Here is a 54,755-nt window from a genome sequence, read left to right as displayed (position 1 = left end):
CGAGCACGCGCTGACGATGTCGCTGGGGCTCGAGTGGCGGGAGGACATCCCGTACGACAGCCCCGCCAACGCCGAGATCGCGATGGAGCTGGCCGCCGACCGGTACCGGTACGTGCTCGAACGGCCGGTCGTGGAGCCGCCCGGCACCCGGTGGAGCTACTGCGGCGGCGCGACCGCGCTGCTCGGGCAGCTCATCGCCGACGGGACCGGACAACCCCTCGAACGCTACGGCCGCACCGCCCTGTTCGACCCGCTGGGCATCGAGTCCGTCGAGTGGATGGCCGGCGCCGACGGGGTCGCGTCCGCGGCGTCCGGGCTGCGGCTGACGCCGCGGGACCTGGCGCGGATCGGCGAGCTGGTGCTGGCGGAAGGGGAATGGGACGGCCGCCGGGTGGTGCCCGCCGAATGGATCCGCACGATGGTCCAGCCGCGGCTGCGGACGGACTGGGGCGCGGGGTACGGCTTCCACTGGTACCTGGAGACCATCGCCGGCCAGCGGATGGTGCTCGCCGCGGGCAACGGCGGGCAGCGGCTCGCCGTGGTGCCGGAGCTGGGCCTCGCGGTCGCCGTCACCGCGGGCAACTACGACGACCCGGAGCAGTGGCGGACCCCCGTCGCCGCGCTGGAACAGGTCGTCCTAGCCTGAGCGGATGTCGGAACGGGAAGTCCTTGGGTTCAGCGTCGACGTGGACCGGTTGTGGGCGCTCGTCGGGTCCGGGCAGGACGCCGACGAGCTGCTCGGCAAGGAGGCCGGGGCGGCGGCGGACCTCGACTATCACCTGGCGCACACCTGGCCGGGCATGACCACGGCGCGGCTCGCGGCCGACGTGTTCGCCGGGCGTCTCGACGAGCGCAACGCCGGTGACGTGACCCGCCTGCTGGTGCCGGTGCTGAGTGCCGTCGGGATTCCGGTGTACGACCAGGAGGCGATCTGGCTCCAGGAAACCATGTTCCTGGCGTGGGGGCCGGTCCTCGGCGCGCTCGGCCTGCCGACGCTGGCGGGCCTGTGGGAGACGTCGAACGTCGCGTGGCCGTGGCCGCGCGGCACCGCTCCCAGGTCGACCTGGCCGATCGTGACGGAGCTGCCGCCGGCCGCCGTGGCGGCGGCCGCCGCCGAGTTCGAGGTGGGGACCGGGTGGCGGGCGGCCCCGCCGGATGAGCTGCTCGTCGACGTCGACGGTGAACCCCTCGACGACCTCGACGACGCCCGCGAGGAGCTGGCCGAGCATCTCGACCTGCTGGCCGCCTGGGTCAAGCGGGTGCCGGCCGGTGAGTCCCTGATCCTGGTGATCGACGGAGATCAGTGACGCCCTAGGTATGCCGCGAGCCGGTCGGCGGCGGTCGCCCCGGCCGGCGCGGGTTGTTCCGGGCCGAACGAGCCGCCGGGGGTGCGGGGGAGGGCGCCGTACATCGCCCGCACGGCGGGCAGCACGGCCCCGGCGACCTCCGGGGCGAGATCGGTCGGCTGCCCGGTTGCCCTGGCGAGGTCCCAGCCGTGCACCAGCATCTCGATGACGACCTGTTCGGCCAGCCGCCAGCCGGGCGCGTCGCCGTACCGTTGCCGCAGCATGCCGGGCCGCCGGAACGCTGTGCGGGTCGCGGCGGCGGCGAGCCGGAACGCGGCCACATGGTCGGCACCGAGGTGGTCGGCGGCGAAGTCGGTCCGCGGGGCGCCCTCGGCCAGGCTGGTCCACAGCAGGTTCTCCCACACCAGGTGGTCGATCAGCGCGCGCACGTCCCATCCGGCACACGGGGTGGGGTCGCCGAAGCGGGCGGCTGGCACGGCGGCGACGATCAGTTCGACCTCAGCCAGGACCCGCTCGCAGGCGGCCAGCATCTGCGCCGGGTCGGCATCGGTGCCGTCGAGCATGGCGGCGATGCCGGCGGCGCGGGCGCCGGGGGCCGGGTTCGCCCGCAGCGCGGTCGTCAGCCACTGCCCGGGTGCGGCCAGGCTCGGGCGCACCGGCCAGCCGTTGATGACGCACAGCAGCTGCCAGTACCGTTCGACGCCGGCGTCTGCGGCGACCTCCAGCTGCTCCAGCAGCCGCTGCCGGGCCGCCTCGCCGTCGCCGTCGACCTGGAGGTCGGTGCGGGTCTGGGTGGGCAGCCACGCCTCGACGATGCTGGCCACGACCGGGTCCGCCGCCGGTGAGTCCGGCATGATGCCGGCGTCGATGGCCGCCGTGACCTTCTGTGTCCACAGGTCGGTGAGGTCGCGGAGCGCCTCGACCTCGTGCTCGTCGTGCTCGCCGGGCGCGTGTTCCGCGGCGTACGCGGCCATCCGCGCCAACGCTTCCCGCAGTCGCGGGGTCCGCACCAGGGCGGCCAGTTCGAGCCACGCGTCGAGCTGCTCCGGGGTCGGCTGGTCGGGCAGGTCGGGAGTGGCGGCGAGGAGCCCGTCACGATACGTCGGCACGTCGAGGTCGCCGAGCGCCTCCGCCACGAACTCGTGCACGACGGCGGTCCGTTCGGCCGCGGACAGCCTGGCGAGGCGGGTCAGCTCGGCGAGTTCCCCGGCCCCGTGGGACGACGTCCCCTGCGCGGCCGACCGCAGCACGGCCTGCTGCAGCCGCAGCGTGCGGATCTGCGCCTCGAGCGCGTCGGCGTGGATGGCCGCCGCCTCGGGCAGGCTGCGCTCCCGGTCGACCACCTCGCGGATCGCGGCCATGCCCAGCCCAAGGTCCCGCAGGGTCCGCGCCAGCTCCAGCCGGGCGAGCGCCCGTGCGTCATACCGCCGGTAGCCGGTCGCGCTGCGCTCGGTCGGCGGCACCACGCCGATGTCGGACCAGTGCCGGATCACCTTCACGGGCAGCCCGGTCCGTTTCGCCAGGTCGCCGATACTCCACAAGGTCACACCGTCCACCCTGAGGTCTCCCACGGTGGGAGAGTCAAGTCAGCTCTCCACGGCGACGCCGGTGACCGTCCCGTGCCCGTCGAAGGTCACCGCGACGAGCTGGTCGGTCAGGTCCCGGCCCAGCGTGTAGTCGAACACCGCGGCGGGCTCGTCCGGATACAGCCCGATGCGCACGAGGTGCAACGCGGCCAGGAAGGGCTCGGGCGCCTGCGGGAGGTTGTCCGAGCCGTCGAAGTCCAGGTAGTCGCGGATCACGGCGTCGAGGTCCGCCCGGATGGCCTGCCGCGCCCGCGCGTCGCACCCGGCGACGTCGTCGAGCATCCCCGCCGGCACTTCGGCGTCCCTGGGCGTGACGTCGACGTCGACGGTACGTCCCGCGTGTTCGACGGTGATGTCCAGCATCTGGTCCGGTCCCTTCAGTCGTCGAATTCCCGGAGGAACCACCAGTGTCCACTGACGTGCGTCCACTGCTCATCCGGCCGGGACTGCTCGGGTGCCGAGTCGCGGTCGGGCAGGTAGACGTACGCCCAGTTGTACTCCCGGGACCTGTCCTGGATCTGGACGACGGTCCCCCCGCGGTTGAGGTAGATCCGCTCGACCGCGACACCGGACCGCCTGACCGCGCGGGTCACCTCGGCGTAGTCCGCCCGCGCCTGGGCGTCGAACGGCACCGGGTCGTCGCCGCAGTCCCGCCCGCCGTCACGGAAGATGCCGTGCGGGTACTCCAGGACGTGGCAGGGTCCCGATGCCATCAGGTAGAAGATCCTGAGCCGCTCGACGACGGGCCGCACCTCTTTGTCGAGGCCGGCCACGTCCGCGCGCCACTGGCCGGGCCCGGGAGGTCCGCCGGGCACGAACCGGGCGACCGCGGCGCGCACGGCGCCGCTGCCCGGCACCGTCATGGTGCCGCCGCCCGGCGAGGGCAGCGGACCGGCGACCGCCAGCGCGAGGTAGGCCGCCATCGCGCCGGCCGCGACCGCCACGGAGGTCCGGCGCCGGCGCCGGCGCAGCCGCAGCGCGCGACGCGCACGGGAGGTGACGGTGCCCGGGTCGAACACCACGGCCGGCACGCCGGGGGCGCGGTCCCGCAGGTACGCCACGACGACGGCGTCGTCGGCAGGTCGGGCGGCGCGGCTGGGGTCCATCACTGCCGTCCTTCCAGGAGCAGGACGCGCAACCGGGCCAGGGCCCGCGCGTTGTGGGACTTCACGGTGCCGACGGAGACGCCGAGCTCGGCGGCGGTCTCGGCCTCGGTGAGGTCGAGCAGATGGCGCAGGACGACCACCCGCCGCTGGGCCAGTGGCAGGTCGGCCAGGGCGCGGACCACCTCGTTGCGGCTGTCGACCGCGTCGGCGTGGCTCGGTGTCGCGAGGTCGGGGAGCGCGTCCAGCGACGTCAGCACCTCCCGGCGGCGACGGCGCCACCGGTCGATCCGCAGGTTCACCAGGACCTTGCGCGCGTACGCCCGGGGGCCGGCGGCACAGGCCCGTTCCCACGACCGGTAGGTGCGTTCGAACGTGGTCTGGACCAGGTCCTCCGCGTGACTCCAGTCGCCGGACAGCAGGAGCGCAACCCGGAGCAGGTATGGCCCCACATCGGCGACGAATGCCTCGAACCGCTCGTCCTGGCTTCCGGCCGCCCGGAGCTCGACGCTCGGGGGCGCGCCTGCGGGTTCGGCGCTCACGTCGGACCGCCTCGCGTGCTCATACCATCTACCACGGACGTCTGCGCCGGATGGTTGTCAGCGAGGCTCAACCAGGTCGAACCAGTACCGCCGCAGCCGGCCGGACTCGGCCTCCTGGATGCCCTCGAAGGCGCCGCCGCAGCGTTCGATGGTCTTCGCCGAGGCGGCGTTGCCGGCGGCGCAGACCACCAGGACCCGGTCCAGGCCCTGGGCGCGCGCCTCGTCGAGGGTGCGGGCCAGCGCCCAGGCGGCGAGGCCGCGCCGAGCGGAGGGGCGGATGCCTTGACGTCCTCTCCCACCTGACGGTGGGGGATTCCGGTCTGCTATCCCCCGGTGGGGGCAAGCTCCCGGCGGGTTACCGCTTCGCCGCGCGGTGCCGGGACAGGTCCCGGTCTTATCTGCGCTCCACGGTCGTTGCTGTCCGCCCGTCCGGCGGCCAGGATGTTCAGTGCTGCGTTCACGTCCCGGTCGTGGGTGCTGCCGCACGGGCAGGTCCACGACCGCACGTTGAGCGGCAGCTTGCCGCCGATGCGCCCGCAAGCCGAGCACCGGCGGGTCGACGGGAAGAGCCGGTGGACCTTCCCGAACGTGCGCCCAGCGCGGGCCGCCTTGTACTCCAGCATCGCCGTGAACATGCCCCACCCCGCGTCGTGCACCGACTTCGCCAGCCGGGTCCTGCCCAGACCCGCCACGCACAGGTCCTCGACGTAGATCGCTTGGTTGTCGCGAACCACGATCGTGGACAGTTTGTGCAGCCAGTCCCTGCGGGTGTCGGCCACCTTGGCGTGCGCTCTGGCGACCTTGACGACGGCCTTCCTGCGGTTGTTCGAGCCTCGCTCCTTGCGGCTCAGTGACTGTTGCAACTTCCGCAGCCGCCGGGCCGCGGTGCGCAGGAACCGCGGCGCGGCGACCTTCGCGCCGTCGGAACGGACCGCGAAATGCGTCAAACCGAGGTCGATCCCGACCTGCGAGCCTGACCGCGGCAGCGTGGCGTCCGGTGCCGCCACGACGAACGACGCGAAGTACCGCCCCGCAGCGTCCTTGATCACGGTGACCGACGTCGGCTCGGCAGGCAGGCCTCGCGACCAGCGCACCTCTACGTCGCCGACCTTCGGCAGCCGCAGCCGTCCGTTGGGTAGGACCTTGAAGCGAGCGTTCGCGGTGAACCGGATCGCCTGCCGGTGGTCCTTGCGGGACCGGAACCGGGGCGGCGCCAGCTTGCGGCCCTTGCGCTTGCCGGACAGCGAGTTGAAGAAATTGCGGTAGGCGGTGTTCAGGTCCGCCAGCGCCTGCTGGAGCACGACCGAGGAGACCTCGCCGAGCCAGGCCCGTTCCGGTGTCGACTTCGCGGCTGTGACCCGTTTCGACAGGTTCCCGTCTGAGATGTACGGCAGTCCCGCCGCGCGTGCTTCCTGCCGTGCGCGGAGTGCGTCGTTGAACACGACCCGCGCGCACCCGAACGCTTGCGCCAACGCCTGCTGCTGCCCCGGCGTCGGGTAGACGCGGTAGTTGTACCGCAGCAGCATACGACCAGTTTACCTTGGTCTATGGCACCTGTACGTCCTCGACGATTGAGCGGTACGTGCAGCCGTGCCGGCCGGGGCTGGGAGCCGCCTCGCGGGCCAGTCGCGCCACCCAGGTGGCGAATCCGGCGGGAGTGATCACGTCGTCGGTGGTGGCGATCCCGAAGCCGTCCTCGTGCAGTCCCGGGCCCCACTCGGCGTGGGCGTCGAGCCAGGCTCGGTGCAGGTGGGCGTCGGGCTCGATCAATGCGGGCACAGCACGACGATACGGTGCGGTGCCGGGTCCGCGGAGCTGCTGGCCGGGCCCGGGAAGGGGGCCTCGTCGCGGCGCTCGACGCGGTGTCTGAGGTGCTCGGGTCGGGCGGGACGTCCGGTCAGAGCGAGGGCTGGCCCGGCTGGTCGGTGATGTAGCCCATCTGCGGGGCGGCCTCGTCGCGGCAGGCGGCGGGGGAGAGCACCTCGGAGGTGGTGCCGCCGACGGTGCCGACGCGGAAGGTGCCCTGGGCGCCGGTGCAGGACCGGGCCTTGTACGTGATCGTGGTGCTGTCCGGTGACCAGGCGGGTGCGGTGCCGGTGCGGTCGCTCACCTGGTGCTTGCCGGCGCCGTCGGCGGCCATGACCCAGACGGTGTTGTTGTGCACGTAGGTGATGGTGGTGCCGTCGGGGGAGAGGCGGGGCTGCGAGTTGACCTCGTCCTCGGTGAGCCGCACCTCGCGGCCGCCGTCGTGGATGTAGATGACGCCGGCGCGGGCGTAGACGTCGTGGTCGGCGTGCGCGGCGTGCGCGGCGCTCGGGCCGATCATCGTGCTGAGGCCGGCGATGGCGGTGAAGCCGGCGAGCGTGAGCGCCTTCGTGATCGCGGTGCTGTTCATCCGTGCCCCCTGTGGTTCGTCGCGTCCGTGTGACGCTGAGACCATCGGCGCAACCTGGCGGCACCTGAACGGTTCCCGGCGGGAAACTGCGGAAGTCAGGGCAGGTAGAACGTCAACAGATCCGCGCTGACCGGCGGGAACAGCGCCCGCATCAGGTCGGCGTTCGGGCCCGTGTACACGTCGGCGTGCCGCTCGGCGAGACCGGCGATGCCGTGCGGGCCGAACAGCAGCGGCCCGATCAGGTCCGGGGCCACCCCCGCGCCGCCGAGCGAGGCGGGGCCCTGCATCGGGCCGCCGGCCACGACCGACGTCACGGAGCCACCCGCGCGCTGCAGCCGTACATGACGGCGAAAGAAGGACACGATGACGTCATCGGGACCATCGTGCGGCGCCAGGCGGGCCGACAGCACGGGTCGCAGGTGTTCCAGCAGTGCCGCCACGTCGGGGACCCGCACGTAGTAGTCGTGGGCGTCGGGCTCCGGCGCCGCGAGGCGGTCCGTGAGCAGCCCGGCGCGGTCCTTCGCCTGGAACGGCTCGCCGCCGGCCAGCTCGGCCGCGTGGGCGAGCAGCGCCGCGACGGCGGACGGCTCCGAGACGGCGACCTCGCCCAGGATGACGCCCTCGTCGGGCGGCGTGATCCGGCCGGTACCGATGACGCGCCCGTCCCGCTCGACCACCACCTGCGTGCTGCCGGCCCGGGCGACGACGGCCCGCCAGCACATCGGCGAATGCGGCATGCTCAGGTCGAACCGCCGTTGGGTGGCGTCCTGCAGCTCGGCCATCGCTGCGATGTCGCCGGGCCCGGCGGCGCGCACGGTGCAGCCGTCGGGCCGCGCCGGCACGTCGTGCACCGCGAGGCTCGGCGGGATCGGGACGGCGTACTGGTAGCCGAACTGCCGGTAGAAGTACGGGATGCCGATCATCACCTGCATGAGGTGCCCGCGGCCGGCGGAGCGCTCGTGGGCCCAGCCCATCAGCGCGCGGACCAGGCCGCGACCCTCGTAGGCGCGGTCGGTCGCCACCAGCTCGACCTGCCCGGCCGGGATCGGCCGGCCGGCGAGGACGATGGTCTCGTCGAGCAGCGTCGCGGTGGACACGACCCGGTCCCCGTCGACCACGACCGCGCACGCGTCGAACCCGCCCTCGGCGTCCTGCACCACCAGCCGGTGATCCTCCGGGTCGGCGTCCTCGCCGCGGTCGGCGAGCAGCGCGCCGATCTGGTCGAGGTCGGCGGGCCGGGCCGCGCGCAGGGTCAGTCCACCGGGCAGGTCCATCACCCGATCCTCACGCCGGTGTTGCCGGATGTCCACGGATTTGCCGTGTCCTGGGTCTTGTCCGACCGGAGATTGACAGTCCACGATATAGACCGCTTTATTTACAGTAGTGGTGGGCGGGTGCATGCAGACGCAGAACCTGATCGTGAACGGCACGTTCGAGGCGTCGACCTCCGGCTGGACCACGGTCGAGGGAGCCGCCGCGGTGATCGCGTACGGCACCGCCGGCTACCCGACGCCGACCAGCCCCGGACCGGCCGACCGCGGCGGCAGCTTCGCGGGCGGCGGCACGGTGGCCAGGACCCGGCTGCGGCAGCAGGTGACCCTGCCGTTCCCGGCCCAGATCGACGCGGGCACCGTGACGTTCGAGATCGCCGGATGGCTCGGCGGCTACGCCGACCAGGACGACGGCGCGCGGCTCTCGCTGGAGTTCCTCTCCGCCGCCGGGCTGCCGCTGGGGGTCTGCGTGCTGGGTCCGGTCACCGCTGCCGAGCGCGGCAACGTCACCGGCCTGCTGCGCCGCGCCTGGTCCGGCGTCGTCCCGCCGGGCAGCCGGGCCGCCCGCACGGTGCTGCTGTTCACCCGCGACGGCGGCACCTCGAACGACGGATACGCCGACTCGATCTCGTTGGTGTTGACGGCACCGACGGCGAACCTGCTGGCCAATCCCGGCGCCGACAACGGCACCAGCGGCTGGACGGTGACCGAAGGGGCGCCGGTGGTCATCGCCTACGGCACCACCGGCTACCCGGCGCCCACGAGCCCCGGCCCGCCGGACCGCGGCGCGAACTTCTTCGGCGGCGGTTCGGTCGCCCGGAGCCGCCTCGCGCAGACCGTGACCCTGCCGGCCGGCGCGAGCGGCTTCGAGTTCGCCGCGTATCTCGGTGGCTACGCCGACCAGAACGACACGGCGACCGGCACGGCCACGTTCCTCAACAGCGCCGGCGGGTCCGTCGGCGTGGCCTCGCTCGGCCCGGTGACCGCCGCGGACCGGGGCAACGTGACCGGGCTGCTGCGGCGCTCCACCGGCGGCGCGGTCCCGGCCGGTGCCCGGACCGCCCGGGTGGAGCTGCTGTTCACCCGGGCCGGCGGCACCTCGAACGACGGCTACGCCGACTCGATCCATTTCGGCGTGACAACGGGGGGATCCTGATGGGCCTGGACCGGCGAACCCTGCTGCGGGCCGCGATCAGCGCCGGCGCGTTCAGCGCGGCCTGGCCCCTGACCCGCGGCCCGGGCGAGGCCTATGCGGCGGCCGCCGCCCTCGGCGCGACCTGGGACGCGGCCCCGTTCACCGTCGGCGTCGCGTCCGGCGATCCGCTGCCCACCAGCGTCCTGCTGTGGACCAGGCTCGCCCCGGACCCCCTCGGCGACACCCAGCCGCTGCCCGACATCGTGCAGGTGGACTGGGCCGTGGCCACCGACGCCACGATGGGCACGGTCGTCGCGTCCGGGTCGCTCGCCGCGTCGGTCCTGCTCGGCCACAGCGTCCACGTGATCGCCGAGGGGCTGCAACCCGGCCGGCGGTACTGGTACCGCTTCAGCGCGCTCGGCAGGACCAGCCGCGTCGGGCGCACGAAGACGGCGCCGGTCGGTGCCGTGAGCCAGGTGCGGTTCGCGTCGCTCAACTGCCAGGACTACCGCGCCGGCGAGTACCCCGGCATGCGCGACCTGGCCGCCGACAGCGCCCTGGACTTCGTGGTCCACCTCGGCGACTACATCTACGAGGGATCCGAGCTCGGCACCGCATACACCCTGACCGACTACCGCAAGCTGCACGCGCTGTACAAGGGCGATGCGCTGCTGCGCGACCTGCACGCCGCGCACCCGTTCTACCTCACGTGGGACGACCACGACGTCTTCAACGACTACTCGGGCTCGCGCGGTGCCGCCACGTTCGTCGCCCGGCGCGCCGCGGCCTACCAGGGCTGGTACGAGCACATGCCGCTGCGCCTCGAAGCGGGTGACGACTCCGCGCTGCCGGACCCGCGCATCTACCGTAGCCGGCAGTGGGGCGACCTCCTCGAACTGGTCATCCTCGACCTGCGGCAGCACCGCTCCGAGCAGAACCTCGCCGACGGCACGATCCTCGGCGCCCGGCAGAAGACGTGGCTGAAGGACCGGATCGCGCAGCGCGGCAACGGCTGGCAGTGCTGGATCAACTCGATCTTCCTCAGCCAGCAGCGCGCCCCGCAGGGCGGCTTCATGTTCACCGACCAGTGGGACGGTTTCCGGGCCGAGCGCGCCGAGCTGCTCGCGCACGTCCACACCGCCGGCGGGCCGGACTTCGTGACCGTCACCGGCGACTGGCACAGCGCCTTCATCCAGGACGTCAAGCCGGACTTCGACACCGCGGGCGCCCCGGTGATCGGCACCGAGTTCGTCGCGCACTCCGTCTCCTCCAGCGCCTACTCGGCGTCGTGGAACGCCACCAACGGCCCGCTGCTCGGCGCCGCGAACCCGCACCTGCAGTACTTCGAGGGCAACCGCTACGGCCACGACGTCTACGAGGTGACCCCGCAACGGTGGACGACCCGGCTCCGGGTGGTGTCCAGCCGCACCGACCCGTCCGCCGCCGTCAGCACCCTCACCAGCTGGCACGTCGACCGGGGCCGGGCCGGCGCATACGAGGACCCCGCGACCCGGACGTCGGCCGCGCAGTACCGCCGCTGACCCTTCGTGGGCTTGGCCCATCCACGGTGGTGACCGTGCACGTTCACCCTGGGCGTCAGCGACTGAAGGTCATTCCGGCACGGTGACCCGCCTGGTGGTGTGCCGGCGGCCGGTGCGGATCCGCTCGATGTGGCCGCAGTAGCACTCCAGGTCCAGCAGGACGCCGGTGTCGGTGTTGCGCAGGTTGCGGATGCGGCGCTCGGAGAGCAGGACGCGGGACCCGTGGGCGGGGCAGTCGATGACGAACATGGTCTCAGCCTGGTCCGGCCGGGCGGAATGCGACAGTGGCAGACCTGCACGGGATCGCAGGTTTTCTGCCATCATGGCGGGATGAGCCACCACCCCTTCCGTAAGGTCGCCGTGTATCTGCACGAGGGCACCGGCGCGTTCGGTGCCGGCATCGTCAGCGAGATCTTCGGCTACGACCGCACCGCGCGGGGGCTGCCGGGGTTCGACTTCGCCGCGTGCACCGACCGGCCGGGTCCGGTGGTCACCGACGGCGGGCTCAGGCTGCTGGTGGAGCACGGCCTCGACCGGCTCGCCGAGGCCGACCTGGTGCTGGTGACGTCGTGGGAGCACTTCGACGTGGAGCCGTCGCCGGAGGCGCTCGCCGCGATCAGGACGGCCTACGAGCGCGGCGCCACCATCGCCGGGCACTGCACCGGCACGTACGTGCTCGCCGCCGCCGGGCTGCTGGACGGCCTGCGGGCCACCACCCACTGGCGCTGGGCGGACGCCTTCGCGGCGCGGTTCCCGGAGGTGAAGCTGGTGCCGGAGGTGCTGTACGTGGACGAGGGCCGCATCGTCACCGGCGCCGGCGCGGCCGCCGGGGTCGACATGTGCCTGCACCTGCTGCGCCGGGAGTACGGAGCGGCGGTCGCCAACGGCATCGCCCGGGACATGGTCGTGCCGCCGCACCGCGACGGTGGGCAGGCGCAGTACGTGGCGGCGCCCGTGCCGGTGGACTGCGACGACGAGCGGCTGGCCGAGGTGCTCGGCTGGGCCCGCGAACACCTGCACCTGCCGCTGACCGTGGAGGTCCTCGCCGGCCGGGCGCTGATGAGCCAGCGTTCGTTCGCCCGCCGGTTCGCCGCCGCGACGGGCTCGACGCCGCACGCGTGGGTGCTGTCGCAGCGGCTGCACCGCGCCGAGGAGCTCCTCGAAACGGTGGACCTGCCGATCGAGGAGGTCGCCCGGCAGGTCGGTTTCGGCACCGCGGCGACGCTGCGGGAGCAGTTCGTCCGCCGCCGGGGCATCCCGCCGCGCGCCTACCGCAGGACGTTCGCCACCTGATCCGGGGTGCATTCCGCCGATCCGGTTGACGGTGGAAATGAAAACCGATACCACTAAGGCGTGAAGACTGCTTTCGTGGGCAAGGGTGGCAGTGGGAAGACCACGCTCGCCGCCCTCTTCGCCCGACATCTTGCCGAGGACCGAAACCCGCCGGCGCTGCTGGCGATCGACGCGGACATCAACCAGCACCTGGCGGCGGCGCTCGGGGCCGGACCCGACGCCGTGTTTCCCGCACTTGGTGACCATCTCGACCTGATCAAGGAGCACCTGCGCGGGGACAACCCGCGGATCGCCGGGGCCGCGGCGATGCTGAAGACGACCCCGCCCGGCGCCGGCTCGCGGATCGTCACCATCGACGAGGCCAACCCGATCTACGACCGGCTGGTCACACCGGTCGGCGGGGTGCGGCTCGCGGTCACCGGACCGTTCGCGGAGGGCGACCTCGGTGTCGCCTGCTACCACTCCAAGGTCGGCGCGGTCGAGCTGCTGCTCAACCACATGGTCGACGGGCCGGGCGAATACGTGGTGGTCGACATGACCGCGGGCGCCGATTCGTTCGCGTCCGGGCTGTTCACCCGGTTCGACCTGACGTTCCTGGTGTGCGAGCCGACGGTGCGCAGCGTCGGGGTCTACCTGCAGTACGTCGGCTACGCCCGCGACCACGGGGTGCGGGTCGCGGTCGTCGGCAACAAGGTCGAGGACGCCGGTGACGTGGCGTTCCTGCGCGAACAGGTCGGTGCGGACCTGCTGTGCTGGATCGGCCGGTCCGGCTTCGTCAAGGCCGCCGAGCGCGGGCGGCACCTGCCGGTCGGCGAGCTGGAGGCGGCCAACACCGCCGCGTTGCGCACGATGCGCGCGGCGCTGGACGGCTGCGAGAAGGACTGGGCCCGGTACGCGGCGCAGGCCGCCGACTTCCACACTCGCAACGCGACCGCCTGGGGCAACGCCCGCGCCGGCGCCGACCTGACCACCCAGATCGATCCCGACTTCGTCCTGCGCCCGTCGGCTGAAGTCCTGCGCCCGGCGACCGTCGCCGCGCATTGAAAGCCCTGAAAAGGAGCATCATGTCTCTCGACGTACCGACCGCACTGCTGGAGCGGGCCGAGGCCGGCCCGGTCGACGACGCCGAGTTCGTCGCGTGCGTGCGCGACTCGCTGCCGTACGCCTGGACCGTGATCAGCGGCGTCGCCGGCGAGCTGAACAGCACCGGCGCGGACTTCGCCGACCACGAGATCCCGCCGCCGGGCGAGGCCGAGCGGGGGCAGCTGCTGCGCGCCCTCGCCAGCGACGCGATCCGCGGCGCCCTGGAGCGGCACTTCGGGGTGCGGCTGGCGTTCCAGAACTGCCACCGCGTCGCCGCGTTCGCCCCGGCGGCGGTCGGTGGCGAGCGGCACCAGGCGTTCGTCTCGCCCCGCGGCCAGCTGCTCAACCAGTCGCCGGAGTTGCGCGACTGCTGAGCCCGCGCATGCGCACATAGCGATCCTTTGGCTCGTTATTGAAAATGAAAACCACTACTGTCTGACTCCTGAACGGCTCGACGTTGAGGAGTACCGACATGAAACTGCGATCAGTCGTGGCAGTCGCCACACTCATGAGCCTGGTGTCCGGAGCCGCCGCCTGTCAGAGCAGCGCGGCGGATCCGGGCACCAGGCTCGCCGTGGTGGCGACCACGACCCAGGTGGCCGACTTCGCCCGCAACATCGGCGGCGACCGGGTCGCCGTCACCCAGATCCTCAAGCCCAACATCGACCCGCACGACTACGAGCCCACCCCGGCCGACCTGACCGCGATCGGCGCCGCCACGGTGCTCGTCAAGAGCGGCGTCGGGGTGGAGCACTGGCTCGACGCGACCGTCACCGCCGCCGGGTTCAAGGGCACCCTCGTGGACGCCAGCACCGGCGTGACGATCCGGCAGGGCGACGGTGAGGAGGATCCGCACATCTGGCACGACCCCCGCAACGCGAAACGCATGGTGCGGAACATCGAGCGGGCGTTCGCGGCGGCCGCGCCCGCCGACGCCGCGACGTTCGCGCAGCGGCTCGCCGACTACAGCGCGAAACTGGACGCCCTCGACGCCGACATCGCCGCGAAGATCGGCAAGCTGCCCGCCGGCAACCGCAAGCTGGTCACCAACCACGACGCGTTCGGGTACTACATCGACCGCTACCAGCTGGAGTTCGTCGGCTCGATCATCCCCAGCTTCGACACCTCCGCCGAGCTGTCCGCCCGGGACGTCGACGACATCGTGGCGAAGATCCGGCAGACCGGCGCGAAGGCCGTGTTCTCCGAGAGCTCCCTGCCGCCGAAGACCGCCGAGGCGATCGCCAGGCAGGCCGGGGTCAAGGTCGTCGCCGGTGAGGACGCCCTGTACGGCGACACCCTCGGCCCGGAGGGCTCCGCCGGCGACACGTACCTCAAGATGATGGAACACAACACCGACACCATCGTGCGAGCCCTGGGTGCCTGACGTGGCCCTGCGCATCGAGCGCGTCACCGTCGCCTACGACGGCCGGCCAGTGCTGCAGGACATCGACGGGCAGGTGCTCGCCGGTGAGACCGTGGCGCTGATCGGCCCGAACGGCGCCGGCAAGTCCACCCTGATCAAGGCCGCCCTCGGCCTGGTCCCGGTGGCGTCCGGCACGATCACCGTGCTGGGGCGCCCACCCGCGGACGCCCGCCGCGACGTCGCCTACGTCCCGCAGGCCGACACCCTCGACCCGCAGTTTCCGATCTCGGTGGCGCAGGTCGTGCTCATGGGCCGCTACCGCCGGGTCGGCTGGCTGCGCCGCCCCGGCCGGGCCGACCGGCGGATCGCCGCCGACGCCCTCGACCGGGTCGGCCTCGCCGACCGTGCCCGCGCCCGGTTCGGCACCCTCTCCGGCGGCCAGCGGCAGCGGGTGCTGCTCGCCCGGGCGATCGCCCAGCAGCCGCGGCTGCTCCTGCTGGACGAGCCGTTCAACGGGGTCGACGCGGTCAGCCAGGACGCGCTGCTGGACACGATCGGCGGGCTCAAGCAGCAGGGCGCCGCCGTGCTGATCAGCACCCACGACCTGTCCCTGGCGCACCTGGCCTGCGACTGTGCCTGCCTGCTCAACCGGCGCATGCACGGGTTCGGCCCGGTCGGCGAGGTCCTCACCGCCGACCTGCTGCTCGCCGCGTACGGCGCCGCGCATGGCGCTTTGTACGGCGCCGCGTGATGGACGCGCCGTTCATGCTCCGCGCCCTCGCCGAGCTGCTCCTGCTGGCCGTCCCCGCCGGTGTCGTGAGCACGTTCGTGCTGATCCGCCGGCTCGGGTTCGTCGCGGACACGGTGACCCACACCGTCTTCCCGGGCGTGGTCATCGGGTTCCTCGCCGGTGGGGCCGGCGGCGTGTTCCCCGGGGCGCTCGTGGCGGGGGCGCTGACCGCGGTGCTGCTCACCCTGCTCACGCTGTCGCGGCGGGTCACCGACGACACCGCCATGGCCGTCCTGCTCGCCGGCATGTTCGCGTTGGGTGTGGTACTGGTGTCGCGGCGCACGTCGTACCGTGCCGACCTCACCGCCTTCCTGTTCGGCCGGCTGCTGGCCGTCACGGCGGCGCAGCTGGCCCAGACCGCGGCCGTCGGGCTGCTCGTGCTCGCCGCGCTCGGGCTGCTGGCCAAGGAGCTCCGGCTGCGCGCGTTCGACCCGCAGGCCGCGGCCGCGATGGGATACCGGGTGTGGGCGCTCGACCTGGTGCTCAACCTGAGCATCGCGCTCGTCGTCGTCGCGGCCGCCCAGTCGGTCGGCACGATCCTCGTCATCGCGCTGCTGATCCTGCCGGCCGCGACGGGCCGGCTCCTCTCCGGCCGCCTCGCCGTGATCACCGCGGTCGGCGTGCTCGCCGCCGCGGTCGCCGGCTATCTGGGGCTGGCCGTGAGCTACGCGGCCTCCGTCACCTACGGCCTGCGCCTGGCCGGCGGCGCCACCGTGGTGCTCGCCCTCGTCGCCCTGTACCTCCTGGCCCTGCTGGTGAGGCGCACCGATGCCGTGGCTTGACGTGGCCTTCCACCGTGCCCTCATCGAGGCGGTCCTGGTCGGCGCGGCGGCCGGGCTGCTCGGCGTCCAGGTCGTGCTGCGGCGCCTGTCGTTCTTCACGATGGCCATGACGCACGCCACGTTCCCCGGCGTCGTCGTGGCGGCGGTCGTCGGCGTGAACCTGTACCTCGGTGGCGCCGGTGCCGGGCTGCTCGCCGCGCTCGCCGTCGTCGCCCTGTCCCGGCGCCGGGGCCACGACCCGAGCACCGCGACCGCCGTGGCCCTCGCCGCCGCGTTCGCGCTGGGTGTCGCGCTGCTGTCCGCGCAGGCCGGCTTCACGAAGGACCTGACCGCGTATCTGACCGGCTCGATCCTGACCGTGACCCGCCAGGACCTCGGCGTCGCCGCGGCCGTCACCGCCGCCGTGGCCCTCGTGCTGGCCGCCGGGCACAAGGCCCTGACCTACACGGCGTTCGACCACGCCGGGGCCAGGGCGGCGGGGTACCGCACGGCGGCGATCGACCTCGGCGTCCTGCTGCTGATCGCGGTGGTCGTCGCCACCGCCGTTCCCGCGGTCGGCACGATCCTCACCCTTGCCCTCGTCGCCGCCCCGGCCGGCGCGGCCCGGCTGTGGACCGACCGGATCGGCACCATGACCGCGCTCGCCGTCGCGGTCGCGGTCACCAGCGCCGTCACCGGGCTGCTGCTGTCGCGCGCCTGGGACGTCGCGGCCGGCGGGGCGATCAGCCTCACCGCCGCGGCCGTCTTCGCCGTTTCCCTGCTGCTCGCCAGGCGACGGTATTAGGCGGTACATAATTCCTCTGGTATTATGTACCGCATGATAGCTGTTGACGACGCAGCGGAACGGCAGGCCCAGCTGCTGCGCGGCAGCCTGGACATGTGCCTGCTCGCGCTGCTCGCCGCGGAGCCCGCGCACGGCTACGAGCTGGTCCGGCGGCTCGACACCGCCGGCTTCGGCGCGGTGAGCTACGGCACCGTCTATCCGCTGATCACCCGGCTGCACCGGCTCGGTCTCGTCGCGAACGCGCTGGAGCCCAGCCCCACTGGCCCGCCCCGCAAGGTCTACCGGCTCACCGACACCGGCCACGAGCGACTGTCCGCCTGGCGCGAGCAGTGGATCCAGTTCGCCGGAGTCGTCAACGCCACCCTCGACGTGAAAGGAACTTCCGCATGAGCACGTCGGCATCACCCGTTGACGATCTTCTCGCCGCCGCGGACCGGCAGTGGCGCACGCTCGGCGTCCAGCGTGGCGACCGGCTGGCCCTCGGCACCGACCTGCGCGCCGAGCTCGAGGCGGCGCAGGCCGACGGTCTCGCCCCGGCGGAGCTGCTCGGCGCCGACCCCGCCGCGTTCGCGCGCCGGCTCGCCGAGGAGGCCGGCGTCGAGCGGCTCCCTCCGCGCTACGGCCCGATCCTCGCCGCCGCCTTCTTCGGTGCGGTGGTCGCGCTCATCGTGGGCTTCGTGCTGGCCACCGGACTGCACGAGGCCTTCGTCGCGGCCTTCGACCTGCCGCGCAGCGTGCACGTCCCGGTGTGGCTCGCCGGCGGCGGCTTCTACGCCGGCGTCGCGGCGGTCACCATCGCCGGCTCGGTGTTCACCGTGCGTGTCCTGCTCCGCGACGCTCCCCGCATCCGCCACACCACCACCCGCATGGCGCTGCTGCTGCCACCGGCCGTGGCCGCCGCGGTCGCCGCGGCGGTCGCCTTCGGCAACGCCCTGGACTATCCCCTCACCCCGTTCGCCATCGGCGCCGAGGTGGCCATCGTCCTTGTCGGGTTCCTGGCCACGACGGTGCTGGCCCGCCGCTGGTCCATCACCAGCGGCGGGACCGCCGAAGCAGGTGGCCGCCCTTAGCGGGGCACCGTCCTGCCGCACTCCGCCGCGGGGCCGGTCAGTCCTGCTCGTCGGCTCCCTGGGCGCGACCCATGTAGGCCAGCGCGACCTCCTCCAGGTCGAGGCGCTGCACGTGCGGCGCGGCGCCCGGGATCGGCAGCGTGGACCGCACGGTCAGGGTGCTCTGGCGGTCGGTGTGCAGCGCCTGGATGATCTCGGTGCCGTCGGGCAGGCCGTCGGGGTCGCCGGACGGGCGCAGCAGCCGGTAGTGGGTGGTGAGGATGTCCTCGACCGGACCGGCGAGCTGGACCCGGCCGCGGGTCAGGACGATCAGCTGGTCACAGACCCGCTCGAGATCGCTGATCAGGTGGGAGGACAGCACGACCGTGGCCTGGAGGTCGGCGACGAGCTCCATCAGCCGGCGCAGGAACTGCCGTCGGGCCAGCGGATCCAGCGCCGCGACCGGCTCGTCGAGCACCAGCAGCTCGGGGCGCTTCGCGGCGACGAGCGCCAGGGCGAGCTGGGCCCGCTGGCCGCCGGAGAGCTGCCCGGCCTTGCGTTTCAGGTCGCCGCGCAGCGGCTGCAGGTGCTCGTCGGCGAGCCGCTGGTCCCAGCGCGGGTTGAGCTTGGCGCCGAGGCGCAGGTGCTCGGCCACGGTGAGGTTGTCGTACAGCGGGATGTTCTGCGCGACGAAGCCGACGCGGGCCAAATGCGCGGCGCTCACGCCGGGCCGGGCGCCGAGGACGCTGATGGTGCCGGTGGACGGCTCCAGCAGGCCGCAGATCAGGGACAGCAGGGTCGACTTGCCGGCGCTGTTGGGCCCGACCAGGCCGACGACGCTGCCTTCCGGGATCTCCAGGGTGCAGTCGGTCAGCGCGTCGCGCTGCCCGTATCGCAGGCCGAGGCCGACGGCCTTGACGGCGTGGTTCATCGCTTCGCCCCCAGGGCGGTGCGGAACGTCGTCCTGAACAGCGCCTCGATGTTCTCCGCGTCGAGCCCGGCCTTGTACGCCTTCGCGAACCACTGCAACAGCTCCTGCCGCAGCGGCTCGTGGGCCGGCAGGGAGTCGTCGACGAGGCTGCGGGTCACGAACGTGCCCACGCCCTGGCGGGCGGTGACCAGCCCCTCGTGCTCGAGCTCGCGGTAGGCCTTGAGCACCGTGTTGGGGTTGATCGCCAGGCTGGCGACGACTTCCTTGACCGTCGGCAACTGGTCTCCGACGGACAGCATGCCGAGGCGCAGCGCGTGCCTCACCTGCTGGACGAGCTGCACATACGGTGCAACACCGGAGCGGACGTCCAGTTGGAAGTCGATCAAGCCGTCACCACCACTTGCCTCATCCCGTTTCCGTTGCCGCTCATCAGCCTCGCACGTGCCGGATCCGCCAGAACGCCAGCCCCGACAGGAGCAGGCCGAGCCCGACGAACGCGCCGAACTCGATCCACTGGAACGACCAGTACCGGTTGGCGGGCTGCGCCTCCAGGTCGAAGTGCAGGTTCTTCGCGGCGATGCAGCGCTCCACCTGCTGCCACCCGTCGGTCGACGTCACCCCTTCGTCGGCGAGGCAGTCCTTCACGTCGGTGGCACGGACCTCCGTGCCACCGGCGTTGCGCAGCGACGTGCGGTCGGTCAGCGTGAGGGCGCCCGGGATGGAGTAACCGGTGATGGACAGCGGGTTGCTGCTGGGGATGTCCAGCGACCCGCCGCGGGCCCGGGTCTCCGCGTTGTAGGCCACGGACACCGTGACCGGCGCCCGCAGGTAGGGCCGGACCAGGGTCGGCGCGAGCACCTGCACGACGCCGATGATGAGCAGGGTGACCGCCATCGCCGGCACTGTGCGGCGGGTGACCATGCCGAGCAACGTGCCGAGGACGACCGCGAACACGATGTAGCCGAGCGGCGCGATGTTGCGCGACGCGAACGACATCTGGTCGAAGCGGTTGCCGCCGACCAGGTCGTAGCGGCTGGCCGCCCAGGTGAGCAGGACGCTCAGCGTTCCCGTCAGCACCAGGCTCACCAGGCCGATGAAGCCGAGCTTGATCGCCAGCCAGTAGGTGCGCGTCACGCTCTGGTTCCACACCAGCCGGTGGGTGTTGGTCTCCAGCTCGCGGGTGATCAGCGGTGCGCCCCAGAAGACCCCGATGAGCGCGGGCAGGATCATGAGCACGATCGACGGGATCGTCACGGGCCCGCGGTAGTCCCGGATGAACGAGGCCGTCGCGTCGTCGATGAGGCAGCCCCTGGCCGCGACGCAGCCGACGATGTCGCTGTCATACGCGTCGCGGATCGTGACGCCGAGATACAGCAGGTATGCCACGAGCACGGCGAGCAGGCCGACGGTGGCCAGGAACTGGCCGCGGAACTGACGCCAGGTGAGCCAGATCATCGCAATGTCTCCAGGGCCGGCGAGTGGTGGGAGGCGGCGCCCGACGGGTCGGTCGCCCGGGTCAGGTAGGCGAGCACCATCTCTTCGAGGTCGAGCCGCTCCGCGTTGGCGAACGACCGCGGGATCGGCGTGGTGTCGGTCCGGCGCACCACGAGGGTGCTCTGCCGGCCGCGGTGCTCGGCGCTGATGACGTCGAACCCGGGCGGCAGGTGCGCGACGTCGTCGCGCGACCCGACGATCCGGTAGTGCGTGCTGAGCAGGTCGTCGACCTCACCCGCGAGCTGCACGCGGGCCGAGGCCAGCAGGACCAGGTGGTCACAGACCCGCTCGAGGTCGCCGAGCAGGTGCGACGACAGGATCACGGTGACCTCGAGCTCGCTGACGAACTCCATGAGGTGCTGCAGGAACTGCCGCCGCGCGAGCGGGTCGAGCGCCGCGACGGGCTCGTCGAAGATGAGCAGCTCCGGCCGCTTCGCCGCGGCGATGGTCAGCGCGAGCTGGGCCCGCTGCCCGCCGGAGAGCCGGCCGGCCTTCTGGCTCAGGTCCAGGCCGACCTGGGCGATCCGCCGGCGGGCGAGCTGTTCGTCCCACCGCTGGTTGAGGCGGGCGCCGAGCCGCAGGTGGTCGCCGACCGACAGGCCCGCGTAGACCGGCGTGTCCTGGGCGACGAACCCGACCCGGGCCAGCTGCGAACCGCTGGCCGCGGGGCGGCTGCCGAGGACCTCGATGGTGCCCGAGGTCGGCTCGATCAGGCCGCTGGTCAGCCCGAGCAGCGTGGACTTGCCGGCGCCGTTCGGCCCGACCAGGCCGACGACCCGTCCGGCCGGGATGTCCAGGTCGGCTTCGACGAGCCCGGGGTGGCGCCCGTAGTGCTTCGTCAGCCCGTCAGCACGCAGGACAGATGTCATCTCGCACCCTCGTGGCCCTTCTCGATGTCGTCTCGGACAGACCTTGGAACCACCTAACTGGTAGATAACTAGTAACGTAGCACAATGACGCTCGCCGGGTGACCCGTATCGATCGTCGGGATCGGATGGCGTCAATGGCGAGCGGCGCTGGCGCATGCCCCTGTGCAACGGAAGGCCCTCGCCGCGGCGGGTGGGCGAGGGCCTTTCCGGGTGTTGCGTGGAGGTCAGCCGCCGGATGACCCGTCGACCGGGCGGCCGAAGGTGATGGCCTCCCGGACGGCGGGCGGCGTGGTGTCGTGCAGGGCGCGGTCCGGGCGTGCCCCGAGCGCGTCGTTGACGGTGGCGAAGGCCAGCCGCAGCGCCACGAACACCGTCATGGTGAAGACCTGCGAGTCGGTGAACCCGGCGTCGCGCAACTGCTGCACGTCCTCGGCGGTGGTGGCGTTCGGGGTGCGGGCGACCTTGCGCGCCCAGCCGGCCATGACCCGCTCGGCGGCGGTCAGCCGGTCGTCGGTGCCGGCGATGACGCCGGCGGCGGTCTCCGCGTCGCTGACCCCGGCGAGCTTGCCACCCCACGACAGGGCGCAGTAGGAGTCACCGGCCGCCGACGCGCAGGCGACGACGAGAATGCCGCGCTGGCGCAGGCTGAGCCGGTCGGTCGCGTTGGCCCGTCCGATCAGCTCGAACAGGCCCTGCATGGTGTCCGGCTGGTAGGCCCACAGGCGCGAGACGTTCATGACGAACCCGAGCTCGGCGAGGTCCTCGTCCAGCAGTCGCTGCGCTTCGGGGGTCGCCTCCGGGGCGGCGAGAAAACCGATGGTGTCCACCGCACCAGCCTCGCCGATGGGCGGCGTGGGGGCGCTGGTCGGCCGGGAACGCGACACCGGTGCCGGCACCGCGGGAGCGCTGCGGTGCCGGCACCGGCGGTGGTTACGGCCGCTGCACCAGGCGGAAGGTCTGGGCGGGACCGCCCGTGCAGGTCCACTGCTGCAGCCACGCGCCGTCGGCGGTCGAGACGTCCCGGACGTCCAGGCACTTGCCGCTGTTGCGGGCGGTGAACCGGTAGAGGCCGTTGCCGAGGTGGACCGGCTGCCACTGCTGGTTGGTGCCGCCCGCGTAGGCCCACAGGTGGACCTGGGTGCCGTCGCCGGTCGCGCCGGCGCCGCCGTTGACGTCCCAGACGAGGTTCGTGGCGTGCCGGCTGACGACCTGGTAGTAGCCGTTGCTCGTCGGGCGGAACTGCCACTGCTGGTTGGTGGCGGCGGGGACGCTGCAGGCCCACTGCTGCAGGACGGTGCCGTTGGCGGTGCCGCGGTTGGCGTCGTCGAGGCACTTGCCGCTGTTGGTGTTGCTCACCTCGTACCAGGCTGCCGGGTTGATCGACGTCGCCGGAGGAGTGCTGGGCGTGGGCGACGTCGGCGGGTTGCTGGTAGGAGTGCTGCCGCCGGCCGGCCAGGTGAGGGTGACCAGCGCGTTCGGGGGCACGGTGTAGGGCACGAACATGCCGTTCCAGGTCACGCCGAACGTCTGGGTGCCGCCGCCGATGTTCTTGGCCACCAGCACCATCGAGCCGTCGGGGTTGCGGAACGCCGCGTTGTGCAGGTCGCCGGCGTTGTCGGTGTGCACGCGGACGGCGCCCGGCCGCAGGAACTTGCTGAAGTGACCCAGGGCGTAGTACTCGGCGTTGCGGGTGACGGTGGTGCCGTCGACCGACACCACGCCGGTGCACCAGCCGGTCGCGTCGCCGCAGCCGCCGTTGTGCGGGTTGCCCTGGGAGTCCAGGGCCAGGTTCCAGTTCACGACCGCCTTGGCCCAGTTGCGGACCGTGCCGAGCTCGACGTTCTGGGCGTGCCAGTTGAGGGTGTCGGCGAAGTACTTGGCGGCGTTGTCCGCCGCGCCGTGCCAGCCGGAGCACTCGGTGAACCAGATGTCCTTGGCCGGGAACGCGTTGTGCAGCGCGGTCTGCGCGTTGGCGTCGCCGCTGTAGCAGTGGTAGCCGGTGCCGGCGATCCACTGCGCCGCGGAGGTCCGCAACAGGTCGTAGGGGTAGTTCGGCTCGGCCGGCACGCCGAGGCGGGCGGCGTCCGCGGCGTCGTCGGGGTGCTGGGTCCAGTTGTGGTCGTAGCCGATGATCTTCACGCGGGACAGCCCGGCGTCGCGGAGCATCGGGCCGAGCTCGTTGATGATCGCGGCCTGATGGGCGACCGGCATGTCGGTGCCGGCGTAGGAGTCGGGGGTGCGGTTCTGCGGCTCGTTCTGCACCGTGAGGGCGTAGATCGGGACCCCGGCCGCCTCGTATGCCTGCACGAACTTCAGCAGGTACAGCGCGTAGGCCCGGAAGATCGCGGGATCGTCCTTCAGCCGTCCGCCGATGACCGAGGCGTTCGCCTTCATCCACGCCGGCTGGCCCCACGGCGAGGCCATGACCTTGAGGGTCGGGTTGAGCTGGAGCGCGCGGCGCAGCACCGGCAGGATCTGCGCCTCGTCGTGGGCGACGCTGAAGCGCGCCATGGCCAGGTCGGTCTGGCCGCTGGGCAGGTCGTCGTAGGTGTAGGGGGCCTCGTCGATGAAGTCCGACCCGCCGATCGGCTGGCGGAGGAAGCTCATGCCGATGCCGTCGACCGGGTGGAAGATCGAGGTCAGCACCTGGTCGCGCTGCGCCGCCGGCAGCCGGTAGAGCACGGCGGCCGACGAGTCGGTGACGGACGCGCCGAAGCCGTCCATGGTCTGGTACGTCCGCGACGGGTCGATGGTGATCATCTGGCCGGGGCGGCTGCCGTCGGTGTTGAACACGGGGCTCGCGCCGCGGGCCAGGAGCTGCGACCGGTCCGGGGTGGTGACCCACGAGGTCACGGTGGGGCCGGTCGCCGCCTGTGCGGAGGTGGCGCCGAGCCAGACGGTGGTGGCGGCGGCGAGCCCGAGCACCAATCCTGGAATGGTGAGTTTTCGCCACAAATTGCGCTGACGAGGGTGCATGCGTCCTCCTGCGAGGCTGATGACGGGGTGTGCGCGCCTTGGCGGGGCGCCGGGCTCTGAAACGGTTGTAACAGCGGATGTAACGGCGGGGAACAAGAGAAACATCTCGATGTAGCCCTGTCAACGGGTCTGAAAAGGCAGCTATATTGCCCGATATGAAACAGCGGGATGAAACAAATGGCTAGCCGGGGCGTGACGGTCCGGGAGGTCGCCGCGGAGACCGGGCTGTCGATCGCGACGGTGTCCCGCGTCCTGAACGGCTACGCGCACGTCGCACCGCAGACCCGCGAACTGGTCCGGGCGGCGATGGAGCGGCTCGGGCCGCACGCGCCCCGCCCGCGCGCCGGCGGCGCCCGCGCGGACCCGGCGCAGCCGCGCGCGGTCTTCGTGCGCTGCCCGTATCAGCTCACCGACTACTTCGGGCTGATCGTGTCCTCGATCGCGGAGACGCTGCAGCGGCACGGCCGGCACGCGGTGCTCGACGCCGGCCAGTTCGCCCAGCAGGAGGACGTGCTGCCCGGCCTCGCCGAGCGGCCCGGCGTCGGCGGCGCCATCCTCATCCTGCCGCCGGAGCCGAGCGGGCAGCTGGAACAGCTCAACGCGACCGGGTTCCCGTTCGTCGTCGTCGACCCGCGCACCCGGCCACCCCGGGACATCCCGGCCGTCTCGGCCGCGCACTTCGCCGGCGCCCGGGCCGTGACGGAGCACCTGCTGCGCCTCGGCCACCGCCGCATCGGCGTCCTGGCCGGACCCGGCAACTGGCTCGCCGGCAAGGCCCGCCTCGCCGGGCACGCCTCCGCCCTCGCCGACGTCGGCCGGCTCGTCGACCACGAGCTGGTGCGCGCCGCCGAACCGACCGCGCAGTTCGGCCACCACGCCGCCGGTGAACTGCTCGAACTGCCCGACCCGCCCACCGCGATCGTCGGCTTCAACGACAAGGTGGCCACCGGCGTCCTCACCGCCGCCGCCAACCGCGGCCTACGGGTCCCGGCCGACCTGTCGGTCACCGGTTTCGACGACATCGACCTGGCGCAGGCCACGACCCCGCCGCTGACCACCGTCCGGCAACCCCTGGAGGAGATGGGCCGGATGGCGGTCAGCCTCATCATCCGGCTGCTGGACCGTCACCAGCTCGAAGGACTGCACGTCGAGCTGTCCACCGAGCTGGTGATCCGCGGCACCACCGCCCCGGTCAAGGGGTCAGGCTGAGCCGGCGATCGAGCGGGCCACCTCGTCGACCGGAGCGAGCAGGACCGTCTCCACCGGCAGCTTCGCCAGGGAGTCGACGTCGAACCGGCTGTCCAGCTCGGTCACCGTGGCCTGGATCTCGTCGAGGCGGGTGCCGGTGGCGTCGAGGATCTCGCTCAGGTGCGCCGCCTCCGCGGTGTCGTGCAGGCCGACGTGCAGCAGCGTCAGGGCGTTGATCCGGGCGCCGGTCAGCTCGGGCACCAGCAGGACGAGGCGGCCGTCGCGGGCGCCGCGGACCAGGCGCACCATCCGCGACTGCACCGCCAGCCACTTCGAGCCGCTCAGGTCCGCGCCGTCGCCGGCCCGGCTGGGCAGGCCCTCGGACACCCCGGAGCGGCGCACGACCCGGATGGTGGTGCGCTGCGGGGACCAGCCCAGCTGATACCGGGTGGCGCCGTCGACGTGGTCGACGACCCGGGCGAAGGCCCGCAGTGCGACCAGCACCGAGTAGCTCATCGTCGACGGGTCGGCGCCGACGCCGGCGATGGCCCGGGTCAGCGGGTTGTCCACCAGGTCCGAGTCGCCGCGGGAGGTGCCGACGGTCACGGTCTTGGCCTGGTGCTTGACCGAGTCGATCGAGCGGGTCAGCTCGTCGACGGCACCGGTGATCCGGGCCCGGGTGTAGTCGATCGGGTCGGCGGCCACCCTGGGCGCGGTGACCAGCGAGCCGCCGTGCCGCAGCAGCAGCGCCGCGTCGGACAGGCGCAGCGCGGTGTCGCTGGACAGCACCCCGCGCATCGTGCCCTCGGCGGCGTCGGCGAGGAACGGGTGCAGATCCGTGCAGGCCCGCTCGATGTCCTGCAGGGCGGTCTGTCCATTATCGACGGACAGCTCCAGGGCCGCGAGCGCGCCGCGCAACGGATCGGCCTTCGCGTCGATCGCCCGGGCGGTGTGGTACGAGAAGAGGTGGCCGGCCGCGGTGCTGAGGATCCAGGCGAACACCGGGTGTGCGGCCGGGACCCGGACGACCCACTCGGTGGCCCACGGCACGTCCATGCCTTCGTCGACGATGATCACCGGCGCGTTGCGGTGCGCGGCGAAGATGTCGACCTCCTTGGCCAGGTCGCGCACCTGGCCGGGCGGGGTGCCGGCGGCGCAGATGAGGATGAACGCCTCGGCGGAGAGGTCGACGTGCTTCTTGTCCTCCACCGCGTCGGTGGAGATGGTCTTGTAGCACAGCTCGGACAGCTTGATCCGGGCCTCCTCGGCGGCGACCCGGTTGGGCCCCGACCCGACCACGGCCCAGTGCGGGTAGCGCAGCGCGACCTCGCTGATCCGGGCGATCACCGGCTCCTGGGCGCGCAGTTCGGCGAGCTGGTTGGGCATCTCCAGCAGCGCGTGCAGCAGGGTGTTCTCGAGCTCCGCCGCCAGCCGGCCGCAGACCCGGGCGAGGTGCAGGCCCAGCACCGAGCCGGTGGCGACCTGCGAGTAGAACGCCTTGGTGGAGGCGACCGCCATCTCCACGTCGCGGCCGTCGGAGGTGTACAGCACGCCGTCGCTCTTGTGCGCCAGGTCGCTGTCGCGCCGGTTGACGATGCCCAGCACGGCCGCGCCGCGGGCCCGGACCATGTCGACGGCCCGGTTGGTGTCGGTGGTGGAGCCGGACTGGCTGACCGCCACGATGCACACCGAGGACATGTCGGGTCGCAGGCCCCACGCCGACAGCTCGGTCGCGGGCATCGCCTCGACCGCGATCGCCGGCTGCAGCAGCGGGCGGACCACGTTGGCGATGCCGCGGCAGGCGACGGCCGCGGTCCCCTGGCCGATGAAGAGCAGCTCGGTGATCTCCCCGGCGGCGAAGCGGTCGCGCAGCTTGCGGGGCAGGGACGCCTCGCCGAGCACCGTGGTCAGGTGCTCGCCATCAGCCACGATCCGGCCGCGCAGGCTGCGGCGGAACGACGACGGCGCCTCGGTGATCTCCTTGACCAGGTAGTGCTCGAACGAGCCGCGGGCGACGTCACGCGTGGTGATCTCGGCCGTCGACACGTGCTCCTCGGTGACCGGCACCGGCCGGCCCAGCACCGAGAACCGCTCCACGGCCGCGAGCGTGCCGGCGCCGGCCCGGCTGAGCGCCACCACGGTGCCGTGCTCGCCGTCGCCGTCCACGACCGCCCCGTCCAGACGCAGGTAGCGGTCGGTCCAGCCGACCAGCCCGTACACCTCGCTCGCGACGAGGAAACAGGCCGGCGCGAAGCCGACGTAGAGCCCCTGGCCGCTGCCGCGCACCGCGAGCAGCAGACGGTCCGGGTCGGCGTCGCTCTGCGCGGCGATGGCGAACGAGCCGTGGAACCGGCGGATCGAGGCGGCGAACGCCTGGATGGGGTCGGTGCCGGCGTCGAGCTCGCGGCGCAGCATGACCGGGATGACCTTGGCGTCGGTGGTGATGCCCGCCTCGTCGACCGGCAGGTCCAGGGTCTCGCGCAGGTCGAGGTGGTTGTCGATGTCGCCGTTGAGCACGGCCGTCGCGTAGCCGCGGGCGCCCTGTGCGCGGGTGGTGCTGTCGACCGGGTGCGCGTTGGCCTCGCTGATGCGCCCGACGCTCGCCCACCGGGTGTGCGCGAGCACGGTGACCCGGGCGCTGGGCATGGCGAGGACCGCGTGCAGGAAGTCGTCGGCCTCGATCGCGGCGCGGAGGAACGCGACGTTGTCGCCGAGCCGGCCGATGATCGAGGCCCGCTTGTAGACCAGCGTCAGGCCCCGGTCCAGCAGCGTCACCGCCGTGTGGCCATAGCTGGGGTCGGTGCGCCCGGAGTGCAGGCCGGCCGCCGCGGCCCGGTCCGTCTCGTCGAGGGTCACCCAGACCTGCAGGCCGGCGGAGTCGCGGCCGCGGACCTCGAGCCGGTCGATCGCCTCGAGGGTCGCGTCGATCGCGAGGCACGCGCGGCCCACGTTGACGTCGGCGAGCCCGCCGCGGGCCAGCCGGCTGACCCGCTCGGCCACCTGGATCCGGTCGTTCGCGATGGTCCACAGCAGGTCCCGGGCCTGCCCGGCGAGCCGCTGGACCGACTCCAGCTGCTCGGGGTCCAGGACCTGCCCGCCCTCGTCGAGTCCGCGGTCCAGCGCGTCGAGCCATGCGGTGTGCCCGTCGACCCGGGCCTGCAGCCGCGTGCGCAGGGTCGCGTCGACCGTCAGCCGGTAGCACCCGGTCGGCTCGGTGTGCAGCGCCACCGCCGCCGACAGGTCCTTCACCAGCACACCGAGGAGGCCGGTCAGCCCGGCGTGCGCCGCCGCGCCGGCCGGGTCGGCCGCCGGGGGCTCGGGCACGCTGTCCAGCAGCTGCGTTGCGGTGACCTCATCGAGCTGGACGCTGTAGTCCGGCACTGCGGCGACGATCCCACACACCTCGTAAACCCCTTCGCTACCTACCCGGTGCGCCCTGGCGCTGTCCAAGGCAAGACGCTAGCAGCGATCGCCCATCCGTGGTGCGCGCAACATCGTCGCCGGAGTCATCAAACGATCACCACAATCAGATAACAGCAGCTCAGCATGCCTGGAAAATCGCGCATGTCAGATGCGCGATTTGCTGGCGCGATGCTCGTTGAGTATGCCGAGCGTAGCGACCGTGGCAGCGCACGGTGACGGATTCAGGTTGACGGCCGGGCCGGGAGCGCCTGCCGCGCGCGGTCGCGCAGGTGGTCGAGCAGCTCGACGACGGCGGGTGGGACGCGGGCCTGCCGGCGGTGCAGCGCCGCCATGGTGATGACGGTCGTGTCGCCTTTGATGGGCCTTGTCATGATCAGGCCGGCCCGCTCGAGGGGGTCGCCGAGCACGCTGTAGTCGGGCAGCACGGTGAGGCCGATGCCCTCCGCGACCATCATCTTGCCCATCTCGGCACCGTCGGTGGAGTGCCAGCGGGTGGGCAGTTCGGCGCCGAAGAGGCGGTGCGCGAACCGGTGCATGAGATAGCCGGATCGCATCGCGACGAACCGTTCGGCGCGCAGGTCGTCGACGGTGACCTCGGCGCCGGCGGCGAGCGGATGGCCGGCGGGCAGGACCGCGGCGGGGCTGCCGACCAGCAGTGGGGTCGCCTCCAGATCCGGCGGCACGTCGTCACCGTCGAGCAGGTTGACCAGGCCCAGGTCGAGGGTGCCCTCGGCGAGGGAGACGTGGATCTCGTCCTGCTGCAGGTTGCGGACCTCGACGACGGTGGCGCTGTCGGCGGCCTGGAGGGCGCGCACGGCGGGCAGGACCAGTGCGGCGGTGCCCGCGTTGACGGTGCCGATGCGCAGCGTCCGGCGGGTGGTGCGCTGGTTGCCCGCGGCGGCCTTGAGCCGGTCGACCGCCTCCAGGACGTCGACGATCGGCTGCAGCAGCTCCTGGCCGGCGGCGCTGATGCGGGCGCCGGAGCGGCGCCGGTCCAGCAGGGCCACCCCGAGCTCCTGTTCGAGCTTGCGGATCGCCTCGCTGAGCGCGGGCTGCGACACGTGGAGTTGCTCGCCGGCGCGGCGCAGCGAGCCGTGCCTGGTCACGGCGGCGAGGTAGGTGAGCTGCTCGATGCGCATGCGCACTCCCAGGTGATCGGCGACGTCGTCGGGGGGATCGACAACGCCTTCAACCCGGGGCCTTGCGCGTCGATACCCTACTAAGTCTATAGTATTTACCGAGATACCCGAGGGGTCGCTGACGACACCTTGGCCAGCGGCCGGCCCGGCCCGATGAGGGCACCAACCCCCGCTGTCCCGCGGCACTGGAGACGACGTATGCCCGAGCGACCCCTACATTTCGCTGCCTTCGTCATGAACACCACCGGCCACATCATCCAGGGGACCTGGCGCCGCCCGACCGCGCGCCAGGCCGACTTCAACAGCCTCGACCTGTGGGTCGACCTCGCGAAGACCCTGGAGCGCGGCACCTTCGACGCGATCTTCTTCGCCGACGTCGTCGGCCTCTACGCGCCCTACCGCGGCGACGAGCGCAAGTACGTCGAGGCGGGCCTGCAGGTGCCGAGCAACGACCCGTCGGTCCTGGCCAGTGCGATCGCCTACGCCACGCAACACCTCGGCATCGCGTTCACCGCGTCGATCCTGCAGGAGCACCCGTTCAACTTCGCCCGGCGGATCTCCACCCTCGACCACGCCAGCAAGGGCCGGGTCGCCTGGAACATCGTCACCAACTACCTGCCCAACGCCTCGCGCAACTTCGGCCTGGAAGGGCTGACGAAGCACGACGAGCGCTACGCCTGGGCCGACGAGTACGTCGACGTCGCCTACAAGCTCTGGGAGGGCTCGTGGGAGGACGACGCGCTGGTGCAGGACCGCGAGACTGGCGTCCACGCCGACTACGACAAGATCCACCGGATCAACCATGAGGGCCCGCGCTACCAGGTGGAGGGCCCGCACCTGGTGAGCCCGTCGCCGCAGCGCACGCCGCTGCTGTTCCAGGCCGGCGCGTCCGAGGCCGGCCGCACCTTCGCCGCGAAGAACGCCGAGGCGGTCTTCATCGTCGCGCCGACGGTCCAGGCCGCGGCCCGCGACACCGCCGACATCCGGGCCCGCGCGGTCGGGCACGGGCGCTCGCCGCAGGACCTGAAGTTCTTCCAGGGCCTGCACTTCGTCGTCGGCTCGACCGAGGAGGAGGCGAAGCGCCGCAGCGACGAGCTCGACCAGTGGATCGACTACGACGGGCAGCTGTCGCACATGTCCGGCGCGATCGGCATCGACTTCGGCCACGAGGACCTCGACCGGCCCGTCGGCGAGCTCGAGACCGAGGGCGTCCAGTCGATCCTCGGCTGGATCAACGACCTGGTCACCGACCGGCCGCCGACGCTGCGCGACGTCGCGCACTACACCTCGCACAACGGCCGGGTCACCGGCACCCCGGAGCAGATCGCGGACCAGCTGGAGCGCTGGCGGGCGGCGGGCGTCGACGGGATCAACGTCGTCAACGCCGAGATCCCCGGCAGTTACGAGGAGTTCGTCGACCACGTCATCCCGGTGCTGCGCGAGCGCGGCCTGGCCCAGCGCGAATACGCCGAGGGCACGCTGCGGCAGAAGCTGTTCGGCCGCGACCGCCTGCCCGACACGCATCCCGCCGCGCAGTACCGCAGGACCGCGGCGGTGCCGGCATGAAAAGACTCATCCTCAACCTGTTCGAGATGAACTGCGTCAGCCACATCACCCACGGGCTGTGGCGGCTGCCGGACAACAACCGCGAGCGGTTCAACGACATCGAGTACTGGACCGAGCTCGCGCGGCTGCTGGAGGAGGGCGGCTTCGACGCGGTCTTCCTGGCCGACGTCGTCGGCACCTACGACACGTTCCGCGGCTCCGCGGCCACCGCCATCCGGCAGGGCCTGCAGATCCCCAACAACGACCCGGCCTCGGTGGTGCCGGCCATGGCGGCCGTCACCCAGCACCTGGGCTTCGGCATCACGTTCTCCACGACCTACGAGCCACCGTTCGCGTGGGCCCGCCGGCTCAGCACCCTCGACCACCTCACCAAGGGGCGGGTCGGCTGGAACATCGTCACGTCCTATCTGCCCAACGCGGCCCGCAACTTCGGCCACGACGGCGAGGTCGAGCACGACAACCGGTTCGAGCGGGCCGACGAGTACCTCGACGTCCTCTACAAGCTGTGGGAGGGCTCGTGGGACGACGACGCGATCGTCGCCGACCGCGACGGCAACCGGTTCGCCGACCCGGCGAAGATCCGCCCGATCCACCACGAGGGCGAATACTTCAAGGTCGAGGGGCCGCACCTGCCGTCGCCCAGCCGGCAGCGCACGCCGGTGCTGTTCACGGCGACCGCCAGCGCGGCCGGCACGAAGTTCGCCGGCAAGCACGCCGAGGTCGTCTTCACCGGCGGCCCGACCACCGAGGCGCTGCGCAAGACGATCGCGGGCATCCGCGCGGCGGCCGTCGCCGCCGGCCGTCGCGCCGACGACGTCCGGTTCGTCACCATCGCCGGCGTGGTCGTGGCACCGACGGAGGCCGAGGCGAAGGAGAAGTTCGCCCGTTACCAGGAGCTCGCCAGCGCCGACGGCTACCTGGCCCACGCCGGCCTGCCGTGGGACCCGACGGCGTTCCCGCCGGACACGAAGGTCAAGGACGCGGTCGGCGACGGTGACAAAAACGGCCGCGCCGGCCGGTTCCGGGTCATCGACCCGGAGCAGACCGTCGGCGAGGTCCTGGAAGGCTTCGGCGACCTCGGCCGCCAGCCGCTGCTCGCGGTCGGCGACCCGGAACAGGTCGCCGACGAGATCGAACGCTGGCTCGACGAGGTCGGCATCGACGGGATCAACCTGCTGCAGTACCACTCCCACGACACCGCCCGCGACTTCATCGACCTGGTCGTGCCGGTGCTGCGCGACCGTGGCCGGCTGCGCCGCGAATACGACGAACGCGAAACCCTCCGCGACCGCATCTTCGGCGACGGTGACCGGCTGCCCGACCGGCACTTCGGCGCCAGGTACCGCGGCGGCGCCAATCTCCCGGTGAGCGGCATCACCGACCCACTCCCCACCGACGTGAAGGAAGCCCAGTGAAGGCTCGAACAGCTGCTGTCCTCGCCGCCGCCGTGCTCGCGACCGCGTCGCTGAGCGCCTGCGGCAGCGACCCCGCGGCCGGCGGCGGGACCCCGAAGGCCGGCGGCACGATCGTCTACGGACACGTCCAGGAACCGCCGTGCATCTTCGGCGGCTGGATCCAGCAGGCATACATCTCCCGGCAGGTCCTCGACGGCCTCGTCACCCTCGCCGAGGACGGCACCGTCAAGCCGTGGCTGGCCACGAAGTGGGCGGTGTCGCCGGACGGCCTCAAGTACACCTTCACCCTCAAGGACGGCGTGAAGTTCACCGATGGCACGCCGGTGGACGCCGAGGCGGTCGCCTGGAACTTCGACTACTGGGAGAACAAGGGCGGCAACAGCACCGCCAAGGTGTCGATCGACCCGTACTACAAGGCCGCGAAGGCGATCGACGCGAGCACCGTCGAGATCGAGTTCAACACGCCGTTCCCGCCGTTCCTGACCCTCGCCACCCAGGGCTACTTCGGCATCCAGTCACCGACGGCGTTCAAGTCCCGCACCGAGAAGGAGAACTGCGAGAAGCCGATCGGCTCCGGCGGGTTCACGGTCAAGGAGTGGAAGCACGGCGAGGAGGTCGTGCTCGCCAAGAACCCCGGCTACACGTCCTGGCCGGCGACCGCGAAGCACGAAGGCCCGGCGATCGTCGACGAGGTCCGCTGGAAGTTCGTCGCCGACGGCGTGTCCCGGTACGCGTCGCTGAGCACCGGCGAGTCACACGTCGTCTACGAAGTGCCGACGGTCAACTGGAAGGACGCGCAGTCGCGCTACCAGACGATCCGCTACATCACACCCGGCAAGCCGGTGTCGTTCTACATCAACACCAGGACCGGCCCGTTCACCGACGCGGCCGTGCGCAAGGCGTTCGCGTACGGCGCCGACCGCAAGTCCGCCGTCGAGGCCGGCTTCCACGGCGTGATCCCCTACGAGGGCAACCCCGCGGTCAGCCAGGCCACCCCGGGCTACAACGCCGAGGTCGCCAAGGCGTACGCCTACGACCCGGCCAAGGCCAACCAGCTGCTCGACGAGGCCGGCTGGACGCAGCGCAACGCGGACAAGGTCCGCACCAAGGACGGCAAGCCGCTGACCATCAAGCTCGTCTACGGCTCCGGGTTCATCTTCACCCAGGAGGGCGCGACCGTCCTGCAGGTGCTGCAGGAGCAGTGGAAGCAGATCGGCTTCGACATCAAGCTGATCCCGGCCACCCAGGCCGAGCTGTGGGGCGGCAAGTACACCGACCCGAGCACGTTCGACGCGACCCCCTCCTACTGGACCAGCCCGGCCCCGTCGATCCTGTGGATTGTGTGGCGCCCGTCCACCACCGAGAAGCCGAACGGCAGCAACCGGTCCTTCTACAACAACGAGACGCTGTCCGCCGTGATCCAGCAGGCCAACTCCGAGCCCGACGCCACGAAGGCGAACGACCTCTACGGCCAGGCGCAGAAGATCATCCAGGACGACGCGGCGGGTATCGGCCTGTACACGCAGAACTCGACCTACGCGGTCGCCCAGAACCTCAAGAACGTGTGGCTCGAGAAGAGCCAGGGCGAGCCGGTCTTCTCCGACGCGTACTTCACGGGATGAGGCGACGATGAGCAGGCTGCGCCGCATCGCGGTGAAGGCGGTGACGTCGGTGGTCGTGATCGTGGCCGCCGCGTCCGTCACCTTCTTCGCCCAGCTCGCCGTCCCCGGCGACCGGGCCAACACCCTCATGAACCTGCAGACCGGGCAGGACAAGAAGTGGTCGGTCGATGAGCTCGCGCCACTCAACGAGCGGTTCGGGTTCGACGACCCGGTCATCGTGCAGTACCTGGACTACGTCACCGGGCTGTTCCACGGTGACCTCGGCACCTCGTACACGCAGAAACGGCCGGTGACCGAGGTGATCGGCGGGCAGCTGCTGCCGAGCCTGACCCTGACCGGAGCGGCGCTGCTGGTCGCCTGGGCCCTCGCGCTCGGCATCACCCTGCTGACCGTCAAACGGGGCAGGTTCCTCACCAGCCTCGGCACCACCTGGGAGGCGCTGACGGCCAGCCTCCCGCACTACTGGGTCGGTGTCGTGCTGCTCGTGGTCTTCGCGGTCCAGCTGCGGGTGTTCCCGATCATCGGGGGCACCAGCGCGCTGGGCACGGTCCTGCCGGTGCTGACCCTGGCCATCCCGCTCGCGGGGTTCCTCGGTCAGGTGACCCGCGACGAGTTCGAGCAGGTCCTGCAGCAGCCGTTCGTGACGACCGCCCGCACCCGTGGGATGTCGGATCTGGGGGTGCGGGTGCAGCACGTCCTGCGCCACGCCATCCTCCCGGCGATCACGCTGTCCGGCTGGGCGCTCGGCGCGCTCGTCTCCGGCGCCGTCATCGCGGAGAACATCTTCGGCCGGCCCGGGATCGGCCAGGTGCTGGTCACCGCGGTCAACACCCGGGACCTGCCGACGGTGTCCGGGATCGTGCTGGTGGTCGCCGCCATCTACGTGGTGGCGAACCTGCTGGTCGACCTGGCCTACGCGATCGTCGACCCGCGGCTGCGTGCCGCATGAGCACGCTGACGGTCACCCGGGCGGTCCACCTTCCCAAGGTCGGGACGGTGCTGTCGCTGCTGGTCGTCGCGTTCGTGGTGGCCGCCGCGCTCGTCCCGGGGCTGCTGGTCGACGGCAGCCCCACCGCGATCGACCTGAAGTCCACCCTGGAGGCGCCGTCGTGGGCGCATCCGTTCGGCACCGACGACGCCGGCCGCGACCTGTTCACCCGGGTCGTGCACGGCGCCCGCGAGTCCCTCGGCATCGGCCTCGGCGCCACGGCGCTGGCGTTCGTGATCGCGATCGGGCTCGGGTTCACCGCGGCCCTCGCCGGGAGAGTCGTCGACGCGGCCATCACCCGCGTGCTCGAGGTCGCGTTCGCGTTCCCGGCGCTGCTCCTGGCGCTGCTGGTCATCGCCGTGCGCGGCCCGTCGCTCGCGACGTCGATCGCCGCCGTCGGCATCGGCTCGGCACCCGGATACGCCCGGATGATCCGCGGCCAGGTCCTGGCGGTGCGGCAGGCCGGGTTCATCGAGGCGGCGGCGGCGCTGGGCCACGGATGGTTCACCGTCATCCGCCGGCACCTGTTCCCCAACGCCATGCGGCCGCTCGTCGCGGTCGCGACCCTCGGCGTCGGCCAGTCGATCGTGTGGGCGTCCGCCCTGTCGTTCCTCGGCCTCGGCGTCGCCCCGCCCAGCTCCGAATGGGGGGCCCTGCTCGACGCGGGCCGCCTGCACATCACCACCTCCTGGTGGCTGGAGATCCTGCCCGGTGTCGTGATCGTCCTGGTGGCGATCTCCGTGACGTCGCTGGGCCGAACCCTGCAGAACCGACTCGGAGGAGCCGCCCGATGACCACTGTGGACGATCGCCCGGTCGGCCGGGCCGACCGGGTGTCCGGCACCACCGAACTGCTGCGGGTGGAGAACCTGCGGGTGTCGTTCGGCGCCACCGAGGTCGTCGGCGGCATCTCCTTCACCGCCCGGCCCGGGCAGTGCCTCGCCATCGTCGGCGAGTCCGGGTCCGGCAAGAGCGTGACCGCCCGCACCCTCGTCGGGCTGACCGGGCCGGGCGCCCGGGTCAGCGCCGACCGGATCGACCTCGCCGGCGCCGACCTGCTGCACACGACCGAACGGGCCTGGCGGGGCCTGCGCGGCCGGCAGATCGGGTTCGTCCTGCAGGACGCCCTCGTGTCCCTCGACCAGCTGCGCCGGGTCGGCGACGAGGTGGCCGAGCCGCTGAAGCTGCACCGGTGGGGCAACCGCGCCGCACGGGCCGCGAAGGCGGTCGAGCTCCTGGCGTCCGTCGGTGTGCCCGAGCCCGAGGTCCGGGCCCAGCAGCGGCCCTACGAGCTGTCCGGCGGCCTGCGCCAGCGCGCCCTCATCGCCTCGGCGATCGCCCTGGACCCGCCGCTGCTCATCGCCGACGAGCCGACGACCGCGCTCGACGTCACCGTGCAGGCCCAGGTGCTCGACCTGCTCGCCGCCTCCAAGGAGCGGGGCACGTCGATCATCCTGATCAGCCACGACCTGTCCGTGGTGGCCCGGCTCGCCGACGAGGTCGCGGTCATGCGCGACGGCCACATCGTCGAGCACGGCCCGGCCGGCCAGGTCCTGCACGACCCGCGGCACGACTACACCAGGATGCTGCTGGCGGCGATCCCGTCGGAGCACACCCGCGGCACCCGCCTGAGCGGGACCGCCACCACGGTGCAGCGGGCCCGCAGGCAGGTCGACCGGGGCCGGCCCGTCCTCGAGGCGCGGCATCTCACCAAGGTGTTCCGCGGCCCCGACAAGGTCGACCGGACCGTCGTCGACGACGTCTCCTTCGAACTGTTCGGCGGCGAGACCCTCGGCATCGTCGGCGAGTCCGGCTCCGGCAAGACCACCACCGCCCGGATCGCCCTCGCCATCCTGGAGGCCACCTCGGGCGAGGTGCTGCTGCGCGGCGAGCCGTGGTCGGCGCTGTCGACGGACCGGCGCCGGCCGCTGCGCAAACAGGTCGGGGTGGTGTATCAGGACCCGCTGAGCTCCTTCGACCCGCGCTGGTCCGTGGGCCGGATCGTGACCGACGCCCTGGCCACCGGCCGGCGCCCGCCGAGCTCGAAGACCGAGGCCCGGGACCGCGCGGTGCGGCTGCTGGAGCAGGTCGGCCTCACCGGGGCGCACCTGGCCTCCTCGCCGCTGCGGCTGTCCGGCGGGCAGCGGCAGCGGGTCGCGATCGCCCGGGCGCTCGCGCCGGAGCCGTCGGTCATCGTCTGCGACGAACCGGTGTCCGCGCTGGACGTCTCCATCCAGGCACAGGTGCTCGACCTGCTCACCGACCTGCAGGACGAGCTCGGCGTCAGCTACCTGTTCATCTCCCACGACCTCGGGGTGATCCACCACGTGAGCGACCGCATCCTGGTCATGAAGGACGGCCGGGTCGTCGAGCACGGCACCGCCACCGAGGTGTTCGAACGGCCCCGGCACCCGTACACCCGGCAGCTGCTCACCGCGGTGCCACGGCTGGGGTCGGCATGAAGGACGTCTTCGCCCGCATCGCCGAGGGCGCCGTGGAACGCGAGGCCGATCGCCGGCTCCCGGTCGAGGAGGTCGAGTGGCTGCGGGAGGCGGGCTTCACGAAGCTGCGCGTCCCACGCGAATACGGCGGGCTCGGCGCGACGTTCCCCGAGTTCATCGAGCTGCTCATCCAGCTGGGGCGGGCCGACTCGAACCTGCCCCAGCTGCTGCGCGGGCACATCGGCTTCGTGGAGAGCCGCCTGGCGCACCCCCACGCCGAGGTCCGCGAGCGGTGGCTGCGCCGCATCGGCGCGGGCGTCATCGTCGGCAACGCGCAGAGCGAGCGCACCAGCACGTCGTGGCTGGCGCCGGAGGCCACACTCAAGGACGGCCGGCTCAACGGCCGCAAGTTCTACTCCACCGGCAGCCTCTTCGCCGACTGGATCCAGACCACGGCGTCACTGGAGGCCGGCGGGGAGGCCGGCGGGACGGCCAACGTCCTCGTCCCCGCCTCCGCGCCCGGCGTGACCCGCATCGACGACTGGGACGGCTTCGGGCAGCGGCTCACCGGCAGCGGCACCACGCTGTTCGACGACGTCCAGGTCGCCGCGGAGGACGTGGAGCCCATCGACCTGACCGCGCCGACGTCGCTCACCGCCGTCTTTCAGCTGGTACACCTCGCGACCCTGGCCGGCATCGGGCGGGCCGCGGTCGCCGACACCGTCGCGTACGTGGCCGGGCGCACCCGCAACCTGCACAACCCGGCGCACCCGGCACCCGGCACCGACCCGCAGGTGCAGGAGGTCGTCGGCCGCATCGGCGGCGCCTCGATCGTCGCCGACGCCGCGGTCGCGGCCGCCGCGACCGTGCTGGAGGAGGTGCACCGGGCACATCCGGCCGAGCAGTCCCTGCTGGACCGGGCCGACGTCGCCGTCTTCGGCGCGCAGGGCGTCGTGGCCCGTCTGGTCCTGGACCTCAGCACCGAACTGTTCGAGGTCGGCGGGTCCTCCGCCGTCACCGACCGGTTCCGGCTCGACCGGCACTGGCGCAACGCCCGCACCCTCGCGTCGCACAACCCCGTCATCTACCGTGACAGGATCGTGGGGCAGTACCTCCTGCACGGCACCAGCCCCAGTTCGGCGTACGCCGAACTGCGCGACGGTGTGGGGGAGGACTCGTGACCCAGGTCCTCGCCCCGGTCCTCGGCGCCGCCGACGCGGTCGCCGTCGCCGCCGGGTTCGCGGCCCGCTTCGCCGCCGGCGCCGCCGACCGCGACGCGCACCGGACGATCCCGCACGCCGAACTCGACGAGCTCAGCGGATCCGGGCTCCTCGCGATCACGGTCCCGGCCCGGCACGGCGGTGCCGGCCTGCCCGTCGAGGTCGTGACCGAGGTGATCCGGCTGCTGTCCACCGGCGACCCCAACATCGGCCAGATCCCGCACAGCCACTTCGCCTACGTCAACCACCTGCGCCTGCAGGGCACCGACGCCCAGCAGCGGCACCTGTTCGGCGAGGTCCTCGCCGGCCGCCGCTTCGGCAACGCCCAGTCCGAGGCCGGCACGAAACACGTCCGCGACATCCGGACCACCCTGACCGCCGCCGGGCCGGGACGCTGGCGGCTCAACGGCCGCAAGTTCTACGCCACCGGCGCGCTGCTCGCCCACCGCATCCCGGTGCTCGCCCACCTGGGGACGGACGGGCCGCTGCACGTCGCCTGGGTCGACCGGCACGCCGGCGGCGTCGAGGTGATCGACGACTGGAACGGCCTCGGCCAGCGGACCACCGCCAGCGGCTCGGTCGTCCTGCACGACGTCGACGTGCCCGACGAGCTGATCACGCCGTACGCGGCCACCTTCGACGGGCCGCAGACCTACGGCGCGTTCGCGCAGGTGCTGCACGCGGCGATCGACGCCGGCATCGCCCGCGCCGCGATCACCGACGCGGCCCGGTTCGTCCGCGAGCGCAGCCGGCCCTACCCGGACGCACAGGTGGAACTGGCCGCCGATGACCCGCTCGTGGTGCAGGCGTTCGGCGAGATCGAGCTGACCGTCCGCGCCGCCGAGGCGCTCCTCGCGGAGGCCGCCCGGACGATCGACCGCGCCGACGCCGACCTGACCGCCGCCACCGCGACCACGGCGTCCCTCGCCGTCGCCGCGGCGCGGGCGGCCACCGCCAAGGCCGCGGTCGAGGCCGGCAGCCGGCTGTTCGAGGTGGCCGGCACCCGCTCGGCCGCCGCCGGTCTCGGCCTCGACCGGCACTGGCGCAACGCCCGCACCCACACCCTGCACGACCCGGCGGCCTGGAAGATCCAGCACCTCGGCCGCTGGGCCGTGGCCGGCACCCCACCCCCAAACCACGGACAGGTGTAAATGGCAGCGCTCAAGTTCCACTGGTTCCTGCCCACCAACGGCGGCGACGGCCGGCAGGTCGTCGGCGGCGGCCACGGCACCCCCGCGGGCGCCGCCGGGCGCCCCGCCTCGGTCGCGTACCTCGGCCAGATCGCCCGCTCCGCCGAGCAGCTCGGCTTCGAGGCCGCGCTCACCCCGACCGGCGCGTGGTGCGAGGACGCCTGGATCAGCACCGCCATGCTGGCGTCGGTCTCCGAACGGCTGAAGTTCCTGGTGGCCTTCCGCCCCGGCCTCACCGCGCCGTTCCTCGCCGCGCAGATGGCCGGCACGTTCCAGAACCTCTCCGGTGGCCGGCTGCTGCTCAACGTGGTCACCGGCGGGGAGAGCCACGAGCAGCGCATGTACGGCGACTTCCTCGACAAGGACGCCCGCTACGAGCGGTGCGGGGAGTTCCTGCGGATCGTCCGGGACCTGTGGTCCGGCAAGCCCGTCACGTTCGACGGCACCCACTTCCAGCTGTCCGACGCGGTCCTGGCGCAGATCCCGGATCCGCTGCCGCTGGTGTACTTCGGCGGGTCGTCACCGGCCGCGCTGGACGTCGCCGCCCGCCACGTCGACGTGTACCTCACCTGGGGCGAGCCGCCGGTCGCGGTCGCCGCGAAGGTCGACCGGGTCCGCTCGCTGGCCGCCGAACAGGGCCGGAGCCTGGCGTTCGGGCTGCGGGTGCACACGATCGCCCGGGACACCGCCGAGGAGGCCTGGGCGGAGGCGGACCGGCTCCTGGCCGGGATCTCGGAGGAACAGATCCGCAAGGTCCAGGACGGCCTGCGGCGCAGCGAGTCGGAGGGGCAGCAGCGGATGCTCGCACTCAACGGCGGGACCAAGGACGGCCTGGAGATCCACCCCAACCTGTGGGCCGGGGTCGGGCTGGTGCGCGGCGGCGCCGGCACCGCGCTCGTCGGCAGTCACCAGCAGGTCGCCGACCTCATCGAACAGTACGTCGAGGCCGGCATCAGCGAGTTCGTGCTGTCGGGCTACCCGCACCTGGAGGAGGCGTACCGCTTCGGCGAGGGCGTCCTGCCGGAGTTGGCGGCGCGCGGGCTGTGGCACCATCCGGCGCCCGGCCGGCACACCGTCGCGGCGGTGCCGTTCGGGACGCGGGTGGCGTCATGAGCGCCCGGACCGAGGTCGCCAGCCCGACCTGCGAGGGCACGTACACCGGCCCGCTGAAGCTGGTCCTCGACCGGTTCCCGGGCGGGACCGGGCTGCGCGGACTGTTCGTCATCGACGGTTCTCACGACGACCCGGCGGCCTGCGCCGACTGGCCGGCGGCGACGAAGCCCCTCGTCTCGACGATCCTGGCGAACCGTGGGGAGCCGGCGTGACGACGTTGCGGACCAATCAGGACCTCGACCCGGACCGCCTGCGCGAGGTGTTCGGGATCTTCCCCAGCGGGGTGGTGGCGGTCGCGGCGCTCGTCGACGGCGTGCCGGTCGGCCTGGCGGCGAGCTCGTTCACCTCGGTGAGCCTCGACCCGCCGCTGGTGTCGTTCTGCATCGCCAACACCTCCAAGACGTGGCCGGACCTGCGCCGCGCGCCGCACCTCGGGGTCACGATCCTGGCCGACCACCACTCGAGCGTCGCCCGGCAGCTCGCCGGGGCGGTCGAGCGGCGGTTCGACGGCCTGCCGCTCATCGTGACGGCCGAGGGCGCGGTCACGCTCGACGACGGCCTGGCCCACTTCGACACCACGATCTACAACGAGGTCCCCGCCGGTGACCACACGATCATCCTGCTGCGGCTCAGCGCGGCCGGGCGCTCGCAGCTGCCGGATCCGTCACCGCTGGTGTTCCACCAGAGCAGGTTCGGGCGGCTGCACACCGGCTGAGCAACGGTGGCCTCGTCACGGCGCCGGTCACAGGCGGAACTGGCCCACGAGGCGGCGCAGGTCCTGCGACATCGAGCCCAGCTCCGACACGGCGTGCTGGGTGGCGGTGACGCCGTCCGTGGTGATCGTGGCCGCGCCCGCGACCCCGGCGATGTTGCCCGCGATCTTCTCCGCGCCGACGGCGGCCTCGGCCACGGAGCGGCTCATCTCCGCGGTCGTGGCGGACTGCTCCTCGACGGCGGAGGCGATCGTCGCCTGGTACTGGTTGATCTCCTCCACGACCTCGGACATCCGCCGGATCGCCTCGGACGCCGCGCCGGTGTCCGCCTGGATCGTGGTCACGCGCTGCCGGATGTCCTCGGTGGCCTTCGCGGTCTCCTGGGCCAGGTCCTTGACCTCGTTGGCGACGACGGCGAAGCCCTTGCCGGCCTCGCCCGCGCGGGCGGCCTCGATCGTGGCGTTCAAGGCGAGCAGGTTGGTCTGCTCGGCGATCGCGGTGATGAGCTTCAGCACGGAGCCGATCTCGGTCGACGACTCGGCGAGCCGGTCGACGGTGCTGTTGGCGGCGGCGGCCTCGCGGACCGCGCCGGAGGCGACGCCGGCCGCGTCAGCGGCGTTGCGGGCGATCTCCTGGATGGAGACACCCATCTCCTCCGCGCCCGCGGCGATCACGTTGACGTGCCGGGACACCGCCTCCGAGGCGTTCGAGGCCTCGGTCATCTGCGCGCTGGACGTCACGGCGGCGTTCGAGATCCCCTCGTTGACCTGCGCGAGGTTGCGCGACGCGCCGGCGAGGGCGTCGGAGCTGTTGTTCACCTCGGCGATCGAGCCGTGGATGCTGTCGATGGCGTTGTCGAGCGCGATGGCCATCTGGCCGATCTCGTCCCGGCCGGTGACGCCGGAGCGGTGGGTGAGATCGCCCCGCGCGAGCGCCTCGATGACGTCGCGGACCCGGCGGACCGGGCCGCTGATCGCGCGGATCACCGGGATCGACAGCAGCAGGAAGAACAGGATGCCGATCCCGATCACGCCGCCGGTCGCCCAGCGGGCGGTGGTCTGGGCCGTTGTCATGGTGTCGCGTTCCTTCGCCACCTGCGCGTCGATCGCGTCCTGCAGCGCGCCGAGCTTGTCGTCGACGGCGTGGTTGCGTTCGGCGATCTCGGGCTCGCGCTCCTGGACGGACGCCTGGTCCTTCGCGGCGTCGCGGACGAACGTGTCGATGAACGTGTTGAAGGCCAGCGCGTCGGCCTTGATGTCGTCGATCTGCGCGCGGATCGCGTCCTGCAGGTCGAGCGTGTCCAGCTCGGCGATGGTGTCGGTGACGGAGGCGAGGTCGTCCGGGAGGTCGGCGATGATCGCGGCGATGTCCTTCTCGGCGAGGGCCCGGTAGGCGTCCACCTTGAGCTCCGCCTCGCGGGTGTCGAGGTGGTGCATGAGACCGCTGGCCTGCTGCAGGTCACGGACAATTCTCGCCTGGTCGGTCAGCTTCACCTGCGCGACGATGCCCGTCGTGCCGGTCGCCGCCGAGACGACCACCCCGGCCGCGCAGAGCAGGCCGATCTTCTGCACGATGCCGATGTTGGCGAACACGCCCATGAGTACCCTCCACCGCACGGTTCTGCTACCCGACTGCTACATCGGCGGCGGATGGCCGGCATTGAGAGGTATGCGCCGCCGGTGCAGTTCGACGGTCAGGACGGCGAGCAGCAGCACCGACAGCCCGAGGCCGACGGTGGCGTCGAACTGCAGGGCGGTGAACTTGAAGACCTGCCCGGCGAGCAGGTCGACCAGGACGGACGTGCGCAGCAGTCGCAGCGCCCGGAGGCGGTCGGCGCGCAGCAGGAACGCGGCCCGGCCGGCGATGACGGCGGCGACGGCCGCGGCGGCGACCATGGCGAGGCTCGCGCCGAGTTCGCGGGTCTGCCGCAGGTCGCCCATGGCGGCCTCGACCGCGCCGCCGATCAGGGGCGGCACCAGCAGGACGTAGACGCCGGCCACCGCGACGGCGACGACCTTCCCGGTCACCAGCCGGCGGGCCAGCGCCGCGAGGGCGCGCCGGCGGGCCGCCCACGGGTCGTCGCGATGGGGGAGCGCGGCGATGAGCGCGAGCGCCGCGGAGCCCGCCGGGGTCGGTTGGTCCAGCAGCCGCAGTGCCTCGGCGCGGTGCGAGGCGGTGAGGCCGGTGGCGACGCCGTCCAGGGCCAGCCGCAGTGCCTCGGCGGTGCGCTCGTCCGGGGTGCGGCGGCCGGGGTCGCGGGGCCGGACGACGAAGGCGACCAGCACCGCGAAGCTGAGGTAGATGATGCCGGCGGCCGGCCGGTAGAAGTAGTCGGTGCGCTCGGTGACGAACTTGCCGACCTCGTCGATGAACAGCCCGAACCCGGCGCCGCCCAGCACCGCCGCGGCCCGCCGGGTGGCCCGGCCCGGGTAGGTCAGCGTGACCACGAGCGCGGCGGCCAGCAGCAGCCCGCCCCACAGCACGTGGGCGATGTGCAGCCCCCCGCCACCGATCTTCGGGTAGCCGGCCGCGGCCAGGAACCAGCGGGTCAGCAGGACGGTGGCGATCCCGGACCCGGCCAGGACCCAAAGGTCAGACCGTGAACTGCCGGACCTGGCCGGGAGACGGGGTAGGAGCATCGGGCCAGCCTCGCCCGCGCTGCGGCCGAGACGCATCCGGGCGTTTCCCCGGACCTGACCCTGAAAGCCTGGGCAACCCGCTGGGCCTGCGCAGCGTCACTCGTGTTCGGGTGCGCCGGTCACCTGGTGGTCGGCGGCGTGCAGCACCTCGGTCACCAGGCGCCGCACGTGCCCGCCGCGGGCCCGGTACAGCACCCGCCGGCCGTCCCTGCGGGTGCTGACCAGGCCGGCGAGCAGCAGCTTCGCCAGGTGCTGCGACACCGCGGGACGCGCCGCGCCGACCGCCGCGGTGAGCGTGGTGACGTCGTGCTCGCCGTCGCGGAGCACCCACAGCAGCCGCAGCCTGGTCGGCTCGGCGAGCATCCGCAGGGCCGTCACCGCGGCGTCGACCTGTTCGTCGGACGGTGGTTGTTGCCCGTCGGTGGCAGTTGCAGCGTTGTCGCGTGCGTACATGAGCACATATCATGCCAGGAGAACCGCCGCGGCCGTAGGAGGGCGCCATGCACCACGACCACGACCATGCTCACGACCATGCTGGCGGGCATGCTCACGACCACGCCGGCACCGGCCGGCGGCACCGGCTGCGGCACCTGCTGACCCCGCACTCCCACGACGCCGCGGACAAGGTCGACCCGGCGATGGAGTCGTCGAAGGACGGCATGCGGGCGCTGTGGATCTCCCTGCTGGTCCTCGGTGCCACCGCCGCCGTGCAGGTCGTCATCGTGCTGCGGTCCGGATCGGTCGCCCTGCTCGGCGACACCCTGCACAACGTCGCCGACGCGCTCACCGCGGTGCCGCTCGGCGTCGCGTTCATCCTCGGGCGGCGGGCGGCGAACCGCCGGTACACCTACGGCTACGGTCGCGCGGAGGACCTCGCCGGGATCGTCATCGTGCTGACCATCGCGGCCTCGGCCGGGTTCGCCGCCTACGAGGCCGTGCAGCGGCTGATCCACCCGGCGACCGTCACGCATCTGTGGTGGGTCGCGGCCGCCGGGCTGGTCGGGTTCGCCGGCAACGAGGTCGTCGCGCGGTACCGCATCGCCGTCGGCCGCCGGATCGGCTCGGCGGCGCTCGTCGCGGACGGGCTGCACGCCCGCACCGACGGGTTCACGTCGCTGGCGGTCGTGGCCGGCGCCGCCGGGGTGGCGGCCGGCTGGCGGTGGGCGGATCCCGTGGTCGGGCTGCTCATCACCGTGGCGATCCTGCTGGTGCTCAAGGACGCCGCGCGGGAGGTGTACCGCCGGCTCATGGACGCCGTCGACCCGGGCCTGGTCGGCGTGGCGGAGGGGGCGCTCGCCGGTACACCCGGCATCCTCGGTGTCGGAGCGCTGCGGATGCGGTGGGTCGGCCACCACCTGCACGCCGAGACCGACGTGCTGGTGTCGGACAGCCTGACCGTCGTGCAGGCGCACGCGATCGCCGTCGAGGCCGAGCACCGCCTCCTGCACGCGGTGCCCCGGCTCACCGCCGCCACCATCCACACCGACCCGGCCATGGCCGGGGCCCACGCCGCCGTGGCCCATCACCGCTGAGCGGATCAGGCCGCGGCGGTGGTCTCCGCGATGAGGTCGTCGCCGGTGTAGGCGCGCCCGGCGATGCCCCAGCCGCCGTCCGGGGCGTTGAAGATGGTCACCCAGGTGTCCGCGGGTTCGTGCTCCGGCACGGCGCAGGACCGGATGATCTCGGTCGCGGCCCGCACGAAGGCCGCGCGCAGCTCCACGCTGCCGAGCGCGATGTTCGGGATCTCGAGTTTCACCACGACGAGTGGGCGGTTGGTGCCGCCGGCGTACACGTCGCCGGGCTCGACCACGTGCACGTGGCCGCCGACGATCGGGGTGAAGAAGCTGTTGCCGGTGGCGCCGCTGATCTCGATGACGGCCCGGCTGAGCAGGGGCAGCACCTGCTGGCGGCCGCTCGTGGTGAGGACCCCGCGCGGCGCGGTGACGGTGATGGGCATGACGCTCTCCTCCGTGGACTAGTACGTACATCCTAGCTAGTCGAACTATGGGCTAGGATGGCCGTACGAGTCAAGGGGGAGTTTCCGTTGCCGAACGACACGCGTGGCCGGATGGTCGAGGCGGCCGTGACCGCGCTGCGCCGCAACGGGGTGGCCGGCATGTCGTTCACCGAGATCCTCGCCGACAGCGGCGCCGCCCGCGGCGCGATCTACCACCACTTTCCCGGCGGCAAGACCCAGCTCGTGGCGGAGGCCGCGGCGCTCAACGGCGGCCAGGTCCGGGCCCTGCTGGAGGAGCTGCCCGCCACCGACCCGCGGCAGGTGGTCGAGGACTTCCTGACCCTGGTCCGGCCGGTGGTGATCGAGTCGAGCGCCGGCTGCGGGTGCGCGGTGGCCGCGGTCGCCGTCGCGGCCGACGAGCTCCCGCACGAGGCCTCGGCGGCCGCCTTCGCCTCGTGGGTCGACGCCCTCACCGGCCGCCTGGCGACCGCCGGCCTGCCCACGGAGGTCGCGCGTGACCTCGCCACCACGCTGATCACCCTCCTGGAGGGCGCCCACGTGCTGTGCCGCGCGGCCGCGTCGATCGAACCGTTCGACCGCGTGTGCCGCACGGCAATGGCCCTGGTCCCCGCCTGAGATCAGGGTTCGGAGCCTTTCTGCGGTCAGGGGCCGGCGTCGAGGGGGTGGGCGGCGATGCGGGCGGCGAGGTGCCGGTCGACCGACGCGGCGGCGGCGCTGCCGGGCTTGCGCGCCGCCTGGTCCTCGAAGTGGGCCAGGAACTCCTTGCCGAAGCCCAGCCGGGGATAGCGCTCGAGCGTCGCCGCCCGGTCCTGCGGCGGGAACTCGTCCTGCCACCGGCCGACCACGTCCCAGCTCGTCGCGACCTGCAGCAGGTGCGACTCCGGGTCCATGTCCGCGGAGACATCGTCGCGCATGTGCAACACGATGATCTCCGCGACCCGGTCCGTGCGGCCGGCCGGCCAGCCCGCGGCGAGGCCGAACACCCGGGCCACCTCACCGCCGGCCTCCTCGAACGGCACCGTGTGACTGTCGAAGGACGGCGCCAGGGCGATGTCGTGCAGCAGCGCCGCCACGCAGAACAGTTCGTCGTCGCGGTCGATCCCGTGGGCCTCTGCGTACATCGTGCCCCAGACATAGCTGCGCACGGAGTGGTTGAGGAACGCGGGGGAGAAGTAGCGCTCCGCCACGGACATCGCGGCCGTGACCGCGGACGACTCCGGCACCATGGGGCAACCGTCGCACGGACCGGAGGCGGACACCGCCACCTGGTTAGAGTGGGGCCGGTGCAACGTTTCGACAGCTTCCTCGCCACCGGCAGCGGGTCGGGCTCCGTCGAGCTCGACCTGGACGACGACACGGCCACCGTCCGGCTCCGGTCGCGGTGGATGGGCGTCGACCGCCCGGAGCGGCTCGAGCTGCGCTTCGTGCACCGGTCCCGGGCCGAGCACCACGGCGTCCTCGAGCTGACCGCGGCCACCGCCGACGGGGTGCCGGTGCCGCCGCCGACCGGCGACGAGGCGCTGCTGCCGCTCGTCGTGGAATACCTGCGGGTGCCGAGCACGAGCGTGTACCTGCACCCGCAGTCCATGCTGACCGACATGGGCGCGCTCGGCTATGCGGAGTGGACGCAGCGCTTCGACCTGGTGCTGCTCGTCGTCGAGGACTACGCGTGGCCCGAGGGCGAGCCGTGGACCCAGGTCCGGGAGGCCCTGGACAAGGCGAAGCTGGAGACCACCCGGGACTGATGAGGGGGTTCAGGCCAGAGCGGGAAGGAGCACCCGCATGCTTGCCACCATCATGTACGGCGCCGGTGACGTGCGCATGGAGACCGTCCCGGACCCGGTGCTGCGCCAGCCGACCGACGCGGTCGTGCGCGTGGTCGCGTCCTGCATCTGTGGCAGCGACCTGTGGCCGTTCGGGTCGATGCCCCGCAGCGAGCAGGGCCGGCGCATGGGACACGAGTTCCTCGGCGTGGTCGAGGACGTCGGCACCGCCGTGCCCGGGTTTCAGGTCGGGGACCTGGTGCTCGCCCCGTTCGTCTGGGCGGACAACACCTGCGACTTCTGCCGGGAAGGGCTGCAGACGTCCTGCCGGCACGGCGGCGGGTGGGGCGTCGACGGCGTGGACGGCGGGCAGGGTGAGGCCGTGCGGGTGCCGCAGGCGCAGGGCACTCTGGTGAAGCTGCCCGTCGCGGTCGACTCGGAGCTGTTGCCGTCGCTGCTGACGCTGTCCGACGTGTTCTGCACCGGCCACCACGCCGCCGTCTCCGCCGGGGTGAACCCGCGCACCACCGTGACCGTCATCGGCGACGGCGCGGTCGGCCTGTGCGCGGTCCTGGCCGCCCGGCGGCTCGGCGCCGAGCGCATCATCCTCGCCGGGCGGCACAAGGACCGCACCGACCTCGGCCGCGAGTTCGGCGCCACCGACGTCGTCGCCGAGCGCGGCGAGGAGGGCGTCGCCGCAGTCCGGGAGCTGACCGGCGGCGACGGCACCCACGCCGTGCTGGAGTGCGTCGGCACCCAGGCCGCCGTCGACATGGCCATCGACATCGTCCGCGACGGCGGCACGGTCGGCCGGGTCGGCGCCGCACAGTACCGCCAGGTGCCGTTCGGCTTCGACACGTTCCTGCGCAACATCACGATCACCGGCGGGGTGGCGCCGGCCCGCGCCTATATCGAGGAGCTGCTGCCCGACGTCATGGAGGGCAACATCGAGCCGGGACGGGTCTTCGACCGGACCATCGGCTTCGAGGAGGTGCCCGCCGGCTACCAGGCGATGGCCGACCGGGAGTCGCTGAAGGTGCTCATCCGTCCCTGACCGCACTCAGCGGGAGGCGGGCGCGGACGGTCCAGCCGGCGTCACCGGGTGCGGCCCGGGCGGTGCCGCCCGGACTCAGACGTCGACGTCGGTGCGGCGCCGGGAGCGGAGCAGGAACGCGGTCGCGGCGAGCAGCACCGCGAGGCTGGTCCAGGTGTTCAGGCGCAGGCCCAGGATGTGGTTGGCGTGGTCGACGCGCAGCAGCTCGATCCACAGCCGGCCGAGGGTGTACGCGGCGACGCACAGCGCGATGAGCCGCCCGTGGGTCAGGTCGAACCGCCGCTCGGCCCACAGCAGCACGGCGGCGGCGGCCAGGCACCACAGCAGTTCGTACAGGAACGTCGGGTGGTAGAGGGCGACGTCCGGCGTGTCCGCCGGGCGGTGGGCGGGGTCGATGCGCAGCGCCCAGGGCAGCGTGGTCGGGCCGCCGTAGAGCTCCTGGTTGAACCAGTTGCCGAGGCGGCCGATGGCCTGCGCGACGAGGAGTCCAGGTGCGACCGCGTCGGCGAAGGCTGGCAGGGCGATCCCGGCGCGGCGGCAGCCGATCCAGGCGCCGAACGCGCCGAGGGCGACGGCGCCCCAGATGCCGAGGCCCCCGTCCCAGATGTACAGGGCCCGGACCGGGTCGCGCCCGTCGGTGAAGTACAGCTCGGGGCTGGTGATGACGTGGTAGAGCCGGCCGCCGATGATGCCGAACGGGACCGCCCACGCGGCGACGTCCAGGACCTGCTCGGCGCGGCCGCCGCGGGCGACCCAGCGCCGCTGGGTCATGAGGACCGCGACGATGATGCCGGCGAGGATGCACAGCGCGTAGGCGCGGATGGGCAGCGGCCCGAGGTGCCAGACGCCCCGGGCGGGGCTCGGCAGGTGGCCCAGCAACATGCGAGCAACTCTGCCAGGCGCGTCGCCGGTACGTGCGCCCGGAACCCGCTGATGGGGTTTGATGGGGTGGTCAGCCGACCTGACTCGAAAGGACCATCGGAATGGCAAAGGTCATCTCCACGCTGTTCATCTCCGCCGACGGCGTGGCCGAGATCGACCCCGACTGGCACTTCCCGTACTTCGACGAGAACATGGGCCGTGCCGTCACCGAGGACTACGACACCTCCGACGTGCTGCTCATCGGCCGTGAGACCTACGACAGTTTCGCCGGGGCGTGGCCCGAGCGGGAGGCGGCCGGCGGCGAGGACGCGCCGTTCGCCAAGCAGCTCGGGGACACGCGCAAGGTGGTCGCGTCCCGGCAGCCGCTGGCGTTCACCTGGCGCAACTCGGAGCTGATCGAGGGCGACCTGGTCGACGCCGTCGCCGCGCTCAAGGCCGACCCCGGCATCAAGGGCGTCCTCATCCCCGGCTCGATCTCGGTGGTGCAGCAGTTGCTCGCCGCGGGGCTGGTCGACGAGCTGCGCCTGCTGGTGCACCCGGTGGCGGCACGGAAGGGCCGCAAGCTGTTCGACGACGGCGACGCGGCGCTGCACCTGAAGGTGGTCGCGACGGAGGCGTTCCCGACCGGGGTGATCCGCGTGATCTACGCGCCGGCCGAGGCGCCCGCCGCGGCCGGCTACGACGACATCAAGGATCAGGCGCCGAAGGGCCAGTGACCGGGGCACGCGACGGGCGGGACGAGCCCGCCCGTCGCGCCGTTCACCGGGCCGCGGGCGTCGCGGCCAGCACCAGTACCGACGCCGCGGCGAAGCAGGCGGCACCGAGGAAGACCAGGCCCGGCTGGGCGCAGGTCAGCGACCACGCGAACGCCGCGCTCGCCGCGACGGGCACCACCGTCTCGGCCAGGGCGCCGATCCCGGTCACCGCACCCTGGACGGTGCCGTGCTCGTCGGCGCCCGTGGCCCGGGACAGCCACGCCTGCGCCGCGGCGCCGCCGACCGAACCGAGCACGCCGACCGCCTGCAGCACGTAGATCATCCACGGTTCGGTGGCGACGGCGGTCCCGGTGAGGGCCACCACCGCGACCGTGCCGCCGAGCACCGCGGCCCGCTTCTCGCCGAGCCACCGCACCAGCGGCCCGACCGCCCGGGCCTGGAACAGCACGCCGGCGAGCGCGCCCGCGGCCATGACGGTGCCGACCTGCGCCGTGCTCCAGCCGAACCGGACGGTGACGAAGAACGTCCAGATCACCTGGCTGGTCATGCGGGCCACGTCGGCGCCCAGCCGCGCCCACGCGAGCCGGCCGAGCACCGGGCGGCGCAGCACGGCGGCGAGCGCGCCGACCGGGTTCGCGACCCGCAGGGTCAGCGGCGTGGTCCGGTCGCCGGGCCGGGACTCGGGCAGGATGAGCCAGCCGTAGGCGACGTTGGCGAACGCGAGCCCGGCCGCGGCGTAGAACGGCAGCCGGACGTCGACCGCGCCGAGCAGGCCGCCGACGGTCGGACCGGCGATGAAGCCGAGCCCGAACGCGGAGCCGACCAGCCCGAACGCGCGGGCGCGCAGCGAAGGTTCGGTGACGTCGGCGATGTAGGCGTTGACGACGGTGTTCGTCCCCGCGCAGGCACCGGCGACGGCGTGGAACAGCACCAGCAGCCACACCGTGGGCGACGCGGCGTGGGCGAGGTAGTCGACGCCGAGGCAGGTCAGCGACGCGAGGAGGACGGGTCGCCGGCCGTACCGGTCGGAGAGGCGCCCCAGCAGCGGCGAGGCGAGGAACTGCAGCAGGCCGTAGCTCGAGCCGATCAGACCGTTCCAGCGGGCGCCGTCGGCGGCGTCCCCGGTGAGGTCGGTCAGCAACGCCGGCACGATCGGCACGATCAGGCCGAGGCCGAGCATGTCGATGAAGACGGTGACGAGGAGGAAGGAGAGGGCGGGTGCCCGGCGCATCGTGACTCCTGGTTTCGGGAGGGGCAGGGCCCCCCTCGAACTCCCGGTCTGCGCCTGTACGGCCGGCCCGAAGGTACGGAGGATAAACGTATCGCGGCTGTCAAATGGTTTTTCCTGACGCGATATGTTTGCTCTGACCGGGCGGACGACGGGAGTGGGCATGACAACGTTGGACGGGTTCGCCGCGCTGGCGGCCAGGGAGCGCGGCCTGGTCGTCGTGTCGACGCTGCGGGCGGACGGCACGATCCAGGCGTCGGTCGTCAACGCCGGGGTGCTGCCGCACCCGCTGACCGGGCGACCGGCGCTGGGGTTCGTCACCTACGGCAAGGTCAAGCTGACCAACCTGCGGTCCCGCCCCCAGCTGGCGGCGACGATCCGGTCCGGCTGGACCTGGGCCACCGTCGAGGGCGCGGCCACGCTCATCGGCCCGGACGACCCGGCGCCGGGCGTCGACGCCGAGCGGCTCCGGCTGCTGCTGCGCGAGGTGTTCACCGCCGCCGGCGGCACCCACGACGACTGGGACGAGTATGACCGGGTCATGGCCGAGCAGCACCGCACCGCGGTCCTCATCGAGCCGTCCCGCGTCTACGGCAGCTGAGCGTCGTCGGTGCCCGGTCGGGTCCGGAACTGGTCCAGCGCCGCTCGCCGGTCCCGGTGATACGGGCGGGCGGTCAGCGTCGCCACCAGGCCCCACATCTGCCGCTCCTGCTCGATGGTCTCCGGCAGGTCGAGCGCCAACGCCTCGGCAAGGGGTTTGCGCCCGAGGTTCACCAGTGAACGGACCGCCGCGGCCCAGTCGTCGGTGCTGCGGATCGCTACTTCGTACCAGACCCTGGCGAGCAGAATGAGCCCAGCCCCGACGGCCGCCAACAACCATTCATGATCGGTGTCGGCGACGGGAACAGTGCCCAGCGCCACCGCGCCGACGATGAGATGTCCATACAGCAGGCAGATCAACAGATCGACCGTGGTGCGGGCCTGTTCCACCTGTTTGGCCGCGCGTTCGGGCGCCACCGCGGTGAGATCGTTCCACATTCGCTGCGAGTCGAGCCGGAAGCGGTCGTATCCGTATTCCTCGAACCGGCGAATGGCATTTCCGAGCCGGGTGGGAACGATCTGCTGCTCGTCGACCGGGTATCGCTGCAGCTTTTCGTCGAGCAGGTTCCGTTGTGCCGCAGTGCGCCTGGAATCGCCCGCGAAGAAGCGCACGAGCGTGTCGTCGGCGCGCAACTCGCGGAGGCGGGCGACATCGTCGGTGTCGAGCGCGCCGCCCGCCTCGAGGTCGGTGAGCTCCAGAAGATCAAGGCGACCGAGGAGCTGGTTCCTCCGGCTCACCTGCCGCTCCTGCCAGCGCGTCAATGACAGCGACGGCACCCAGCGCGGCAACGCACGACGCGACGCGGCCTGCGGTCGCCAGCCGATGTACCCCTCGAGCACCCGGTACAGCGGTGTCTGGACGGAGGCGAGGAGCACCCCGAGGAGCACGGCGGCGCCGGCCGCGGCGAGATCCCGGTTGACGCCCGCCCGGTCCAGCGAGGTGAGCAGGACCTCGGCCTCGCTGGCGGGCAGCACCACATAGGCGAGCAGCAGCACGTTGACCGCGGCGGGCAGGAGCCAGCCGACCAGCAACGTCCAGCCGCCGCCCATGATTCCTTTGACAATGTCGCTCAAGGCGCAACCCCAACGTCGGACGGCACCGTACCGGTGTCTCCATGATGCGACACTTTCGTCGTCTGTCGGGCCGGCTGGTGCCGGGAGTATCGTCGTGCGGGAGGCGGAGATTCCGATTGGACCGGGTCATGAATCGCGACGCATTCCTCGACAGGCTGGCCGACCGGCTGGGTAGCCGGGCCGCCGCGATGGAGGCATTGGCGGCGTTTGTCGCCGAGGCCCGGGATGCGGCGGTAGAGGGGAAGACGATCGCGGTCGAGGATCTCCTGATCGCATACACGGCCGAAACGCCGGCGCGCGTCAAATCCGCTCCCGCCAAGAAGGAGCCGCGCGGCAAGAAGGAGCCCCGCGGCAAGGGCGCGAAAGCAGCCAAAACCGCGAAAACCGCGAAGGCCGGCACGAAGGCAGCGGGTCGGAAGGCGACGACGGCCAAGGCAGCACCGGCCAAGGCGACGACGGCCAAGGCAGCACCGGCCAAGGCGACGACGGCCAAGGCAGCACCGGCCAAGG

Annotated in this window: 57 protein-coding genes and 1 pseudogene (1 of these 58 running past the window's edge); 32 read left to right on the top strand and 26 right to left on the bottom strand. The window is 72.4% G+C overall.

Annotated features, from left to right (window positions below):
• Both Dsi01nite_RS18055 and Dsi01nite_RS18050 read left to right on the top strand, forming a co-directional pair.
• Positions 1–646: the 3' portion of a serine hydrolase domain-containing protein gene (locus tag Dsi01nite_RS18055; protein ID WP_203847341.1), read on the top strand. Its footprint begins 290 nt before the window's first position; the window shows 646 of its 936 coding nt (coding positions 291–936); the start codon falls outside the window, past its left edge; it ends in the stop codon at positions 644–646.
• Between the two features lie 4 nt (positions 647–650).
• Positions 651–1,307, top strand: coding sequence for a hypothetical protein (locus Dsi01nite_RS18050; protein ID WP_203847340.1), 657 nt, complete (start codon positions 651–653; stop codon positions 1,305–1,307).
• On the opposite strand, the gene Dsi01nite_RS18045 is transcribed toward Dsi01nite_RS18050, so the two are convergent.
• The 9 genes from Dsi01nite_RS18045 to Dsi01nite_RS18010 all read right to left on the bottom strand — a co-directional run bounded on the left by Dsi01nite_RS18045 (position 1,301) and on the right by Dsi01nite_RS18010 (position 8,207).
• Complete coding sequence (locus Dsi01nite_RS18045) at positions 1,301–2,854, bottom strand: TIGR03086 family metal-binding protein (protein WP_203847339.1); 1,554 nt, start codon at positions 2,852–2,854, stop codon at positions 1,301–1,303. The two genes, Dsi01nite_RS18050 and Dsi01nite_RS18045, sit on opposite strands and share 7 nt — an antisense overlap.
• Positions 2,855–2,893: 39 nt before the next feature.
• A complete protein-coding gene (locus Dsi01nite_RS18040) occupies positions 2,894–3,256 on the bottom strand; it encodes a DUF2004 domain-containing protein (protein ID WP_203847338.1) in 363 nt (120 codons plus the stop codon).
• A 14-nt stretch (positions 3,257–3,270) separates the two neighbouring features.
• Positions 3,271–3,999: a hypothetical protein gene (locus Dsi01nite_RS18035; protein ID WP_203847337.1), complete on the bottom strand. Its 729-nt coding sequence runs from the start codon at positions 3,997–3,999 to the stop codon at positions 3,271–3,273.
• Positions 3,999–4,538, bottom strand: coding sequence for a SigE family RNA polymerase sigma factor (locus Dsi01nite_RS18030; RefSeq protein ID WP_203847336.1), 540 nt, complete (start codon positions 4,536–4,538; stop codon positions 3,999–4,001). Before Dsi01nite_RS18030 ends, Dsi01nite_RS18035 begins: the two co-directional genes overlap by 1 nt.
• Before the next feature lie 57 nt (positions 4,539–4,595).
• Positions 4,596–4,727, bottom strand: coding sequence for a hypothetical protein (locus tag Dsi01nite_RS58335; protein ID WP_275423390.1), 132 nt, complete (start codon positions 4,725–4,727; stop codon positions 4,596–4,598).
• A 134-nt stretch (positions 4,728–4,861) separates the two neighbouring features.
• Positions 4,862–6,064 (bottom strand): RNA-guided endonuclease InsQ/TnpB family protein, encoded by a 1,203-nt coding sequence (locus Dsi01nite_RS18025; RefSeq protein WP_203847335.1) that lies wholly within the window; start codon positions 6,062–6,064, stop codon positions 4,862–4,864.
• 19 nt (positions 6,065–6,083) lie between these two features.
• Positions 6,084–6,317, bottom strand: coding sequence for a hypothetical protein (locus Dsi01nite_RS18020; protein WP_203847334.1), 234 nt, complete (start codon positions 6,315–6,317; stop codon positions 6,084–6,086).
• A 118-nt stretch (positions 6,318–6,435) separates the two neighbouring features.
• The gene (locus tag Dsi01nite_RS18015) at positions 6,436–6,933 is read right to left on the bottom strand and encodes a TolB family protein (protein ID WP_203847333.1); all 498 of its coding nucleotides are present in this window, start codon (positions 6,931–6,933) and stop codon (positions 6,436–6,438) included.
• Between the two features lie 95 nt (positions 6,934–7,028).
• Positions 7,029–8,207, bottom strand: coding sequence for a GNAT family N-acetyltransferase (locus tag Dsi01nite_RS18010; RefSeq protein ID WP_203847332.1), 1,179 nt, complete (start codon positions 8,205–8,207; stop codon positions 7,029–7,031).
• Positions 8,208–8,331: 124 nt separating this feature from the next.
• Here Dsi01nite_RS18010 and Dsi01nite_RS18005 point away from each other — a divergent pair, with 124 nt between their 5' ends.
• Positions 8,332–9,360: a hypothetical protein gene (locus Dsi01nite_RS18005; RefSeq protein ID WP_203847331.1), complete on the top strand. Its 1,029-nt coding sequence runs from the start codon at positions 8,332–8,334 to the stop codon at positions 9,358–9,360.
• Positions 9,360–10,880: an alkaline phosphatase D family protein gene (locus Dsi01nite_RS18000; RefSeq protein ID WP_203847330.1), complete on the top strand. Its 1,521-nt coding sequence runs from the start codon at positions 9,360–9,362 to the stop codon at positions 10,878–10,880. The genes Dsi01nite_RS18005 and Dsi01nite_RS18000 overlap by 1 nt, the downstream gene beginning before the upstream one ends.
• 69 nt (positions 10,881–10,949) lie before the next feature.
• Here Dsi01nite_RS18000 and Dsi01nite_RS17995 read toward each other — a convergent pair whose 3' ends face one another.
• On the bottom strand, positions 10,950–11,129 hold the full coding sequence (locus Dsi01nite_RS17995) for a hypothetical protein (protein ID WP_203847329.1): 180 nt from the start codon (positions 11,127–11,129) through the stop codon (positions 10,950–10,952).
• An 81-nt stretch (positions 11,130–11,210) separates the two neighbouring features.
• Between Dsi01nite_RS17995 and Dsi01nite_RS17990 the strand changes: the two genes are divergently transcribed.
• The 9 genes from Dsi01nite_RS17990 to Dsi01nite_RS17950 all read left to right on the top strand — a co-directional run bounded on the left by Dsi01nite_RS17990 (position 11,211) and on the right by Dsi01nite_RS17950 (position 18,045).
• Complete coding sequence (locus Dsi01nite_RS17990) at positions 11,211–12,173, top strand: GlxA family transcriptional regulator (protein ID WP_203847328.1); 963 nt, start codon at positions 11,211–11,213, stop codon at positions 12,171–12,173.
• Positions 12,174–12,233: 60 nt separating this feature from the next.
• Positions 12,234–13,217 carry an ATP-binding protein gene (locus tag Dsi01nite_RS17985; RefSeq protein WP_203847327.1) on the top strand — a complete coding sequence of 328 codons (984 nt, stop codon included), beginning with the start codon at positions 12,234–12,236 and terminating at the stop codon, positions 13,215–13,217.
• Between the two features lie 20 nt (positions 13,218–13,237).
• Positions 13,238–13,630: an SCO5389 family protein gene (locus Dsi01nite_RS17980; protein ID WP_203847326.1), complete on the top strand. Its 393-nt coding sequence runs from the start codon at positions 13,238–13,240 to the stop codon at positions 13,628–13,630.
• Positions 13,631–13,728: 98 nt separating this feature from the next.
• A complete protein-coding gene (locus tag Dsi01nite_RS17975) occupies positions 13,729–14,640 on the top strand; it encodes a metal ABC transporter substrate-binding protein (protein WP_203847325.1) in 912 nt (303 codons plus the stop codon).
• Positions 14,633–15,370 carry a metal ABC transporter ATP-binding protein gene (locus tag Dsi01nite_RS17970; protein WP_239135969.1) on the top strand — a complete coding sequence of 246 codons (738 nt, stop codon included), beginning with the start codon at positions 14,633–14,635 and terminating at the stop codon, positions 15,368–15,370. The genes Dsi01nite_RS17975 and Dsi01nite_RS17970 overlap by 8 nt, the downstream gene beginning before the upstream one ends.
• Entirely contained in the window at positions 15,370–16,191 is an 822-nt protein-coding gene (locus Dsi01nite_RS17965) for a metal ABC transporter permease (RefSeq protein ID WP_203847324.1), read from the top strand. The genes Dsi01nite_RS17970 and Dsi01nite_RS17965 overlap by 1 nt, the downstream gene beginning before the upstream one ends.
• Positions 16,178–16,975, top strand: a complete 798-nt coding sequence (locus Dsi01nite_RS17960; protein ID WP_203847323.1) for a metal ABC transporter permease — start codon at positions 16,178–16,180, stop codon at positions 16,973–16,975. Before Dsi01nite_RS17965 ends, Dsi01nite_RS17960 begins: the two co-directional genes overlap by 14 nt.
• 33 nt (positions 16,976–17,008) lie before the next feature.
• On the top strand, positions 17,009–17,365 hold the full coding sequence (locus Dsi01nite_RS17955; protein ID WP_203847322.1) for a PadR family transcriptional regulator: 357 nt from the start codon (positions 17,009–17,011) through the stop codon (positions 17,363–17,365).
• Positions 17,362–18,045 carry a hypothetical protein gene (locus Dsi01nite_RS17950; protein WP_203847321.1) on the top strand — a complete coding sequence of 228 codons (684 nt, stop codon included), beginning with the start codon at positions 17,362–17,364 and terminating at the stop codon, positions 18,043–18,045. Before Dsi01nite_RS17955 ends, Dsi01nite_RS17950 begins: the two co-directional genes overlap by 4 nt.
• Before the next feature lie 37 nt (positions 18,046–18,082).
• On the opposite strand, the gene Dsi01nite_RS17945 is transcribed toward Dsi01nite_RS17950, so the two are convergent.
• The 6 genes from Dsi01nite_RS17945 to Dsi01nite_RS17920 all read right to left on the bottom strand — a co-directional run bounded on the left by Dsi01nite_RS17945 (position 18,083) and on the right by Dsi01nite_RS17920 (position 24,243).
• Positions 18,083–18,955 carry an ABC transporter ATP-binding protein gene (locus tag Dsi01nite_RS17945; RefSeq protein WP_203847320.1) on the bottom strand — a complete coding sequence of 291 codons (873 nt, stop codon included), beginning with the start codon at positions 18,953–18,955 and terminating at the stop codon, positions 18,083–18,085.
• A complete protein-coding gene (locus tag Dsi01nite_RS17940) occupies positions 18,952–19,341 on the bottom strand; it encodes a GntR family transcriptional regulator (RefSeq protein WP_203847319.1) in 390 nt (129 codons plus the stop codon). The genes Dsi01nite_RS17945 and Dsi01nite_RS17940 overlap by 4 nt, the downstream gene beginning before the upstream one ends.
• A gap of 43 nt (positions 19,342–19,384) precedes the next feature.
• Positions 19,385–20,410, bottom strand: coding sequence for an ABC-2 membrane transporter-related protein (locus tag Dsi01nite_RS17935; RefSeq protein WP_203847318.1), 1,026 nt, complete (start codon positions 20,408–20,410; stop codon positions 19,385–19,387).
• Complete coding sequence (locus tag Dsi01nite_RS17930; RefSeq protein ID WP_203847317.1) at positions 20,407–21,318, bottom strand: ABC transporter ATP-binding protein; 912 nt, start codon at positions 21,316–21,318, stop codon at positions 20,407–20,409. Before Dsi01nite_RS17930 ends, Dsi01nite_RS17935 begins: the two co-directional genes overlap by 4 nt.
• 224 nt (positions 21,319–21,542) lie before the next feature.
• A complete protein-coding gene (locus tag Dsi01nite_RS17925; protein ID WP_203847316.1) occupies positions 21,543–22,145 on the bottom strand; it encodes a carboxymuconolactone decarboxylase family protein in 603 nt (200 codons plus the stop codon).
• A gap of 103 nt (positions 22,146–22,248) precedes the next feature.
• A complete protein-coding gene (locus Dsi01nite_RS17920; RefSeq protein WP_239135971.1) occupies positions 22,249–24,243 on the bottom strand; it encodes an RICIN domain-containing protein in 1,995 nt (664 codons plus the stop codon).
• Positions 24,244–24,462: 219 nt separating this feature from the next.
• Here Dsi01nite_RS17920 and Dsi01nite_RS17915 point away from each other — a divergent pair, with 219 nt between their 5' ends.
• Positions 24,463–25,503 (top strand): LacI family DNA-binding transcriptional regulator, encoded by a 1,041-nt coding sequence (locus Dsi01nite_RS17915; RefSeq protein ID WP_203847314.1) that lies wholly within the window; start codon positions 24,463–24,465, stop codon positions 25,501–25,503.
• Here the strand turns inward: Dsi01nite_RS17915 and Dsi01nite_RS17910 are convergent.
• Together Dsi01nite_RS17910 and Dsi01nite_RS17905 are read right to left on the bottom strand one after the other, a co-directional pair.
• A complete protein-coding gene (locus tag Dsi01nite_RS17910; RefSeq protein ID WP_203847313.1) occupies positions 25,495–28,863 on the bottom strand; it encodes an SIS domain-containing protein in 3,369 nt (1,122 codons plus the stop codon). The genes Dsi01nite_RS17915 and Dsi01nite_RS17910 overlap by 9 nt on opposite strands.
• 263 nt (positions 28,864–29,126) lie before the next feature.
• The gene (locus Dsi01nite_RS17905; protein WP_203847312.1) at positions 29,127–30,044 is read right to left on the bottom strand and encodes a LysR family transcriptional regulator; all 918 of its coding nucleotides are present in this window, start codon (positions 30,042–30,044) and stop codon (positions 29,127–29,129) included.
• 153 nt (positions 30,045–30,197) lie between these two features.
• Between Dsi01nite_RS17905 and Dsi01nite_RS17900 the strand changes: the two genes are divergently transcribed.
• Genes Dsi01nite_RS17900 through Dsi01nite_RS17850 form a run of 11 tightly spaced genes read left to right on the top strand, consistent with a single transcriptional unit; the run spans position 30,198 to position 42,313 of the window.
• Positions 30,198–31,610 (top strand): LLM class flavin-dependent oxidoreductase, encoded by a 1,413-nt coding sequence (locus Dsi01nite_RS17900; RefSeq protein ID WP_308442060.1) that lies wholly within the window; start codon positions 30,198–30,200, stop codon positions 31,608–31,610.
• Positions 31,607–33,025: an NtaA/DmoA family FMN-dependent monooxygenase gene (locus Dsi01nite_RS17895; protein WP_203847310.1), complete on the top strand. Its 1,419-nt coding sequence runs from the start codon at positions 31,607–31,609 to the stop codon at positions 33,023–33,025. Before Dsi01nite_RS17900 ends, Dsi01nite_RS17895 begins: the two co-directional genes overlap by 4 nt.
• Entirely contained in the window at positions 33,022–34,647 is a 1,626-nt protein-coding gene (locus Dsi01nite_RS17890) for an ABC transporter substrate-binding protein (protein ID WP_239135968.1), read from the top strand. The genes Dsi01nite_RS17895 and Dsi01nite_RS17890 overlap by 4 nt, the downstream gene beginning before the upstream one ends.
• 7 nt (positions 34,648–34,654) lie before the next feature.
• Positions 34,655–35,596 (top strand): ABC transporter permease, encoded by a 942-nt coding sequence (locus Dsi01nite_RS17885; protein WP_203847309.1) that lies wholly within the window; start codon positions 34,655–34,657, stop codon positions 35,594–35,596.
• Entirely contained in the window at positions 35,593–36,429 is an 837-nt protein-coding gene (locus tag Dsi01nite_RS17880; RefSeq protein ID WP_203847308.1) for an ABC transporter permease, read from the top strand. Before Dsi01nite_RS17885 ends, Dsi01nite_RS17880 begins: the two co-directional genes overlap by 4 nt.
• Positions 36,426–38,096, top strand: coding sequence for a dipeptide ABC transporter ATP-binding protein (locus tag Dsi01nite_RS17875; protein WP_203847307.1), 1,671 nt, complete (start codon positions 36,426–36,428; stop codon positions 38,094–38,096). The genes Dsi01nite_RS17880 and Dsi01nite_RS17875 overlap by 4 nt, the downstream gene beginning before the upstream one ends.
• On the top strand, positions 38,093–39,256 hold the full coding sequence (locus Dsi01nite_RS17870) for an acyl-CoA dehydrogenase family protein (protein ID WP_203847306.1): 1,164 nt from the start codon (positions 38,093–38,095) through the stop codon (positions 39,254–39,256). The genes Dsi01nite_RS17875 and Dsi01nite_RS17870 overlap by 4 nt, the downstream gene beginning before the upstream one ends.
• Entirely contained in the window at positions 39,253–40,446 is a 1,194-nt protein-coding gene (locus Dsi01nite_RS17865) for an SfnB family sulfur acquisition oxidoreductase (protein WP_203847305.1), read from the top strand. Before Dsi01nite_RS17870 ends, Dsi01nite_RS17865 begins: the two co-directional genes overlap by 4 nt.
• A complete protein-coding gene (locus Dsi01nite_RS17860; RefSeq protein WP_203847304.1) occupies positions 40,447–41,598 on the top strand; it encodes an LLM class flavin-dependent oxidoreductase in 1,152 nt (383 codons plus the stop codon).
• Positions 41,595–41,810 (top strand): hypothetical protein, encoded by a 216-nt coding sequence (locus Dsi01nite_RS17855; RefSeq protein WP_203847303.1) that lies wholly within the window; start codon positions 41,595–41,597, stop codon positions 41,808–41,810. Before Dsi01nite_RS17860 ends, Dsi01nite_RS17855 begins: the two co-directional genes overlap by 4 nt.
• Positions 41,807–42,313: a flavin reductase family protein gene (locus tag Dsi01nite_RS17850; protein WP_203847302.1), complete on the top strand. Its 507-nt coding sequence runs from the start codon at positions 41,807–41,809 to the stop codon at positions 42,311–42,313. Before Dsi01nite_RS17855 ends, Dsi01nite_RS17850 begins: the two co-directional genes overlap by 4 nt.
• A gap of 27 nt (positions 42,314–42,340) precedes the next feature.
• On the opposite strand, the gene Dsi01nite_RS17845 is transcribed toward Dsi01nite_RS17850, so the two are convergent.
• From Dsi01nite_RS17845 to Dsi01nite_RS17835, 3 genes are all read right to left on the bottom strand, one after another.
• Positions 42,341–43,909, bottom strand: a complete 1,569-nt coding sequence (locus Dsi01nite_RS17845; protein ID WP_203847301.1) for a methyl-accepting chemotaxis protein — start codon at positions 43,907–43,909, stop codon at positions 42,341–42,343.
• A 36-nt stretch (positions 43,910–43,945) separates the two neighbouring features.
• Positions 43,946–44,950, bottom strand: a complete 1,005-nt coding sequence (locus Dsi01nite_RS17840; RefSeq protein ID WP_373318789.1) for a hypothetical protein — start codon at positions 44,948–44,950, stop codon at positions 43,946–43,948.
• A 96-nt stretch (positions 44,951–45,046) separates the two neighbouring features.
• A complete protein-coding gene (locus tag Dsi01nite_RS17835) occupies positions 45,047–45,403 on the bottom strand; it encodes an ArsR/SmtB family transcription factor (protein WP_203847300.1) in 357 nt (118 codons plus the stop codon).
• Between the two features lie 47 nt (positions 45,404–45,450).
• Here Dsi01nite_RS17835 and Dsi01nite_RS17830 point away from each other — a divergent pair, with 47 nt between their 5' ends.
• Positions 45,451–46,482, top strand: a complete 1,032-nt coding sequence (locus Dsi01nite_RS17830) for a cation diffusion facilitator family transporter (protein WP_203847299.1) — start codon at positions 45,451–45,453, stop codon at positions 46,480–46,482.
• A 5-nt stretch (positions 46,483–46,487) separates the two neighbouring features.
• On the opposite strand, the gene Dsi01nite_RS17825 is transcribed toward Dsi01nite_RS17830, so the two are convergent.
• Positions 46,488–46,907, bottom strand: coding sequence for a tautomerase family protein (locus Dsi01nite_RS17825; RefSeq protein WP_203847298.1), 420 nt, complete (start codon positions 46,905–46,907; stop codon positions 46,488–46,490).
• An 87-nt stretch (positions 46,908–46,994) separates the two neighbouring features.
• On the opposite strand from Dsi01nite_RS17825, the gene Dsi01nite_RS17820 reads away from it, so the two are divergent.
• Entirely contained in the window at positions 46,995–47,543 is a 549-nt protein-coding gene (locus Dsi01nite_RS17820; protein WP_203847297.1) for a TetR/AcrR family transcriptional regulator, read from the top strand.
• A 26-nt stretch (positions 47,544–47,569) separates the two neighbouring features.
• Here Dsi01nite_RS17820 and Dsi01nite_RS17815 read toward each other — a convergent pair whose 3' ends face one another.
• On the bottom strand, positions 47,570–48,154 hold the full coding sequence (locus Dsi01nite_RS17815) for an HD domain-containing protein (protein ID WP_203847296.1): 585 nt from the start codon (positions 48,152–48,154) through the stop codon (positions 47,570–47,572).
• Between the two features lie 57 nt (positions 48,155–48,211).
• Between Dsi01nite_RS17815 and Dsi01nite_RS17810 the strand changes: the two genes are divergently transcribed.
• Positions 48,212–48,673, top strand: coding sequence for a hypothetical protein (locus tag Dsi01nite_RS17810; protein ID WP_203847295.1), 462 nt, complete (start codon positions 48,212–48,214; stop codon positions 48,671–48,673).
• 37 nt (positions 48,674–48,710) lie between these two features.
• Positions 48,711–49,745 carry a zinc-binding dehydrogenase gene (locus Dsi01nite_RS17805; protein WP_203847294.1) on the top strand — a complete coding sequence of 345 codons (1,035 nt, stop codon included), beginning with the start codon at positions 48,711–48,713 and terminating at the stop codon, positions 49,743–49,745.
• A 75-nt stretch (positions 49,746–49,820) separates the two neighbouring features.
• Here the strand turns inward: Dsi01nite_RS17805 and lgt are convergent, their stop codons facing one another.
• Positions 49,821–50,627 carry a prolipoprotein diacylglyceryl transferase gene (gene lgt, locus Dsi01nite_RS17800; protein WP_203847293.1) on the bottom strand — a complete coding sequence of 269 codons (807 nt, stop codon included), beginning with the start codon at positions 50,625–50,627 and terminating at the stop codon, positions 49,821–49,823.
• 101 nt (positions 50,628–50,728) lie between these two features.
• Between lgt and Dsi01nite_RS17795 the strand changes: the two genes are divergently transcribed.
• The gene (locus tag Dsi01nite_RS17795; protein ID WP_203847292.1) at positions 50,729–51,343 is read left to right on the top strand and encodes a dihydrofolate reductase family protein; all 615 of its coding nucleotides are present in this window, start codon (positions 50,729–50,731) and stop codon (positions 51,341–51,343) included.
• Between the two features lie 43 nt (positions 51,344–51,386).
• Here the strand turns inward: Dsi01nite_RS17795 and Dsi01nite_RS17790 are convergent, their stop codons facing one another.
• Complete coding sequence (locus Dsi01nite_RS17790) at positions 51,387–52,574, bottom strand: MFS transporter (RefSeq protein ID WP_203847291.1); 1,188 nt, start codon at positions 52,572–52,574, stop codon at positions 51,387–51,389.
• Positions 52,575–52,734: 160 nt separating this feature from the next.
• On the opposite strand from Dsi01nite_RS17790, the gene Dsi01nite_RS17785 reads away from it, so the two are divergent.
• Positions 52,735–53,172: a TIGR03618 family F420-dependent PPOX class oxidoreductase gene (locus tag Dsi01nite_RS17785; protein ID WP_203847290.1), complete on the top strand. Its 438-nt coding sequence runs from the start codon at positions 52,735–52,737 to the stop codon at positions 53,170–53,172.
• Here Dsi01nite_RS17785 and Dsi01nite_RS17780 read toward each other — a convergent pair.
• Entirely contained in the window at positions 53,160–54,221 is a 1,062-nt protein-coding gene (locus tag Dsi01nite_RS17780; RefSeq protein ID WP_203847289.1) for a hypothetical protein, read from the bottom strand. The genes Dsi01nite_RS17785 and Dsi01nite_RS17780 overlap by 13 nt on opposite strands.
• A gap of 152 nt (positions 54,222–54,373) precedes the next feature.
• Here Dsi01nite_RS17780 and Dsi01nite_RS17775 point away from each other — a divergent pair.
• Positions 54,374–54,755, top strand: a pseudogene (locus Dsi01nite_RS17775) (hypothetical protein); the annotation flags it as partial.

The sequence above is a fragment of the Dactylosporangium siamense genome (assembly GCF_016862795.1).
Classification (GTDB): Bacteria; Actinomycetota; Actinomycetes; order Mycobacteriales; family Micromonosporaceae; genus Dactylosporangium; species Dactylosporangium siamense.
The sequence above is the reverse complement of the archived record's forward strand: the minus strand, read 5'-3'. Positions and strand labels throughout refer to the sequence as shown.

Bases quoted from the DNA above. Each gene is read 5' to 3' on its own strand.
- Dsi01nite_RS18050 (WP_203847340.1), top strand. From the start codon at position 651: ATGTCGGAACGGGAAGTCCTTGGGTTCAGCGTCGACGTGGACCGGTTG.
- Dsi01nite_RS18040 (WP_203847338.1), bottom strand. From the start codon at position 3,256: ATGCTGGACATCACCGTCGAACACGCGGGACGTACCGTCGACGTCGAC.
- Dsi01nite_RS18035 (WP_203847337.1), bottom strand. From the start codon at position 3,999: ATGGACCCCAGCCGCGCCGCCCGACCTGCCGACGACGCCGTCGTCGTG.
- Dsi01nite_RS18025 (WP_203847335.1), bottom strand. From the start codon at position 6,064: ATGCTGCTGCGGTACAACTACCGCGTCTACCCGACGCCGGGGCAGCAG.
- Dsi01nite_RS18015 (WP_203847333.1), bottom strand. From the start codon at position 6,933: ATGAACAGCACCGCGATCACGAAGGCGCTCACGCTCGCCGGCTTCACC.
- Dsi01nite_RS18010 (WP_203847332.1), bottom strand. From the start codon at position 8,207: ATGGACCTGCCCGGTGGACTGACCCTGCGCGCGGCCCGGCCCGCCGAC.
- Dsi01nite_RS18005 (WP_203847331.1), top strand. From the start codon at position 8,332: ATGCAGACGCAGAACCTGATCGTGAACGGCACGTTCGAGGCGTCGACC.
- Dsi01nite_RS18000 (WP_203847330.1), top strand. From the start codon at position 9,360: ATGGGCCTGGACCGGCGAACCCTGCTGCGGGCCGCGATCAGCGCCGGC.
- Dsi01nite_RS17995 (WP_203847329.1), bottom strand. From the start codon at position 11,129: ATGTTCGTCATCGACTGCCCCGCCCACGGGTCCCGCGTCCTGCTCTCC.
- Dsi01nite_RS17990 (WP_203847328.1), top strand. From the start codon at position 11,211: ATGAGCCACCACCCCTTCCGTAAGGTCGCCGTGTATCTGCACGAGGGC.
- Dsi01nite_RS17980 (WP_203847326.1), top strand. From the start codon at position 13,238: ATGTCTCTCGACGTACCGACCGCACTGCTGGAGCGGGCCGAGGCCGGC.
- Dsi01nite_RS17975 (WP_203847325.1), top strand. From the start codon at position 13,729: ATGAAACTGCGATCAGTCGTGGCAGTCGCCACACTCATGAGCCTGGTG.
- Dsi01nite_RS17965 (WP_203847324.1), top strand. From the start codon at position 15,370: ATGGACGCGCCGTTCATGCTCCGCGCCCTCGCCGAGCTGCTCCTGCTG.
- Dsi01nite_RS17960 (WP_203847323.1), top strand. From the start codon at position 16,178: ATGCCGTGGCTTGACGTGGCCTTCCACCGTGCCCTCATCGAGGCGGTC.
- Dsi01nite_RS17955 (WP_203847322.1), top strand. From the start codon at position 17,009: ATGATAGCTGTTGACGACGCAGCGGAACGGCAGGCCCAGCTGCTGCGC.
- Dsi01nite_RS17950 (WP_203847321.1), top strand. From the start codon at position 17,362: ATGAGCACGTCGGCATCACCCGTTGACGATCTTCTCGCCGCCGCGGAC.
- Dsi01nite_RS17945 (WP_203847320.1), bottom strand. From the start codon at position 18,955: ATGAACCACGCCGTCAAGGCCGTCGGCCTCGGCCTGCGATACGGGCAG.
- Dsi01nite_RS17935 (WP_203847318.1), bottom strand. From the start codon at position 20,410: ATGATCTGGCTCACCTGGCGTCAGTTCCGCGGCCAGTTCCTGGCCACC.
- Dsi01nite_RS17930 (WP_203847317.1), bottom strand. From the start codon at position 21,318: ATGACATCTGTCCTGCGTGCTGACGGGCTGACGAAGCACTACGGGCGC.
- Dsi01nite_RS17915 (WP_203847314.1), top strand. From the start codon at position 24,463: ATGAAACAAATGGCTAGCCGGGGCGTGACGGTCCGGGAGGTCGCCGCG.
- Dsi01nite_RS17905 (WP_203847312.1), bottom strand. From the start codon at position 30,044: ATGCGCATCGAGCAGCTCACCTACCTCGCCGCCGTGACCAGGCACGGC.
- Dsi01nite_RS17900 (WP_308442060.1), top strand. From the start codon at position 30,198: ATGAGGGCACCAACCCCCGCTGTCCCGCGGCACTGGAGACGACGTATG.
- Dsi01nite_RS17895 (WP_203847310.1), top strand. From the start codon at position 31,607: ATGAAAAGACTCATCCTCAACCTGTTCGAGATGAACTGCGTCAGCCAC.
- Dsi01nite_RS17885 (WP_203847309.1), top strand. From the start codon at position 34,655: ATGAGCAGGCTGCGCCGCATCGCGGTGAAGGCGGTGACGTCGGTGGTC.
- Dsi01nite_RS17880 (WP_203847308.1), top strand. From the start codon at position 35,593: ATGAGCACGCTGACGGTCACCCGGGCGGTCCACCTTCCCAAGGTCGGG.
- Dsi01nite_RS17875 (WP_203847307.1), top strand. From the start codon at position 36,426: ATGACCACTGTGGACGATCGCCCGGTCGGCCGGGCCGACCGGGTGTCC.
- Dsi01nite_RS17870 (WP_203847306.1), top strand. From the start codon at position 38,093: ATGAAGGACGTCTTCGCCCGCATCGCCGAGGGCGCCGTGGAACGCGAG.
- Dsi01nite_RS17860 (WP_203847304.1), top strand. From the start codon at position 40,447: ATGGCAGCGCTCAAGTTCCACTGGTTCCTGCCCACCAACGGCGGCGAC.
- Dsi01nite_RS17855 (WP_203847303.1), top strand. From the start codon at position 41,595: ATGAGCGCCCGGACCGAGGTCGCCAGCCCGACCTGCGAGGGCACGTAC.
- Dsi01nite_RS17845 (WP_203847301.1), bottom strand. From the start codon at position 43,909: ATGGGCGTGTTCGCCAACATCGGCATCGTGCAGAAGATCGGCCTGCTC.
- Dsi01nite_RS17840 (WP_373318789.1), bottom strand. From the start codon at position 44,950: ATGCTCCTACCCCGTCTCCCGGCCAGGTCCGGCAGTTCACGGTCTGAC.
- Dsi01nite_RS17835 (WP_203847300.1), bottom strand. From the start codon at position 45,403: ATGTACGCACGCGACAACGCTGCAACTGCCACCGACGGGCAACAACCA.
- Dsi01nite_RS17830 (WP_203847299.1), top strand. From the start codon at position 45,451: ATGCACCACGACCACGACCATGCTCACGACCATGCTGGCGGGCATGCT.
- Dsi01nite_RS17825 (WP_203847298.1), bottom strand. From the start codon at position 46,907: ATGCCCATCACCGTCACCGCGCCGCGCGGGGTCCTCACCACGAGCGGC.
- Dsi01nite_RS17815 (WP_203847296.1), bottom strand. From the start codon at position 48,154: ATGGTGCCGGAGTCGTCCGCGGTCACGGCCGCGATGTCCGTGGCGGAG.
- Dsi01nite_RS17805 (WP_203847294.1), top strand. From the start codon at position 48,711: ATGCTTGCCACCATCATGTACGGCGCCGGTGACGTGCGCATGGAGACC.
- lgt (WP_203847293.1), bottom strand. From the start codon at position 50,627: ATGTTGCTGGGCCACCTGCCGAGCCCCGCCCGGGGCGTCTGGCACCTC.
- Dsi01nite_RS17795 (WP_203847292.1), top strand. From the start codon at position 50,729: ATGGCAAAGGTCATCTCCACGCTGTTCATCTCCGCCGACGGCGTGGCC.
- Dsi01nite_RS17790 (WP_203847291.1), bottom strand. From the start codon at position 52,574: ATGCGCCGGGCACCCGCCCTCTCCTTCCTCCTCGTCACCGTCTTCATC.
- Dsi01nite_RS17785 (WP_203847290.1), top strand. From the start codon at position 52,735: ATGACAACGTTGGACGGGTTCGCCGCGCTGGCGGCCAGGGAGCGCGGC.
- Dsi01nite_RS17780 (WP_203847289.1), bottom strand. From the start codon at position 54,221: ATGGGCGGCGGCTGGACGTTGCTGGTCGGCTGGCTCCTGCCCGCCGCG.